This window comes from Staphylococcus sp. HMSC14C01 (assembly GCF_001808085.1).
Taxonomy (GTDB): domain Bacteria; phylum Bacillota; class Bacilli; order Staphylococcales; family Staphylococcaceae; genus Staphylococcus; species Staphylococcus hominis.
In genome coordinates this window covers 57,672-104,930 of sequence record NZ_KV792027.1, presented here as the reverse complement: position 1 = coordinate 104,930, position 47,259 = coordinate 57,672, and the positions used below count along the sequence as shown (strand labels likewise).

General features: G+C 31.2%; 55 protein-coding genes (1 of these 55 cut by a window edge). 43 read left to right on the top strand and 12 right to left on the bottom strand.

Features of this window, described 5'->3' with window-relative positions; all coding sequences use genetic code 11:
* The 5 genes from HMPREF3131_RS11465 to HMPREF3131_RS04830 form a co-directional block, all read left to right on the top strand.
* Positions 1-222, top strand: a 222-nt coding sequence (locus HMPREF3131_RS11465) for an orotidine 5'-phosphate decarboxylase / HUMPS family protein (RefSeq protein ID WP_176743806.1), incomplete at its 5' end; no start/stop codon positions are given.
* A 1-nt stretch (position 223) separates the two neighbouring features.
* On the top strand, positions 224-772 hold the full coding sequence (gene hxlB, locus HMPREF3131_RS04850) for a 6-phospho-3-hexuloisomerase (RefSeq protein WP_016931408.1): 549 nt from the start codon (positions 224-226) through the stop codon (positions 770-772).
* Between the two features lie 119 nt (positions 773-891).
* Entirely contained in the window at positions 892-2,274 is a 1,383-nt protein-coding gene (locus HMPREF3131_RS04845) for an AMP-binding protein (RefSeq protein ID WP_070436501.1), read from the top strand.
* Entirely contained in the window at positions 2,274-3,419 is a 1,146-nt protein-coding gene (locus HMPREF3131_RS04840; protein ID WP_070436503.1) for a thiolase family protein, read from the top strand. The genes HMPREF3131_RS04845 and HMPREF3131_RS04840 overlap by 1 nt, the downstream gene beginning before the upstream one ends.
* Positions 3,420-3,757: 338 nt before the next feature.
* Positions 3,758-4,021 (top strand): hypothetical protein, encoded by a 264-nt coding sequence (locus HMPREF3131_RS04830; RefSeq protein ID WP_049334963.1) that lies wholly within the window; start codon positions 3,758-3,760, stop codon positions 4,019-4,021.
* A 544-nt stretch (positions 4,022-4,565) separates the two neighbouring features.
* On the opposite strand, the gene vraX is transcribed toward HMPREF3131_RS04830, so the two are convergent.
* The gene (gene vraX, locus HMPREF3131_RS11305; protein WP_017176053.1) at positions 4,566-4,727 is read right to left on the bottom strand and encodes a C1q-binding complement inhibitor VraX; all 162 of its coding nucleotides are present in this window, start codon (positions 4,725-4,727) and stop codon (positions 4,566-4,568) included.
* Positions 4,728-5,182: 455 nt separating this feature from the next.
* A complete protein-coding gene (thiD, locus tag HMPREF3131_RS04825; protein ID WP_070436499.1) occupies positions 5,183-6,013 on the bottom strand; it encodes a bifunctional hydroxymethylpyrimidine kinase/phosphomethylpyrimidine kinase in 831 nt (276 codons plus the stop codon).
* A gap of 141 nt (positions 6,014-6,154) precedes the next feature.
* On the opposite strand from thiD, the gene HMPREF3131_RS04820 reads away from it, so the two are divergent.
* The 4 genes from HMPREF3131_RS04820 to HMPREF3131_RS04805 all read left to right on the top strand — a co-directional run bounded on the left by HMPREF3131_RS04820 (position 6,155) and on the right by HMPREF3131_RS04805 (position 9,107).
* Entirely contained in the window at positions 6,155-6,814 is a 660-nt protein-coding gene (locus tag HMPREF3131_RS04820; RefSeq protein ID WP_002488583.1) for a uracil-DNA glycosylase, read from the top strand.
* The gene (locus tag HMPREF3131_RS04815) at positions 6,815-7,165 is read left to right on the top strand and encodes a DUF5327 family protein (RefSeq protein ID WP_002488584.1); all 351 of its coding nucleotides are present in this window, start codon (positions 6,815-6,817) and stop codon (positions 7,163-7,165) included.
* 33 nt (positions 7,166-7,198) lie between these two features.
* Complete coding sequence (locus tag HMPREF3131_RS04810; protein ID WP_095324338.1) at positions 7,199-7,567, top strand: DUF423 domain-containing protein; 369 nt, start codon at positions 7,199-7,201, stop codon at positions 7,565-7,567.
* Between the two features lie 70 nt (positions 7,568-7,637).
* On the top strand, positions 7,638-9,107 hold the full coding sequence (locus HMPREF3131_RS04805) for an APC family permease (RefSeq protein ID WP_070436498.1): 1,470 nt from the start codon (positions 7,638-7,640) through the stop codon (positions 9,105-9,107).
* Between the two features lie 56 nt (positions 9,108-9,163).
* On the opposite strand, the gene HMPREF3131_RS04800 is transcribed toward HMPREF3131_RS04805, so the two are convergent.
* The 3 genes from HMPREF3131_RS04800 to hemQ form a co-directional block, all read right to left on the bottom strand.
* Positions 9,164-9,616 (bottom strand): threonine/serine exporter family protein, encoded by a 453-nt coding sequence (locus HMPREF3131_RS04800; protein ID WP_002448879.1) that lies wholly within the window; start codon positions 9,614-9,616, stop codon positions 9,164-9,166.
* 12 nt (positions 9,617-9,628) lie between these two features.
* Positions 9,629-10,396, bottom strand: coding sequence for a threonine/serine exporter family protein (locus HMPREF3131_RS04795; RefSeq protein WP_029376813.1), 768 nt, complete (start codon positions 10,394-10,396; stop codon positions 9,629-9,631).
* Between the two features lie 432 nt (positions 10,397-10,828).
* On the bottom strand, positions 10,829-11,578 hold the full coding sequence (gene hemQ / locus HMPREF3131_RS04790; RefSeq protein ID WP_002488567.1) for a hydrogen peroxide-dependent heme synthase: 750 nt from the start codon (positions 11,576-11,578) through the stop codon (positions 10,829-10,831).
* Between the two features lie 170 nt (positions 11,579-11,748).
* Here hemQ and pta point away from each other — a divergent pair, with 170 nt between their 5' ends.
* The 6 genes from pta (at position 11,749) to HMPREF3131_RS04760 (ending at position 17,505) form a co-directional block, all read left to right on the top strand.
* Positions 11,749-12,738 (top strand): phosphate acetyltransferase, encoded by a 990-nt coding sequence (gene pta, locus HMPREF3131_RS04785; protein WP_070436497.1) that lies wholly within the window; start codon positions 11,749-11,751, stop codon positions 12,736-12,738.
* Positions 12,738-13,574 carry a lipoate--protein ligase family protein gene (locus HMPREF3131_RS04780; protein WP_002488587.1) on the top strand — a complete coding sequence of 279 codons (837 nt, stop codon included), beginning with the start codon at positions 12,738-12,740 and terminating at the stop codon, positions 13,572-13,574. Before pta ends, HMPREF3131_RS04780 begins: the two co-directional genes overlap by 1 nt.
* A 412-nt stretch (positions 13,575-13,986) precedes the next feature.
* On the top strand, positions 13,987-14,910 hold the full coding sequence (gene mvk, locus HMPREF3131_RS04775; protein WP_002488601.1) for a mevalonate kinase: 924 nt from the start codon (positions 13,987-13,989) through the stop codon (positions 14,908-14,910).
* A gap of 4 nt (positions 14,911-14,914) precedes the next feature.
* Entirely contained in the window at positions 14,915-15,898 is a 984-nt protein-coding gene (gene mvaD / locus HMPREF3131_RS04770; RefSeq protein ID WP_002488581.1) for a diphosphomevalonate decarboxylase, read from the top strand.
* Between the two features lie 12 nt (positions 15,899-15,910).
* Positions 15,911-16,987 carry a phosphomevalonate kinase gene (locus HMPREF3131_RS04765; protein ID WP_002488572.1) on the top strand — a complete coding sequence of 359 codons (1,077 nt, stop codon included), beginning with the start codon at positions 15,911-15,913 and terminating at the stop codon, positions 16,985-16,987.
* A gap of 176 nt (positions 16,988-17,163) precedes the next feature.
* Positions 17,164-17,505: a YuzB family protein gene (locus tag HMPREF3131_RS04760; RefSeq protein WP_002455691.1), complete on the top strand. Its 342-nt coding sequence runs from the start codon at positions 17,164-17,166 to the stop codon at positions 17,503-17,505.
* Positions 17,506-17,568: 63 nt separating this feature from the next.
* Here HMPREF3131_RS04760 and merA read toward each other — a convergent pair whose 3' ends face one another.
* Together merA and hypR are read right to left on the bottom strand one after the other, a co-directional pair.
* The gene (gene merA / locus HMPREF3131_RS04755) at positions 17,569-18,891 is read right to left on the bottom strand and encodes a hypothiocyanous acid reductase MerA (RefSeq protein ID WP_002488570.1); all 1,323 of its coding nucleotides are present in this window, start codon (positions 18,889-18,891) and stop codon (positions 17,569-17,571) included.
* Positions 18,878-19,318 (bottom strand): redox-sensitive transcriptional regulator HypR, encoded by a 441-nt coding sequence (gene hypR / locus HMPREF3131_RS04750; RefSeq protein WP_002488600.1) that lies wholly within the window; start codon positions 19,316-19,318, stop codon positions 18,878-18,880. Before hypR ends, merA begins: the two co-directional genes overlap by 14 nt.
* Before the next feature lie 156 nt (positions 19,319-19,474).
* Between hypR and HMPREF3131_RS04745 the strand changes: the two genes are divergently transcribed.
* From HMPREF3131_RS04745 to HMPREF3131_RS04660, 19 genes are all read left to right on the top strand, one after another.
* Positions 19,475-20,410: an aldo/keto reductase gene (locus HMPREF3131_RS04745; protein WP_002488560.1), complete on the top strand. Its 936-nt coding sequence runs from the start codon at positions 19,475-19,477 to the stop codon at positions 20,408-20,410.
* A 148-nt stretch (positions 20,411-20,558) separates the two neighbouring features.
* On the top strand, positions 20,559-21,095 hold the full coding sequence (locus HMPREF3131_RS04740) for a flavodoxin family protein (protein ID WP_002488563.1): 537 nt from the start codon (positions 20,559-20,561) through the stop codon (positions 21,093-21,095).
* A 94-nt stretch (positions 21,096-21,189) separates the two neighbouring features.
* On the top strand, positions 21,190-21,666 hold the full coding sequence (locus tag HMPREF3131_RS04735; RefSeq protein ID WP_002488589.1) for a GNAT family N-acetyltransferase: 477 nt from the start codon (positions 21,190-21,192) through the stop codon (positions 21,664-21,666).
* Positions 21,667-21,723: 57 nt separating this feature from the next.
* Positions 21,724-23,028, top strand: a complete 1,305-nt coding sequence (locus HMPREF3131_RS04730; RefSeq protein WP_170999975.1) for an HD domain-containing protein — start codon at positions 21,724-21,726, stop codon at positions 23,026-23,028.
* Positions 23,029-23,100: 72 nt separating this feature from the next.
* Positions 23,101-23,607 (top strand): YwhD family protein, encoded by a 507-nt coding sequence (locus tag HMPREF3131_RS04725; RefSeq protein WP_002488571.1) that lies wholly within the window; start codon positions 23,101-23,103, stop codon positions 23,605-23,607.
* Between the two features lie 221 nt (positions 23,608-23,828).
* A complete protein-coding gene (locus tag HMPREF3131_RS04720; protein ID WP_049379665.1) occupies positions 23,829-24,047 on the top strand; it encodes a VOC family protein in 219 nt (72 codons plus the stop codon).
* A 106-nt stretch (positions 24,048-24,153) separates the two neighbouring features.
* On the top strand, positions 24,154-24,294 hold the full coding sequence (locus HMPREF3131_RS11300; protein WP_162837134.1) for a hypothetical protein: 141 nt from the start codon (positions 24,154-24,156) through the stop codon (positions 24,292-24,294).
* Positions 24,295-24,612: 318 nt separating this feature from the next.
* Positions 24,613-25,029 carry a YwiB family protein gene (locus HMPREF3131_RS04715; RefSeq protein ID WP_049379664.1) on the top strand — a complete coding sequence of 139 codons (417 nt, stop codon included), beginning with the start codon at positions 24,613-24,615 and terminating at the stop codon, positions 25,027-25,029.
* Positions 25,026-26,687, top strand: a complete 1,662-nt coding sequence (gene argS / locus HMPREF3131_RS04710; RefSeq protein WP_002448884.1) for an arginine--tRNA ligase — start codon at positions 25,026-25,028, stop codon at positions 26,685-26,687. The genes HMPREF3131_RS04715 and argS overlap by 4 nt, the downstream gene beginning before the upstream one ends.
* A 79-nt stretch (positions 26,688-26,766) precedes the next feature.
* Positions 26,767-27,414: an endonuclease III domain-containing protein gene (locus HMPREF3131_RS04705; RefSeq protein WP_049413743.1), complete on the top strand. Its 648-nt coding sequence runs from the start codon at positions 26,767-26,769 to the stop codon at positions 27,412-27,414.
* 90 nt (positions 27,415-27,504) lie between these two features.
* Positions 27,505-28,266 (top strand): MerR family transcriptional regulator, encoded by a 762-nt coding sequence (locus HMPREF3131_RS04700; protein ID WP_070436496.1) that lies wholly within the window; start codon positions 27,505-27,507, stop codon positions 28,264-28,266.
* A 75-nt stretch (positions 28,267-28,341) separates the two neighbouring features.
* Entirely contained in the window at positions 28,342-28,845 is a 504-nt protein-coding gene (locus HMPREF3131_RS04695; RefSeq protein ID WP_049413747.1) for a DUF805 domain-containing protein, read from the top strand.
* A gap of 203 nt (positions 28,846-29,048) precedes the next feature.
* Positions 29,049-29,969 (top strand): ABC transporter substrate-binding protein, encoded by a 921-nt coding sequence (locus HMPREF3131_RS04690; RefSeq protein ID WP_049434582.1) that lies wholly within the window; start codon positions 29,049-29,051, stop codon positions 29,967-29,969.
* A 190-nt stretch (positions 29,970-30,159) separates the two neighbouring features.
* Positions 30,160-31,116, top strand: coding sequence for a FecCD family ABC transporter permease (locus HMPREF3131_RS04685; protein WP_017176035.1), 957 nt, complete (start codon positions 30,160-30,162; stop codon positions 31,114-31,116).
* A 58-nt stretch (positions 31,117-31,174) separates the two neighbouring features.
* Positions 31,175-31,879 carry an HAD family hydrolase gene (locus HMPREF3131_RS04680; RefSeq protein WP_017176034.1) on the top strand — a complete coding sequence of 235 codons (705 nt, stop codon included), beginning with the start codon at positions 31,175-31,177 and terminating at the stop codon, positions 31,877-31,879.
* Positions 31,880-32,674 carry an alpha/beta fold hydrolase gene (locus HMPREF3131_RS04675; protein WP_017176033.1) on the top strand — a complete coding sequence of 265 codons (795 nt, stop codon included), beginning with the start codon at positions 31,880-31,882 and terminating at the stop codon, positions 32,672-32,674. It begins immediately after the preceding gene.
* Positions 32,675-32,806: 132 nt separating this feature from the next.
* Positions 32,807-33,313, top strand: coding sequence for an SA0570 family protein (locus HMPREF3131_RS04670; RefSeq protein WP_049434580.1), 507 nt, complete (start codon positions 32,807-32,809; stop codon positions 33,311-33,313).
* Positions 33,314-33,519: 206 nt separating this feature from the next.
* Positions 33,520-34,236 carry a hypothetical protein gene (locus HMPREF3131_RS04665; RefSeq protein ID WP_049434578.1) on the top strand — a complete coding sequence of 239 codons (717 nt, stop codon included), beginning with the start codon at positions 33,520-33,522 and terminating at the stop codon, positions 34,234-34,236.
* Positions 34,237-34,394: 158 nt separating this feature from the next.
* On the top strand, positions 34,395-35,210 hold the full coding sequence (locus HMPREF3131_RS04660) for an alpha/beta fold hydrolase (RefSeq protein WP_049413752.1): 816 nt from the start codon (positions 34,395-34,397) through the stop codon (positions 35,208-35,210).
* 246 nt (positions 35,211-35,456) lie between these two features.
* Here the strand turns inward: HMPREF3131_RS04660 and sarA are convergent, their stop codons facing one another.
* From sarA to HMPREF3131_RS04635, 5 genes are all read right to left on the bottom strand, one after another.
* Complete coding sequence (sarA, locus tag HMPREF3131_RS04655) at positions 35,457-35,831, bottom strand: global transcriptional regulator SarA (RefSeq protein ID WP_002448898.1); 375 nt, start codon at positions 35,829-35,831, stop codon at positions 35,457-35,459.
* A gap of 315 nt (positions 35,832-36,146) precedes the next feature.
* Complete coding sequence (locus HMPREF3131_RS04650) at positions 36,147-36,962, bottom strand: efflux RND transporter periplasmic adaptor subunit (protein WP_228452098.1); 816 nt, start codon at positions 36,960-36,962, stop codon at positions 36,147-36,149.
* 270 nt (positions 36,963-37,232) lie between these two features.
* The gene (locus HMPREF3131_RS04645) at positions 37,233-38,159 is read right to left on the bottom strand and encodes a DMT family transporter (protein ID WP_049434576.1); all 927 of its coding nucleotides are present in this window, start codon (positions 38,157-38,159) and stop codon (positions 37,233-37,235) included.
* Positions 38,160-38,339: 180 nt separating this feature from the next.
* Positions 38,340-38,561 (bottom strand): DUF2922 domain-containing protein, encoded by a 222-nt coding sequence (locus HMPREF3131_RS04640; protein WP_017176027.1) that lies wholly within the window; start codon positions 38,559-38,561, stop codon positions 38,340-38,342.
* Between the two features lie 32 nt (positions 38,562-38,593).
* Positions 38,594-38,800, bottom strand: a complete 207-nt coding sequence (locus tag HMPREF3131_RS04635; protein WP_002448893.1) for a sigS mRNA-stabilizing protein SroA — start codon at positions 38,798-38,800, stop codon at positions 38,594-38,596.
* 142 nt (positions 38,801-38,942) lie between these two features.
* On the opposite strand from HMPREF3131_RS04635, the gene HMPREF3131_RS04630 reads away from it, so the two are divergent.
* The 9 genes from HMPREF3131_RS04630 to HMPREF3131_RS04590 form a co-directional block, all read left to right on the top strand.
* On the top strand, positions 38,943-39,500 hold the full coding sequence (locus tag HMPREF3131_RS04630) for a tyrosine-type recombinase/integrase (protein ID WP_048683106.1): 558 nt from the start codon (positions 38,943-38,945) through the stop codon (positions 39,498-39,500).
* A 14-nt stretch (positions 39,501-39,514) separates the two neighbouring features.
* Positions 39,515-41,917: a DUF4040 family protein gene (locus tag HMPREF3131_RS04625; RefSeq protein WP_070436495.1), complete on the top strand. Its 2,403-nt coding sequence runs from the start codon at positions 39,515-39,517 to the stop codon at positions 41,915-41,917.
* The gene (mnhB2, locus tag HMPREF3131_RS04620; RefSeq protein WP_002455676.1) at positions 41,904-42,329 is read left to right on the top strand and encodes a Na+/H+ antiporter Mnh2 subunit B; all 426 of its coding nucleotides are present in this window, start codon (positions 41,904-41,906) and stop codon (positions 42,327-42,329) included. Before HMPREF3131_RS04625 ends, mnhB2 begins: the two co-directional genes overlap by 14 nt.
* Positions 42,326-42,673 (top strand): Na+/H+ antiporter Mnh2 subunit C, encoded by a 348-nt coding sequence (mnhC2, locus tag HMPREF3131_RS04615; RefSeq protein ID WP_002448875.1) that lies wholly within the window; start codon positions 42,326-42,328, stop codon positions 42,671-42,673. The genes mnhB2 and mnhC2 overlap by 4 nt, the downstream gene beginning before the upstream one ends.
* Entirely contained in the window at positions 42,663-44,162 is a 1,500-nt protein-coding gene (mnhD2, locus tag HMPREF3131_RS04610; protein WP_049415487.1) for a Na+/H+ antiporter Mnh2 subunit D, read from the top strand. The genes mnhC2 and mnhD2 overlap by 11 nt, the downstream gene beginning before the upstream one ends.
* Positions 44,159-44,641 carry a Na+/H+ antiporter Mnh2 subunit E gene (gene mnhE2 / locus HMPREF3131_RS04605; RefSeq protein WP_017176023.1) on the top strand — a complete coding sequence of 161 codons (483 nt, stop codon included), beginning with the start codon at positions 44,159-44,161 and terminating at the stop codon, positions 44,639-44,641. The genes mnhD2 and mnhE2 overlap by 4 nt, the downstream gene beginning before the upstream one ends.
* Positions 44,638-44,940, top strand: coding sequence for a Na+/H+ antiporter Mnh2 subunit F (gene mnhF2 / locus HMPREF3131_RS04600; protein WP_017176022.1), 303 nt, complete (start codon positions 44,638-44,640; stop codon positions 44,938-44,940). The genes mnhE2 and mnhF2 overlap by 4 nt, the downstream gene beginning before the upstream one ends.
* The gene (locus HMPREF3131_RS04595; protein WP_017176021.1) at positions 44,915-45,415 is read left to right on the top strand and encodes a Na+/H+ antiporter subunit G; all 501 of its coding nucleotides are present in this window, start codon (positions 44,915-44,917) and stop codon (positions 45,413-45,415) included. Before mnhF2 ends, HMPREF3131_RS04595 begins: the two co-directional genes overlap by 26 nt.
* A 193-nt stretch (positions 45,416-45,608) precedes the next feature.
* A protein-coding gene (locus tag HMPREF3131_RS04590) for a cation:proton antiporter (protein WP_017176020.1) crosses the window boundary here: on the top strand, positions 45,609-47,259 show its 5' portion. The gene runs 389 nt beyond the window's last position; only the first 1,651 of its 2,040 coding nucleotides appear in the window; its start codon is at positions 45,609-45,611; its stop codon lies beyond the right edge, outside the window.

Sequence of the window (47,259 nt, the reverse complement as noted above, 5' to 3'; positions counted from 1 at the left end):
GATTTACAAGCTGAAGGACAATCTCCATTAGAAAGCTTACGTACAGTTAAATCAGTCATTAAAAATTCTAAAGTAGCCGTAGCTGGTGGTATTAAACCTGAAACAATTAAAGAAATTGTAGCAGAAGAACCTGATTTAGTTATTGTTGGTGGCGGTATTGCTAATGCAGATGATCCTGTAGAAGCAGCTAAACAATGTCGTGAAGCGATTGAAGGTAAATAAAATGCCAACTTTTAACAATTATCATTTAATTCTTGAAGAAATAGATAACACGTTATCACATCTAGAGGATAATGATTATGGACGTTTTGCAAATGAAGTGGTTGGCGCATCTCGTATCTTTACAGCTGGTAAAGGTCGCTCTGGATATGTTGCTAATAGCTTTGCAATGCGTTTGAATCAACTAGGAAAAGATGCATCTGCAATAGGTGAAGCAACAACGCCATCTATTAAAGAACATGATTTATTAATTATTATTTCCGGTTCTGGATCAACAGAGCACCTAAGATTATTAGCTGAAAAAGCACATTCAGTTGGTGCTAAAATTGCTTTAATAACAACTAAAAAAGAATCTAAAATTGGCGATGTCGCTGATACAGTGATTACTTTACCTGCAGGAACGAAACATGAAGCAGAAGGCTCTGAACAGCCGTTAGGTAGTCTATTTGAACAATCTTCACTTATCTTTTTAGATAGTGTCGTGATTGGATTAATGGATGCCTTTAATATTAATGAAGAAGCAATGCAAGACAATCATGCTAATTTAGAATAAAAACCATCACTCAAATATATTATCGTTCAGATGAATATATTTGAGTGATTTTTTTATGTGTTATTTTTCATATAATGTTAATATAATAATTAATCCAGTTAACATTTAGAGAGGGTCATATGTTAGAAATACTAAATAAATTAAATCACTATTCAATAGAACAACCAGATATGATTGCGCTATCGTTCGAAGAAGATGTATTGACATATCAGCAACTTTATACAGAAATACAGCAATTAAAATCAGTCTTTATGTATTTACCGAAAGGGTCCCGAGTGGGATTGTTAAGCAAAAATCCTTTACATAATATGTTGAATTATTTTGCAATATTAGAACAAGGAAGTATTCCATGTTTTCTAGATGATCAATGGTCTGAAGTAACAATTCATCAACTGATTGAAACGTATCATATTGACTATCTTGTTGATGAACAGCATAGACTGATAAAGACAACGTCTTCTGAAACATATCCAACATATTTAAATGAGCAGTCACAAGTCCATCAACTATTACATATTGGTTTTACATCTGGGACAACAGGGTTACCTAAAGCATATTATCGAAATGAACCATCTTGGCTTGCGTCATACAAAGAAAATGAAAAGCTACTTCGTCATAAAGAAAACATACTTGTAGCACCGGGACCACTTGCACATTCATTGTCTTTATACACTTGTATTTATGCGTTATATACAGGGAGAACATTTATTGGACAAACCCGTTTTAATGCGACTAAGCTCGTTAGCAAAATGAAACAACAAACAACAAATAGTGCATTATTTCTTGTTCCAACAATGCTACATGCAATAACAAAAATAAATCACGATCACCTACATTTAACGACTATTTTAAGTAGTGGGGCGAAACTCTCTTCTTCGTTGTTTAAGCGTATAGCCGAAACATTTCAGCATGCTAATATTATTGAATTTTTTGGAACGTCAGAAGCAAGTTTTATTAGTTATAACATTAACCGTAAAGCTTCTGTTGATTCAGTGGGATACATATTTCAAAATGTAACGATTGGTTTAGAGGAAAAAGACAAGAATCATATAGGGTTATTAAATGTAAAAAGTAATATGATATTCTCTGGATATGTAAATCAATCTGTCGTATTACCTGAAACATGGATTAAAACAGGCGATTACGCTTATATTAAAGATAATCAATTATATTTAGTGAGTCGTCAAAATGAACGATTAATTATTGGAGGTAAAAATGTTTATCCTCAAGTTATTGAACAAATGATAAAAAATATTGATGGAGTAGAAGAAGCAATTGTTATAGGAGAACCGCATCCACGTTTTGGGGAAATAGCGGTTTTACTATATACAGGATCGATAGAACTTGAGTACCAAACTGTGAGACAACATATTATGAAAGTTCTATCACGATATGATGTACCTTCCAAATTGATAAAAGTAGACAGTATGCAATATACCCAAAGTGGCAAAGTTGCTCGAAATAAAATGCGTACTGCCTATGTAAAAGGAGACTTTAAATGATGAACCAATCGGTCATTATATGGGCGAAACGTACACCTTTTGGCAAATACGGTGGGAAATTGAAACATTTAGAACCCGAAACATTACTCATGCCCTTATTTGAAGAAATGAATTCAACTTTTCCTAAAATAATACCTGATATCGATGATGTAGTGATTGGAAATATCGTAGGTAATGGTGGAAATATTGCTCGTAAAGCCTTATTAGAAGCAGGTCTAGCTGAGAGTATTCCAGGTGTTACAATGGACCGTCAATGTGGGTCAGGGTTAGAAAGTATTATATATGCATGTCGAATGGTTCAAGCTGGTGCAGGTCATATTTATATAGCTGGAGGAGTAGAAAGCACGAGTCGTGCTCCTTGGAAGATTAAACGGCCTCAATCAGTGTATGATACCCAATTACCAGAATTTTATGAGCGTGCCTCTTTTGCACCAAAAGGTCAAGATCCAAGTATGATAGAGGCAGCTGAAAATGTTGCGCAATATTATCATATTACGCGTAAACAACAAGATGCCTTTGCGATACGTAGTCATCATCTCACACATCAATATTATAAGAATGGAAGTATAAGTAATGAAATTGTATCTTTAAACATCAAAGGTCATTTATTTGATAAAGATGAAAGTATTAAGCCAACACTTACTGAACAACGATTAAATCGATTACGTCCTTTACTAGCTAACGGAACAGTAACGGTTGGAAATAGTTGTATGAAAAATGACGGCGCTGCGCTTGCACTCGTTATGAATCAAGAAACGGCATTACAATACGGAATATCAGAGGGAATGATGTTTACAGATGCAGTGACAATAGGTGTCAATCCGAAACGACTAGGTATTGGACCAGTACCTGCTGTAACAAAATTACTAAAAAAACAAAATTTAAAAATAAGTGACATTGATGCAATAGAACTTAATGAGGCATTTAGTTCACAAGTTTTAGCTTCAATTCAAGAGTTAAAATTAAATATTAATCAAGTCAATCAGTGGGGGGGAGCCATTGCGTCTGGTCATCCTTATAGCGCAAGTGGCGTAGCATTAATCACTAGGTTATTAAATATGACACATTGGAAGCGGGGAGTTGCTACGATGGGGATTGGAGGAGGAATGGGGAATGCGATACTCTTCGAACGATGGAGCTTGTGAGAAAATAGAAATATATTTTAATGAACAAGAAGTAAGAGAGTATTGCGAAGTAGTTGAAAGAACGTATAAAGGTGTGGTGCCTTCACTCATGTGTGCAAACGTTTGGCCAAAATTTAAGTTGTTCCAAAAGTTTCAACAAGAAAATATTCTTCTTGTGCGAACATCATGTGAAGAATTTGAATCATTAAAATGTAGGCTAAAATATGAGGGGTACTTAACACATAAAAGTACGAAAAAGTTTAAAACATATATCCAATATATCTACGATTTAAAAATATATAAAGATAATAGACAATGTATATTTATTAGGCAAACATTTATAAAAAAGGAGGTAAATGATGAGGTTTAGTCATGATAAAGTGAGTCATTACCTTCGCCTTGTTAATGATAAAAATGAGCTTCATTCAACCATTGTTCCTGGTCAACTGGTAGTGGATTGTGTATTAGCGTATTTTCAAATAGAGTGGACACAATTTAACGTTAAGTATAGAAAGATTATAGATATAGACGAAGAAGTTATCTTAAAAAAAGTGAGTCATAATGAAATAAACGTCTTTGGTTTAAATGGTGAAGAAAAAATAGTTATTGTTAGAAAATCTTAATTTTTTTGATGATAACTATTTTTATTTTGGTTATTAGCATTTATATTTTTTAATCATTTATTAATTATGTAAAGTGAATAAAATTACACTTTTAAATTTAGGAAAATGAAAATCAATTTGATAATACTAGTTTAATACATATAATTATGTAACATGCAAGAGGAGGACATATGTTCATGAATGTTCACAAAGATAAAATGAACATGGTTAGTGCTCAAAAAGCGAGAAAAACTGTTTTCGCGACAAGTATTGGTAATGCTATGGAGTAGTTTGAATTTGATGTCTATGCCTATATTACAGCATCAATAAAACGATAGCGTTAATGTTAGTATAACTTAAAGTTTCTCTCTAAGTTTCCAAAAGGGGACATTCTTGGCTAACATTAACGCTATTTTATTAGGGTGAGCTTTTAAATAATTAATGACTTTTTAAAGTTTTGAGTATTAGGAGCATCTTAACTTTAAAAAAAGATTTTGAAATATTCGTTTGTTTTCGTATTCAATTACGAAAAACACTTTTTAATTTTTGAAATGTGATGAATAACTTAATTCATGTTATCAACGTCACTTTCTAGTAGAGAGAGCAATTTATAGATGTCATTTTTACTAAACGTTTCATCGAATTTTACCGTAATCGTCTTGAAGGTCTTTGTAATGATTTCGTATATTGGGATACCGTTTTCTATATTTTGCTTGTAGATAATCATGTTGTTAATTCCTCCTTTGTCTCTCTACACTTAATATAGTAATGGATTTGATTCTAAAAAACATGAGTCTATGGTACTAACTTTTATTGCAACGGACTGTGTAGAGCATACTACGACTAAATACCTAGAAAATAATGAAGATATAAGAAAAGCTTTTAATCTTAGTGTGACCAAACTATTATACACAAGATTAAAAGCTTTAGAAGTGCTTATATTTCTTTAAAAATACAGCATAGACAGTAGCTGATTGAATTGAAAGTGCGCAGATTAGCTTCTTTCAACTCTAATGCTGGGGCCCCGACAAAGAGACTTTCAAAAAGAAAGTCAACGATGAACGCGAGTTGGGGCGTCGGGGAAGGACAATGAAATCTAATTAAGGATTACAAAAGACTAGTGTCTTTTGCATAAGAAGTACTAGTATTTTTTTCAAAAATGCAGTACTTCTTTAAACTTCTTTAAACTTCTTTGACGTCGACGTCGATGTGTTCTACGCGGTTGTATGCGCCGTGATCAACTGGGCCTACAAAGTCATTCATTTTCCAACCATTTTTAATTGCTGATGCCACAAATGCTTTAGCGCTAATAACAGCTTCTTTAGGTGATTTACCATTTGCCAAGTAAGCTGTTGTAGCTGCTGCAAATGTACAACCTGCACCGTGGTTATAACTTTGTTGGAACATATCAGTTGTTAATTGATAATATGTTTGACCATCATAATATAAGTCATAAGATTTATCTTGATCTAATGCTTTACCACCTTTAATAATAATATGTTGAGCACCTTGATCATAAATGATTTTTGCAGCTTTTTTCATATCTTCAATTGACGTTAATTTACCTAATCCAGATAATTGACCAGCTTCAAATAAATTAGGTGTTACGACCGTTGCTTTAGGTAATAAATATTTAATCATTGCATCTGTATTTCCTGGGGTAAGTACTTCGTCTTCCCCTTTACATACCATAACTGGATCTACTACGAAATATTTTGCACCTGATTGTTCAAATGCTTCGCCAGCACGTTTAATGATTTCTTCAGTTCCAAGCATACCTGTTTTAACAGCATCTGGACCAATTGAAATGACTGTTTCTAATTGTTTTTCGAATACATCCATTGGAAGTGGTGTCACATCGTGAGACCAAGTTTCTTTGTCCATTGTTACAACAGCTGTTAAAGCCACCATACCGTAAGTGTTTAGTTCTTGAAATGTTTTAAGGTCGGCTTGCATACCTGCGCCAGCGCTTGTATCAGAACCGGCAATTGTTAATACTTTTTTTAATGCCATGTATTATCACTCCTGTCAATTATTTACATCTTTATTTATCATATCATGTAACTCAACTATTGTTCTAGCATGAAGATAGTAAGGCGATTTATATCACGTTCCAAAGGGGTCATATGTTAAAATAGAAGTGAGGTGAAAACGATGGAATGGTCAGACATTTTTCATGACATTACAACAAAACATGATTTTAAAGCAATGCATGATTTTTTAGAAAAAGAATATACGACACAAATCGTCTATCCAGATAGAGAAAATATTTATCAAGCTTTTGATTTAACACCATTTGAAGATATTAAAGTTGTTATTTTGGGTCAAGATCCATATCATGGACCTAACCAAGCACATGGGTTAGCATTTTCAGTTCAACCCAATGCTAAATTCCCACCATCTTTAAGAAATATGTATCAAGAATTAGAAGATGATATCGGCTGTCATAGAACTTCTCCACATCTACAGGACTGGGCACGTGAAGGTGTTCTGTTATTAAATACTGTATTAACTGTACGTAAAGGTGAAGCACATTCCCATAAGGACATTGGATGGGAAATATTTACAGATGAAGTCATTAAAGCTATTTCAGATTATCGCGAAGATGTTGTCTTTATCTTATGGGGAAAACCTGCGCAGCAAAAGATAAAATTAATTGATACAGCAAAGCATCATATCATTAAATCTGTTCATCCAAGTCCATTATCTGCTTATCGAGGTTTCTTTGGGTCTAAACCTTATTCTCGTACAAATGATTATTTAGAATCTAAAGGTAAAACGCCAATACAATGGTGTGAAAGTGGGGAATCTTAATTGAACAAAGAACAATTAATTCAACTTATAGAACAAGAATTAGTGCAAGCAGATGAAGCTCAAGATGAACAACAGTTTGAAAAGCATATGTATGCGATTCATACTTTAACATCTCTTTATTCCGATGTTTCAAAACGACCTTCTAAAAAATCAAAACATGATTTTACTAATATTGTAACTTCTGAATCTTCGTTTTCAAATAAGCCTTCAAATCATTCAGCGATTACTGCTGCAGAAATTGAAGCGATGGGTGGTAAAGTTCCACAAACAATGAAGCATCAAACTAAATCGTCTAATATGATGGTGACGGATGATGAAATTGGAAATGGTGAATCAATATTTGATTTTTAATTAAAATTAAGTTAGGAGAACTAAAATATTATGATGAAAGTATTTATAATTTTAGGTGCATTGTGTACGATGATGTCTGTTGGTACGGGCGCATTTGGTGCACATGGACTTGAAGGAAAACTCTCTGATAAATATATGTCAGTATGGGAAAAAGCAGTGAATTATCAAATGTATCATGGTCTAGGATTAATTATGATTGGCATCATTAGTGGTACAACTTCTATTAATGTGAATTGGGCAGGATGGCTTCTGTTCTTTGGTATTGTTCTATTTAGTGGCTCATTATATATTCTTGCATTGACTCAAATTCGTATTTTAGGAGCTATTACACCAATAGGGGGCGTACTCTTTATTGTGGGATGGTTAATGTTAATTATTGCAACATTTAAATTTGCTGGATAATAATATTTTATATTTTGGTTAGTAAACTCACCTTTTTGGGTATGTTAAGTACCTGAGGTGAGTTTATTTTATGAATAATAAAAATCGAGAGATAGATAGAGGAGATTTAAAACAAAATCTCTCTGAAAAATTTGTTTGGGCGATTGCTTATGGCTCGTGTATCGGATGGGGAGCATTTATACTACCCGGTGATTGGATTAAACAATCAGGTCCGATTGCTTCATCTATTGGTATTGTCATTGGTGCTTTATTGATGATATTAATTGCTGTAAGTTATGGCGCATTAGTCGAACGTTTTCCTGTGTCAGGCGGTGCATTCGCGTTTAGTTATTTAAGTTTTGGAAGATATGTGAGTTTCTTTTCATCATGGTTCTTAACATTCGGTTATGTTTGTGTAGTAGCGTTAAATGCGACAGCATTTAGTTTATTAATTAAGTTTTTACTGCCAAACATTTTGAATAATGGAAGGTTATATACGATTGCTGGATGGGATGTTTACATAACAGAAATAGTTATTGCTACGGTATTATTATTAGTATTTATGTTTATTGCAATTCGTGGTGCAAATGTTTCTGGTACACTCCAATATTATTTTTGTATAGCAATGGTCATTGTTGTTGTGCTTATGTTTGTAGGTTCATTTTTCGGAAATAACTTTTCGTTAAGTAACTTACAACCTTTAGCAAGTAAAGAACTTGGATGGTTTAATTCCATTATTATGATTGTAGCTATTGCACCATGGGCTTATGTGGGATTTGATAATATTCCACAAACAGCAGAAGAGTTTAATTTCTCGCCAAATAAAACGTTCAAACTGATTGTATACAGTTTATTAGCAGCAGCTTTAACTTATGTCATTATGATTTTATACACAGGGTGGTTGGGTACGAATAATGCGAATTTTAACGGAAATTTATGGTTAACAGGCGCTGAAACACAAACTGCTTTTGGTTATATTGGCTTAGGAGTATTAGCGATTGCTATTATTATGGGGATTTTTACTGGATTAAACGGATTCTTAATGAGTTCAAGTCGATTACTATTCTCAATGGGGCGTGCTGGTATCATGCCTAAAGCGTTTAGTAAATTACATCCAAAATATAAAACACCATATGTAGCTATTATCTTTTTAGTAGCTATTACTTTAATTGCGCCATGGTTAGGACGTACCGCATTAACATGGATTGTTGATATGTCTTCAACAGGTGTATCTATTGCTTATTTTATTACTTGTTTATCTGCTGCTAAGCTATTTAGTTACAATAAACAAAGTAACACGTATGGTCCTATTTATAAGACCTTTGCTATTTTGGGTTCTATTGTTTCATTTATCTTTTTACTTTTATTATTAGTTCCAGGATCACCAGCTTCACTTTCAATGCCTTCATATATTGCATTGGGTAGTTGGTTAGTGATTGGTCTTATTTTCTTTGTAGTTCGATACCCTAAATTAAAAAATATGAATAATGACGAATTAAGTCGTCTGATTTTAAATCAATCAGAACGAGAAGTTAAAGAAATGATACAAGATAAAAAATAATATACGTAAACGCGAGAGATGAGGGTTAATTACCAACAATCTCTCGCGTTTTATTGTTATATACGTTTACGTCGTCGAGCGAAACCAGAAACGATGATTTTTGAAATTTGGTCTGCAAATAATAATCCTAATGCAATCGCACCAGCGATAAGTGTGACTTCGAGCATTGTGTTGATTGCTTTACCAAATTGTAATAAGACTAGATTTTTAGTTGCATCAAAAGCAAGTCCACCAGGAACTAATGGAATAATACCAGTAACCATGAAAATGATTGCAGGTTCACGTTTTTTACGAGCCATGTAATGACTGATTAAACCCAATGTAAAGCTACCGAAAAAACTTGAATAAATCGTATGTATATTCAAACCTTGGTAGAATAAAATATATACCATCCATCCACAAGCTCCAACAAAACCACACGATAAATACAGCTTTCTAGGAGCGTCAAAGATTACACAGAAAAAGAGAGAAGCTGTATAACTAAATATAAAATTAAATAACCAAAACATTTATGCGTACTCCTAAACTAATATTAATATCGAACCTACACCGGCACCTATACCAAATGCGGTTACAAGTGCTTCTAAAGACTTAGTGGTAAACATCATCATATGACCACCAAATAAATCTTGTATAGCATTCGTAATCAGTACTCCAGGTACAATAGGCATGACTGCAGCAATAATAATAGTAGCTAAATCACCACTTGGCGCTAACCAATGACCGAATACTGCAATAATACCAATAACTAAGGATCCGACGAATTCTGGAATAAATTGTGCGTGTAATCGGCGATCTAGAATTTCAACAACCAGATATCCAATACTACCTGCAAGTAGAGCAGTAATAACATCGATAAATTGGCCACCTTGCAAATATAGGAAACTAATTGCAATAATGGCAGCAGCAATCCCTTTAAATGTTAAGCTACTATCTCGTTTTGCAATATATATTTTTTCTAATCGCTCTTTTGCATCTTCTAAAGAGATATCCCCTTTTGTGATTAATCGTGATATTTCATTTGCTTGTGAAATTTTAATGAGATTAGTATCACGGGAATTAATTCTAAATATTCGGGGGTAAGATTCGTTATGTAAAGTAAATTGAATGACTGTATTTGTAACGAAGCTATTGCTTTCAGGATATCCTAGTTTTCGGGCAATACGTGTCATCGTATCTTCTACACGTGTTCCTTCCGCGCCAGATTCAAGTAATATACGTCCAGCCATCATGACGACGTCTTTGATTAAAGTTTCATCTATATGTTCTTGTTTATTTGTATTTTCCATTTCATCACCATTCGTTAAGATGTAATCATTATTATAGTAGAAGTACATGAAAATAACTACCTTACATTATAAAACTTAACAATCATAATATGATTACCATTATACCTCAATAGTAGGTAAATATATTTTAATGAAAATAAAATTTAATGTTAAAAAACAATTAATTTATAACAATAATGTTTCAGAACATTACAATTCGGTTAAATAATAATAGTTAACAAGTCAAAATTGTGCTGGGTAGCGACAGCACTTTTGTGATTTGTTAATGTTCAGAGTAGTAATGAAGTTCTCCCAAACCATACTACTTGAAGTACACTTTGTAAAAAGTGTACTTTATCTCGGAAACTAATTGTTTTATATAAATATATTAATTTATTGAAAAATGGAGCAAAGACTGGCGTTTACTATGCTAATCTTTGCTCCATTTATATATTAAATTGCAAAAAATTGATCGAAATGATCAGTAGTTAAAATATGGCCGATATAGAAACTACCAAAGTCGCCATAGCGAGCAGTCGTTTCATCAAAACGCATTTCATAAACAATTTTCTTGAATTGTAGAACATCATCTGAGAATAATGTGACGCCCCATTCAAAATCATCAAAACCTACTGAACCAGTAATAAATTGTTTAATTTTACCAGCGAATTTGCGTCCAATCATACCATGGTTATACATTAGTTTTTTACGATCTTCCATTGGTAACATATACCAGTTATATGTTTCATTACGACGTTTATCCATTGGATAGAAACAAATATATTCTGTTCTAGGCAATTCTGGATATAATCTTGCTTTAATATGTGGATTTTCATAAGGATCTTCGTCTGATTTACCGGCTAAATAGTTACCTAACTCAATCACAGATACATATGAATAAGTTTGAATGAAGAAATCAGCAATTCTTAATTTATTTAATTCATTTTCAATTTCATTCAATTCTTTCATTTCTGGACGTAAATACCATAATAAAATATCTGCTTTTTGACCTGTAATATTATATAAAGCATAATCTCCAGCTTGTTTTTCTCTGGCAGTGGCTTTATTTTTGATAAATACTTTAAATTCATTAATCATTGCTTCGCGCTCATCTTCTGGCACCAATCTAAACGTTGCCCAATCGACAGCGTAAAATAAATGAAGGCTATACCAACCATCTAATGTTTCAGCTGCTTCACTCATATCTATCGCTCCTTTAACTATATTTTCTATCAATACAGATTAAATTTTATCATAAAGAGAATTGTCACACATACTTAAAAGATTACAAATTAATGAAATAGAAATATTAAAAGAAATAAAGTATAATTAAGGTGAAAATACTATTATTTAAAAAATTTGAGGAGGGCATTATGTCTAGTTTATTAGATGTATTACAAGAAAAACTTTCAGGAAAAAACGTTAGAATTGTATTACCGGAAGGTGAAGATGAACGAGTATTAACAGCAGCTACAAAGTTACAAGCAACTGACTATGTTACACCTTTAGTATTAGGTAATGAAGAAAAAGTAAATACTTTAGCTCAAGATAAAGGATTAGATATCTCTAATATTCAAATTATCGATCCTTCTAAAAGTGATTTGAAACCTGAATTAGTCAAATCTTTCGTAGAACGTCGTAAAGGTAAAGCTACTGAAGAACAAGCTCAAGAATTATTAAACAATGTTAACTATTTTGGAACAATGTTAGTATACGCTGGTCATGCTGATGGATTAGTAAGTGGTGCTGCACATTCAACTGGAGATACTGTCCGTCCTGCCTTACAAATTATTAAAACAAAACCTAGCGTATCTAGAACATCTGGTATCTTCTTTATGATTAAAGAAGATAAACAATATATATTTGGTGATTGTGCTATCAATCCAACATTAGAATCTTCTGATTTAGCAGAAATTGCCGTAGAAAGTGCAAAATCAGCAAAAAGTTTTGGTATGGATCCACGTGTTGCTATGTTAAGTTTCTCAACTAAAGGTTCAGCTAAATCAGATGATGTAGAAAAAGTCGCTAACGCAGTAAAATTAGCACAAGAAAAAGTGGAATCTGAAGGTTTAGATAATGTAGTGGTTGATGGAGAATTTCAATTTGATGCTGCGATTGTACCTGCAGTTGCAGAGAAAAAAGCACCTGGAGCAAAAATTCAAGGTGACGCAAATGTATTTGTATTCCCAAGTTTAGAAGCAGGTAATATTGGCTACAAAATTGCACAACGTTTAGGTGGATTTGAAGCGATTGGTCCAGTTTTACAAGGTCTTAATTCACCTGTAAATGATTTATCTCGTGGTTGTTCTACTGAAGACGTTTATAACTTATCAATTATTACTGCTGCTCAAACATTACAATAATGGATTTAGCGAGTAAGTATTTTAATGACATTCATTGGCGCTATATAGACCATTCTTCAGGTTTAGCGCCAATGCAGTCATTTGCATTTGATGACACGTTTTCAGAAAGTGTAGGAAAAGATATATCTTGTAACGTTGTAAGAACATGGATTCACCAACACACTGTCATTTTAGGTATACATGATTCACGTTTGCCATTTTTAAAAGACGGTATTCAATACTTAACTGACGAGATCGGTTATAATGCAATCGTTAGAAATTCTGGTGGTCTTGGGGTTGTATTAGACCAAGGTGTTTTAAATATTTCGCTTATTTTTAAAGGACAAACTGAGACAACCATTGATGAAGCATTCACAGTTATGTATTTACTTATTTGTAAAATGTTCGAAAATGAAAATGTAGATATAGATACTAAAGAAATAGAGCATTCATATTGTCCTGGAAGATTTGATTTAAGTATTGATGGGAAAAAATTTGCTGGTATTTCACAACGACGGGTACGTGGAGGTATTGCAGTTCAAATTTATTTATGTGTTGAAGGTTCTGGTGAAGAAAGAGCTGAAATGATGCATGAATTTTATAAACGTGCCTTGAAAGGTGAAGTTACGAAATTTAAATATCCGGATATTAAACCAGAATGTATGGCATCTTTGGAAACATTACTTCATCGGGACATTAAAGTTCAAGATGTGATGTTCCAATTACTTTATGCGATTAAAGACTTAGGTGGCCAGCTAAATATGGATCCAATTACAGAGGATGAGTGGCAACGTTATGAAGGATATTTCGATAAAATGATTGAACGTAATGAGAAAATGAATCGTTCCTTAGATTAAAATAAGATAAAAGGGAGTAAGAAAAATTCTAAGTGAATTTTAGCTTACTCCCTTTTTAGCATGCAATCATACAACTAAAGTATATATTTACCTTCAAAAATATAAAAATTGCTACATTCTTATTATTTTTTATAGTAATATAGATGAGGTGGATTCATTTAAGAACGATAATTTAACCATAATTATGTTGATTATAACATTTTTTAGGATATAAATATTTCAAAGTTTTGAACTATTTTTGACAAAGTTTTATACTATTTATTGATGTATTAACACAAATGCAAGATTTGAAGTAAATGAGTATAAACATATGTGTGACATGACATGTACAAATGTATAAATATGTTCAATTTTAAAACAACATTAATGAATGTTGAAATCATTTTAGAAAGAATATTAAAGGTGAGAGATCATGGTACGACGTGGCTATGGAGAATCTAACGGAAAAATTATATTGATTGGTGAGCATGCTGTAACTTTTGGCCAGCCAGCAATCGCCATTCCATTTACTTCAGGAAAAGTAAAAGTGCTTATTGAAAGCTTAGAAAAAGGTAATTATTCAGCAATTCAGAGTGATGTTTATGATGGTCCTTTATACGATGCACCTGATCATTTGAAATCACTTATTACACACTTCGTAGAAAGCAAACATGTTGAAGAACCATTGTTGATTAAAATTCAAGCTAATTTACCACCTTCTCGAGGTTTAGGTTCGAGTGCAGCAGTAGCAGTAGCTTTTATAAGAGCAAGTTATGATTATTTAGAATTGCCGCTATCTGATAAAGAATTACTAGAAAATGCAGACTGGGCTGAACGCATTGCTCATGGTAAACCAAGTGGTATTGATACAAAAACGATTGTAACGAATCAACCCGTTTGGTATCAAAAAGGAGAAGTTGAAATTTTAAAGTCTCTTGATTTAGATGGCTATATGGTTGTTATTGATACAGGAGTTAAAGGCTCTACAAAACAAGCAGTTGAAGATGTACATCGTTTATGTGATAACGATGAGTCATATATGAATGTCATTGAACATATTGGCTCTCTTGTTTATTTAGCTAGTGATGCAATTAACCATCATAGCTTTGATCAACTTGCTAATATATTTAATCAATGTCAAGACGATTTAAGAACATTGACAGTCAGTCACGATAAAATCGAAACTTTACTCGAAATTGGAAGACAACATGGTGCAGTAGCTGGTAAATTAACTGGTGGTGGACGAGGTGGTAGCATGTTAATTCTAACTAAAGAAGAAGTGACTGCTAAAACTATTGTTGCAGCAGCCGAAAAAGCTGGAGCGCAACATACTTGGATTGAAAAGTTAGGAGGATAAATCTTTGAAAAAAAGTGGTAAAGCACGCGCCCATACGAATATTGCTCTAATAAAATATTGGGGAAAAGCAGATGAAAATCTAATTATTCCTATGAATAATAGTTTATCAGTGACATTAGAGCGTTTCTATACAGAAACACGTGTAACGTTTGATGATTCATTAACAGAAGATCAACTTATTTTAAATAAAGAAGCTGTTAATGCTAAAGAAAGTGCTAAAATTCAACGTTATATGGATATGATTCGAAAAGAAGCTGATATTTCAACGTATGCACTAATAGAAAGTGATAATTTTGTGCCTACTGCTGCTGGTTTAGCTTCTTCAGCTAGTGCATATGCAGCTTTAGCTGGTGCTTGCAATGAAGCGCTTGATTTAAACCTATCAGATAAAGATTTATCTCGCCTTGCTCGTCGTGGTTCTGGATCAGCATCAAGAAGTATTTATGGTGGTTTTGCTGAATGGGAAAAAGGTTATGATGATAAAACGTCTTACGCCCATCAAATTGAGTCAGATGGCTTCGAGAATGACTTAGCTATGATTTTTGTAGTTATTAACAATAAATTAAAGAAAGTATCAAGTCGTTCAGGTATGTCTTTAACTCGTGATACCTCACGTTTTTATCAATACTGGTTAGATCATGTAGAGGAAGATTTAAAAGTCACAAAACAAGCGATTGCCCAAAAAGATTTTAAACGAATGGGTGAAGTGATTGAGGCAAACGGTTTGAGAATGCACGCAACAAATTTAGGTGCACAGCCACCATTTACATATCTTGTGCCAGAAAGCTACGAAGCTATGAGAATTGTACATGAATGTAGAGAAGCAGGATTACCTTGTTATTTTACTATGGATGCAGGACCAAATGTAAAAGTTCTAATAGAAAAGAAACATCAACAAGCGATTGTGAATCAATTTTTAGAAGTATTTAATAAAGATCAAATTATAACAAGTGATATTACACACGCAGGAGTCGAAATAATTAAGTAGGGAAGAGATATAATGATTCAGGCAAAAGCGCCAGGAAAACTTTATATAGCGGGCGAATATGCTGTAACCGAACCTGGATATAAATCAGTGTTAATTGCAGTAGATCGTTTTGTCACGGCTGCTATTGAAGCTTCAAATGAAATCACAGGTACGATTCATTCTAAAACATTACACTATAAACCTGTCACATTTAATCGTAATGAAGATAAAATAGAAATATCAGATGTACATGCAGCCAATCAACTCAAATATGTAGTTACTGCTATTGAAGTGTTTGAGCAGTATGCGAAAAGTTGTAATATAAAATTAAAACATTTTCATCTTACTATTGATAGTAATCTTGCAGATGCATCAGGACAAAAGTATGGTTTAGGTTCTAGTGCTGCAGTTTTAGTATCTGTGATTAAGGTTCTAAATGAATTTTATGAAATGGAGTTATCCAATCTTTATATTTATAAGCTTGCGGTTATTTCAAATATGAGATTACAAAGTTTAAGTTCATGCGGAGATATTGCTGTTAGTGTTTATAGTGGATGGCTTGCCTATAGTACGTTTGATCACGAATGGGTAAAACAACAAATGAAAGAAACATCTGTAGATGAAGTATTAGAAAAAAACTGGCCAGGTCTTCATATAGAACCTTTACAAGCGCCTGAAAATATGGAAGTTCTCATAGGATGGACCGGTTCTCCTGCTTCGTCACCTCACTTAGTAAGCGAAGTCAAGCGTTTAAAATCTGACCCTATTTTTTATGGTAAGTTTCTTGATCAATCAAATACGTGTGTGGAAAATTTAATCTATGCTTTTAAAACGAATAATATAAAAGGTGTACAAAAAATGATTCGTCAAAATCGTAGTATTATTCAGCAAATGGATAAAGAGGCTACGGTTGATATTGAAACAAAAAAATTAAAATTATTATGTGATATTGGTGAACGTTTTGGTGGTGCAGCAAAAACTTCTGGAGCTGGTGGAGGAGATTGTGGCATTACAATTATCGATAATAGAGTTGATAAGCACTCTATTTATGAAGTATGGGAAAAAAAGGGAATTAAACCTTTGAAATTTAAAATATATCACGGACAATAAGACTACTATTATGATGAAGCGAGACATTTTATTAAGAAAATATATGTCTTGCTTTTTATTTATAGCAAATCTTTTTTAGTGCTTGAATTTTTAATTAAAAAGAGTAAAATAATTAGAGTTGTAATAAATGAATGGAAGTAAATATAAGAGAAAATAATGTAAAGGTGGGTAGCGAAGTGAAGAATAAATTTTTGATTTGTGACGAATGTCAGGCAGTTAACTTAAAATCATTAAAGAAAAAATTAGAAAAATTAGATCCTGATGCTGAAATTGAAATAGGCTGTCAGTCATACTGTGGTCCAGGTCGTCGTAAGACATTTGCTTTTGTTAATAATCGCCCACTTGCTGCATTGACTGAAGATGAACTTATGGAAAAAGTGACTGCACAATTAAAAAAACCACGTGATCCTGAAGAAGAAGAACGTTTGAGAAAACGTAATGAAGAACGTAAGCGTCGTAAAGAAGAACAAGATAGAAAATTAAAAGAAAAATTAGCAAAGCGTAAAGCAAGTAAATAATATATATCGATGATAAAGAAGCTCGTAAACTCATTAAAAATTGGGTTTACGAGCTTTTTTTAATTAAATATTAAATAAGTCATTAAATGATTCAGCTATTGTTGGATGAGTATAAATATTATCGCGTAATACTTGATAAGGAATATGTTGATCGATAGCAAGTTTAATTAAATTAATAATTTCTTCAGAACCTTTACCATATAAAGTAGCACCTAATATTTCATTATTATCTTTATTGATTACAACTTTGAAAAGACCGCGACCATCGTTATTAATTTTGTGTTTTGGTAAAGTATTAATAAATAAAGTGTTTTCAACGTAATTATAATTTAATTTTTGTGCTTCTAAAGCGGTCATACCAACACGAGAAAGCGGTGGATCGATAAATACTGTATAAGGGATAGTACCACGATTTTCAGTGTGTCGTGAACGGTCACCGAATAATTCAGATTTCAAAATTCTAAAGTCATCTAAAGAAATATAAGTGAATTGTAATCCACCTTTTACATCTCCAGCAGCATAAATATGTGATACAGAGGTTTGTAGATGGTTGTTTACTTTTATTTCTCCGTGAGTGCCTAACTCAATATCTGTATTGTCTAAAGCTAAATCTGTATTTGGTACACGTCCTGTAGCAAGTAAGATTGCATCACCAGTAAAGTTTCCTTGTGAGGTTTCAACTGTTGTCAAATCACCTTCATTTTTTAATGCTTTTGTTTCAACATTAGTAATTAAACGTACGCCTTTATCTTTAAAATCATTAATCATGTGTGTGACTATTTCTTGATCTTCTCTGGCCATAAATTGTTTATTATATTCTAGTACAGTTACGTTTGTACCAAAGCTTTGAAACATTGAGGCAAATTCTAATGCAATATATCCTCCACCAATAATCACTAATTCTTTAGGTTGATAAGAAATATTTAATAGTCCTTTTGAATCATATACATTTTGTGCTGAGTCTATACCTTCAATATTTGGAATATTAGATTTTGCACCTGTATTAATTAAAATTTTATCTGCTGTCAGTGTTTGAACTAACTTACCATTTTCATCAATTAATTCTACTTCTGTATTAGATTTAAATTGTGCTTTAAAGTTTAACAAGGTAATATTTTCATCATTTTCTAAGTTTAAATAGTTTTTTTGATTTAATGCTTTGACTACTTCTTTTTTTCTTGAAAAGGCAGTTGAAAAATCGACATGTTTAATACCATCATTAACAAGCACTTTAGATGGAATACAGCCATGGTTTATGCATGTACCGCCATAGCTTTCTGTAAACTGTTCAATTAAAGCAACCTGTTGTCCTTGTGATGATGCATATTTGGCAAGTGTTTTTCCGGCTTTACCAAAACCAATAACGATTAAATTATAATGTGTCATATGTTGTATCCTCCTGAAGTGTATCATTAATTACATCATTAATTGTGAGGGTATCATAAAAATTTAAAATAACACGATGTTCCTTTTGATTATAGTGTGACATGGTCTTTGCTATGTTTCTTGATATTTCACAATCGCTCTGCTCATGACCTGTGAAAATACGCTGTTGGCTATCTTTTTCAAGCACAAATATACGATATAGTACTGATAGTTTAATGCTAGCAGTTGAATGATTTGCACTATATCCACCATTTTTACCACGGGAAGTATTAATAAACTGGTATTGATTTAAAACAGTAGTCACTCTACGTAATTGAACTGGATTGAGGCAAGTTAATTTTGCTAAAGATTGACTACTGAATTGTTGGTTGTCGTGCTTTACTAAAAAACTAAGTACGTGAACGGCAATGTTAAATTCTAAATTCAAATGATGCACCTCCTAAATGTAACTTTATTAGTTACATTTAAATATAAAATAAAACATATGTCAAATTTAATGTTTTAAACACTACTGAATGAATTTATCATTACTAATCGGGTAAACTATAAATAGAAACTACATTTTTAAGGAGTGGTGAATATCATGGCAGAATTTGTACAATTAGGAAAATCTGATGTTCATGTATTTCCAGTTGCATTAGGTGCAAATGCAGTCGGAGGACATAATTTATATCCCAATTTAGATGAAGAGCAAGGAAAAGATGTCGTTAGAAAAGCTATTGATAATGGTATTACTTTAATTGATACTGCGTTTATTTATGGACCTAAACGCTCAGAAGAACTTGTAGGAGAAGTTGTAAAGGAATATCCTCGTGAAAAAGTTCAAATTGCAACTAAAGGATCACATGTTATTAAAGATAATGGCGATGTTGTTCAAAATAACCAACCTGATTATTTAAAACAACAAGTTGAAGAGAGCTTAGAACGCTTGCAAGTGGATTATATTGACTTGTATTACATTCATTTTCCTGATGAGTATACACCAAAAGATGAAGCTGTGGCAGCATTACAAGAACTTAAAAAAGAAGGAAAAATTAAAGCAATAGGTGTTTCAAACTTTACGTTAGATCAACTTAAAGAGGCGAATAAAGACGGATATGTGGATGTTGTTCAATTAGAATATAATTTACTACATCGTGAAAATGAAGAAGTAATGAAATACGCAGCTGAAAATGATATTACTTTTGTACCATATTTCCCATTAGCTTCTGGCATTTTAGCTGGTAAGTATGAAGAAAATCAAACTTTCGATGATCATCGTGCAACTCGTCGTGATTTCCAACCAGAAGTGTTCAATGATAACGTACGTCGAGTAAAAGAATTATCAAGTATTGCTGAAACTCATAATACAAGTATTGCTAATATTGTATTAGCATTCTACTTAACACGTCCATCACTTGATGTTGTTATTCCTGGTGCGAAACGTGCTGATCAAGTTGTAGAAAACATTGAAGCAGCAAATATTGAACTGACTGAAGAAGAAATTAAGAAAATAGATGATTTATTCCCAGTTGAATAAAGTACGTTAAATAAAAGTAATAATGGCTCCTACACCGTTTATATAGGTGTAGGAGTTTTTATTATAAATAAAAGTAAAAAGATGGGGTACATAATAAGTAAATAGAAAAAACACATTAATAATATAAATTAAAAAAGAGGTAAGATACATGATTACTGTATTATTTGGTGGAAGTCGTCCACAAGGAAATACTGCTCAATTAACACAATATGCTCTAGAAGGAAAACAATATAATTGGATTGATTTAACACAATATCATTTTAAACCTGTAAGAGATTATAGACATGAATCAAAGCAAATTGAGTCATACATAGATGATTATCAATTGATTATTGACCAAGTGCTTGAAAGTGATACAGTTATTTTTGCATCACCTGTGTATTGGTATAGTGTGTCAGCATCTGTAAAAGCATTTATCGATCATTGGTCAGAATCATTAATCGATCCTAAATATCAGGATTTTAAAACTAAAATGTCTAACATTGATTTTAGATTAATCTTAGTTGGGGGAGATTGTCCGAAAGTAAAAGCGAAACCTTGCATTAAACAGTTAGAATATAGTTTAGATTTTCTCGGAGCAAACCTAAATGGTTATATTATTGGTACAGCAGAAAGACCTGGAGATGTTATGAAAGATGTATATGCTCTAGAAAGAGCACAGGAATGGAATGCAGTACTGTCTTAATAAGATGCATCTTAAAGTTGAGTGAAAGCGTTTATTAATATACTATGATATAATTTTGTTATTAAATTACAATAAAATGTCAGGAGAATGAAGCATGTATACAGTTAGAAAAGCGACAACTAATGACGTTATAGCAATAAGAGATGTAGCTACAAAAGCTTGGTATAATACGTATTTAAATATTTATGCAGTATCAACAATTAATGAATTATTAGCAGCTTCGTATAATGAACACCATTTAAAAAAGCGATTAGAAGATCAACTTTTTTTAGTTGTTGAAGAAAATAATGAAATTGTAGGATTTGCTAACTTTATCTATGGTAAAGAATTATACTTAGCCGCACATTATGTTCACCCAGGTGTACAACATAAAGGTTATGGAACAAGTTTACTTGAAGAAGGATTACATGAATTTGAAAATGAATATGATACGGTCTTTTTAGAAGTTGATAATAAGAACAAAGAAGCTATTCATTATTATCAACATCATGGTTTTGAAATAGTTCGTTCATATCAACCAGAAATGTATGGTGAACAATTAGATTTAGCATTAATGAAGAAAGTATTATAAGAATTAATCAACTTAAATTCATATTACTACTGATGAAAGCAAGTATGAAAGAGGAGGATGAACTTGACACAATCATCTTATGTAACTAAAAAATTAGCTGAAGAAAAAGTATTTAAAGATCCAATTCATAAGTATGTTCATGTTAAAGATCAACTAATATGGGATTTAATTAAAACTAAAGAATTTCAGCGCTTGCGTCGTATTAAGCAATTAGGTACATTATACCTTGCCTTTCATACTGCAGAACACAGTCGTTTTGGACACTCTTTAGGAGTCTATGAAATTGTAAGACGTATGATTGATGAATCATTTGTTGGGCGTGAAGCATGGAATAATAAAGATCGCCCCCTTGCTTTATGTGCAGCTTTATTACATGATTTGGGTCATGGGCCGTTTTCACATAGTTTTGAGAAGATATTTAATACGGATCACGAAGCGTTTACCCAAGAAATTATTACTGGAAACACTGAGGTTAACGAAGTATTAAGTAGAGTGTCTGAGACCTTTCCTCAGGAAGTAGCCGATGTTATTAATAAAACGCATAAAAATAAATTAGTCATTTCCATGATTTCATCTCAAATTGATGCTGATCGTATGGACTATTTGCAACGTGATGCTTATTTCACAGGTGTATCATATGGTACATTTGATATGGAGCGTATACTTCGATTAATGAGACCATCAAAAGATGAAGTACTTATTAAAGAAAGTGGTATGCATGCTGTAGAAAATTTTATTATGAGTCGTTACCAAATGTATTGGCAAATCTATTTTCATCCCGTAAGTCGTGGTGGAGAAGTACTATTAAATAATTGTCTTAAGCGAGTCAAACAGCTTTATAAAGAAGATTATCAATTTAAAATGTATCCAAAAGAATTTATTCCATTTTTTGAAGGCACAATTACAATTGATCAGTATGTAGAATTAGATGAAGTAACTGTATTATTTTATTTGAAGAAATGGATACATGAAGAAGATGAGATCTTAAGTGATTTAGCGCGTCGATTTATTAATCGTGATCTCTTTAAGTATATTCCATTTGATGGTTCGATTATTACAATTACTGAATTACAGGATTTATTTATTGAAGGTGGCATTGATCCGGAATATTATTTTGTTAGTGAAGCTTTTTCGGATTTACCATATGATTATGATCGACCTGGTTCTAATCGACAACCTATCCATTTGTTAAGACGAAATGGTAGTATTAAAGAAATTAGTAGCCAATCGTTAGTCATTTCAAGTATTACTGGGATTAATCGAGAAGACTATAAACTATACTATCCTAAAGAAATGATTCTTAATATTAAAGATCCAGAAGTGAAAGGTTCAATTATTAATTTATTGAATGAATTAAATTAAATATTTGTTGATAATATACGCTATGATTTAATAGCAAGTGTGAAAAGGTAAAGAAGTATTGGAGGAATCATCGTGGCAGAAAATAAAGGGTTTAAATTTAATATTATAAAAAATGATCCTCTAGATGGTCATAAAGGTACAAATATAGGAGCAATTAGTTTAGATAATATTGCACCTGTATTTATCGATGTTGCAAATAAAGAAGCATTTCTTGATATCGGCGGTATGCATGCACGTGCGGAAGTAGAAAAAGGCGTAAAGTGGATTACTGATAAAGAATCAGTGGAAGGTCCAGAAGCTAAGGAATATTGGTTATGTTGGGTGACTACTGAACGTGGTGAAAATGGTCCTTATTACGCGGGCGTCACTGCATGTTATTTACTTGTAAATAAAAGTATTCGTCGAGGTTATAAGAGTATGCCAGAACATGTCAATATGATGGATAAGTCTATGAAACATCAAGTTATTATTGATCAAATTGGTGAAGAAAATAAAAAGATATTAAAAGATTTTTTAATATCCCATAATGAAACGATGTGGAATAACTCAAACGAAGCGTTATTCAAGGCATTTGATTAGAAAAAACTCGAGACACTCAGTAGTGCATATTAAATGACTGAGTATCTCGAGTTTTATTTTTCTAATGTATCTCCAACATTATAAAAATGATAAACTGATTTCATTACATTATGATAAATCTGTTGAAAAGATTGTTCAGTTTGTTTACTAATAACTCTTAAATCTTCATATTAAAATTTCTGCTTAAATTAGAAGATTTAGGCTTTAATCATATATCATTAATGGTAGATCACATTGAAGATGTACTCGAAGATGCCAAGCGTGCAGGGGCTGAGCCTTTGTCTGAAACACATGATAATTCAACTTATGAAGATACTAAAGGCAGTAAAAGCGTTTATATCAAAGCGCCTTTTAATGTATTGATTGAATTGCAAGCGATCCCTAATGGGTATTATTATCGAGAAGATAGTGAGGCAAAAGTATTTATTCCTGGGAAATAAGGTACACCTAATCAAATTTAGTTATTAAGAAATGTATAAAAATGTTATTTAATGATATAATTATTTAAAAGATTATAGCTAATTTATGGAGTAAAGAGGACAACAAATGAAAAATATCTTATTATTTGTAGCATCAATCGGTTTCGGCATCATTTTCTTCTATAAATATAGAACACTTTTAGAAAAGTATCATTATGATATTGTTGAACTTGAATCAGAAACGGACATATTAGAAAGAAAAAAGTAATACTATGATACTAATGGTGACATTCAAAAAATAATAACTTGAAAAAAATCGAGTCTGAGACTTAAAACATAAGCGTCTTAGGCTCTTTTTCATTATATAGAAGTAGATAATTAAATTAAAAACATAGGATATCAAGATTTTTTAATTGTGTTGAGGCAAGGACTTAAATGGGACAATGAACACAACATGACTTTTGTTTTACTCTCTTTTTTATGATAACTATTTAACTAATGTTGATAGAATTTTGTTAACTTCAAGCACTATAGGATTTATGCTATAATGTGGTGTAATATTTTAAAGATTAAGGTGAGTCACACGTTGGATAAGAATATACACATTCAAACGAAACAAGTCTTAAAACAAAATGGAGAAAAACAAACATTTGAGTTTTCTTCTCAAGGATCATGGCAACAAAAACATGCCGATTATATTCGATATCAAGAACAAATTGAAAGTGCAGTTGTTAATGTAACAATTAAAATTGAAGACAATGGCGTGAAGTTGATACGTAAAGGTGATATCAATATGAACTTACACTTCGTTGAAGGTAAGGACACTACAACACTTTATACTATACCAGCAGGACGCATTCCATTAATAGTAAGAACTAAGAGTATTTTACATTTTGTAAATGAAAATGGTGGGAAATTAAAAATACAATACGAATTACATCAAAATGACGAAAAAATGGGCTCATATCAATATGAAATTAAGTATAAGGAGATAGGCGAATGAATATTATTGAAAAAGTAAAGAAAACTTTAATACAAGAAATTGAAGCAAGTATAAAAAAAGCAAATCTAGCAGAAGATATTCCTGAAATTAAAGTTGAAATCCCTAAAGATACTAAAAATGGAGACTATTCTACTAATATTGCAATGGTCTTAACTAAAATTGCTAAACGTAATCCACGCGATATTGCTCAAGCTATTGTAGACAATTTAGATACAAGTAAAGCAAATGTAAAACAAGTAGATATCGCTGGGCCAGGATTTATCAACTTTTATTTAGATAATCAATATTTAACAGCTGTCATCTCAGAAGCAATTCAAAAAGGTGATAAATTTGGTTATGCAGAAGAACCAAAAAACAAAAAAATATTATTAGAATATGTATCAGCAAATCCAACTGGTGACTTACATATTGGACATGCTCGAAATGCTGCTGTAGGTGATTCACTAGCAAATATTTTAATTGCAGCAGGTTACGATGTAACACGTGAATATTATATTAATGATGCTGGTAATCAAATTACAAATTTAGCACGTTCAATTGAAACACGTTTCTTTGAGGCATTAGGGGATACAAGCCATGAAATGCCAGCAGATGGCTATAATGGTAAAGACATTGTCGAAATTGGTAAAGACTTAGCCAAAAAACATCCGGAAATGAAAGATTACTCTGATGAAGAACGCTTAAAAACATTTAGACAACTGGGTGTTGATTATGAAATGGATAAATTGAAAAAAGATTTATCAGATTTCAATGTTCATTTTGATAATTGGTTTAGTGAAACATCACTATACGAAAATGGTGCGATTGATAATACATTAGAAAAAATGCATGAGTTAGGCTATACGTATGAAGCAGATGGTGCCACTTGGTTACGTACGTCAGACTTTAAGGATGATAAAGATAGAGTACTAATCAAAAAAGATGGTAACTATACGTACTTTACACCTGATACAGCGTATCATTACAATAAAATTAATCGTGGCAATGATATTTTAATTGATTTAATGGGTGCAGATCATCATGGTTATATTAATCGTTTAAAAGCAAGTTTAGAAACATTTGGTGTAGATAGCGATCGTTTAGAAATTCAAATTATGCAAATGGTTCGTTTAATGCAAAATGGCGAAGAAGTTAAAATGAGTAAACGTACAGGTAATGCAATTACGTTACGTGAAATTATGGATGAAGTAGGCATTGATGCGGCGCGCTATTTCTTAACAATGCGTAGTCCTGATTCGCACTTTGATTTTGATTTGGAACTTGCAAAAGAGCAATCTCAAGATAATCCAATTTATTATGCACAATATGCACATGCACGTATTTGTTCGATTTTAAAACAAGCTAAAGAAAAAGGGATTGAAATAGACAAAAACGCTGATTTTAGTACCATTACAAATGAAAAAGCGATTGATTTATTGAAGAAAGTAGCAGAGTTTGAGCCTACAATTGAGAGTGCTGCTGAAAGTCGTGCACCACATCGATTAACTAATTATATTCAAGACCTAGCTTCAGCATTCCATAAATTCTATAACGCTGAAAAGGTATTATCTGATGATATTGAAAAAACAAAAGCACATGTTGCTCTTATTGAAGCTGTTAAAATTACATTACACAACGCATTAGCATTAGTGGGTGTATCAGCACCAGAATCAATGTAATATAAATACTTTTAAGTTAAAAGCACCTTTACGAATATTTATTTGTGAAGGTGTTTATTTTTTATAGAAAGGTAAAAAGATGTCAATGATGACTACAGAACAACTTTACAAAGCATTATTAAAACATATGGGGCCTCAAGGATGGTGGCCAGCAGATACACGTGAAGAGATGATATTAGGTGCTATATTAGTTCAAAATACAAACTGGAATAATGCTGTACTTTCTCTTAGACGGCTGAAAGAAGCAACCCATTTTGAACCGCAAAACATATTAAATCTGCCGATAGAAGAACTAAAAATATTAATCCGCTCTAGTGGTTTCTATAATAATAAATCAAAAGCAATTTCTACATTATTCAACTGGTTAAATCAATATCAGTTTGATTATTGCAAAATTAATGAAGTATATGGAGAACGTTTAAGAAATGAATTACTTAAACTACACGGTATTGGAAGTGAAACAGCAGATGTATTGCTAGTCTATATTTTTGAGAGAGTTGAATTTATTCCTGATCATTATACACGTCGGTTATATAAAAAACTCGGTTATGCCAATACTGAGAATTACGATAAATTAAAAAGAAATGTCGAATTACCTCCAAACTTTACAAATCAAGATGCAAATGAATTTCATGCTTTACTAGATAATTTTGGGAAAAATTATTTTAATGGTTCTATTGAACAAAGATATCATTTCTTAGATCAATATTTTACAAAAATGGATTGACCTTGACGTGACGTCATAGCTTAGTCTCTTTTATAGAGAGATGAAAAGAGTAGTGAAACAAATAGATTAAGAAAAAGGCAGGATGTCAGAATGGAAAATCAGGCATATTTTACACCCAATGACGTGAGTCAAATTACCGAAGTAACTAAACGCACACTTCATTATTACCATGAAATCGAGTTGCTTGTGCCCACTTATATTGCATCTAATGGTTATCGTTATTATTCTTCTAAGGACATCTCTAAATTACAGACCATTCAATTTCTAAGGGAACTGAATTTATCATTAGCAGATATTCAACTTTATTTTAGTAACAGTATAGAAGAGAAAAATATAATATTAGAAAATAATTATCAGCGTATTGTTGCACAAAGAGATCAATTAAACAAAATGATTCATTTTCTTAATCATCATCTCGTTAATCGTAGAAAAGAGGAGATTAATATGAGTAAATGGAATAATGATAATATACAGAATCAATATGAGAAAGAAGCTGAAATGAAATATAGTCATACTCCTTATTATCAAGCTTTTAAAGAGAATCAAAAACGATTGAATTCTACAGAAAAACAACAAAAAAATAAGAAAACAATGGAGAGGTTACATTCATTCTTTGATAAAATGAATGAATTATTTATTGCAAACTATAAAATAAATCATGTACAGGTTAAACAAGCAATTTCTGAACTAAAAGATATTCTTCAAACACAAGTACCTAACGTAGATGAACAATTTTTAGAATATATTGCCTCGATTTATGAGAATGATGAGCGATTTGCTAAAACAATTAATAACAAACGACACGATAATTTAAATCAGTATATTGCTGATGCGGTTCGGAATGATATTTAATAAAAGATGTTTTTAAGTTCTATAATATGTGATGATATATATATAATATATCTGATGAATAAAAGGAGCTTAAACATGATAGAAGCGTTCAAATTATTTTGGCAAAATTATTTTAATATAAAAAGTCGAACTAGAAGACGCCATTATTGGTTTGCTATTTTAGCTAATTGTATTATTTTAGTGATTATTAGTTTACTTTTTAATATCATTACTTTGGGGTTAAATGGAGGGCATACATTTTTTGATATTGTGTATGAAATCATTGATATCATTATTTTTATAGGAACGTTTACGATGACGGTACGTCGTTTACATGATACAGGGCACACAATGGTTCTACCTCTTATTATTTTAATTTTTACATCAATCAGAAAAATTTCAAGTATTGTAGATAGAACATACGGTATTTCAATTGATGGTTTTTTCAACGGAATGATTGCGCTTGAATTAGGAATTATGGTGGCAGCGATGTCTTTAGTCTTACTTATTATTCTTGTGATTACTTTTGCATTTACAATAAAAGATAGTGATGAGGGGACAAATAAGTATGGCCCAAATCCTAAAATAGCTACTGTATAGTATGAAAACAGGAAGGATACAGAATGTATTTTGAAATCTGTTTCCTTCTTTTTTTATTTTGAAATAGAATTAAATCATTAAGTTTAACCAATAATATAAAATTACACAATAAAAATTTATAGAATTAAATTAATGATATAAATAATTTGGTATGATAAATATATGAAATAAACAAAATTGTGAAAGGAAGGTATTGTTTATAAATGAACAATAAGAAGCTGTGGATTATTTTATTTACATTAGTATTAGTTTTAGCAGCATGTGGACAAAATCAATCGAGTGAAAAAGGACATCATTCTACGCATTCAACTGAGCAAAAAACAACGGATCACAATAATAATACTCATACATATCATCGTATTATATCTTTGATTCCAAGTAATACTGAAATATTATATAGACTTGGTCTTGGAAAAAATATTATAGGTGTATCAACAGTTGATGATTATCCAAAAAACGTGAAAAAAGGCAAGCAACAATTTGATGCAATGAACTTAAATAAGGAAGCACTCTTAAAAGCTAAACCTGATTTGATTTTAGCTCATGAATCTCAAAAATCATCTGCTAAAAAAACACTTGATAGTTTAGCTGATAGTGGTGTGAAGGTAGTATATGTTAAAGACGCTCAGTCTTTAAATCAAGTCTACAATTCATTTGAGCAAGTAGGTAAAGTAACGCATCGTGAAAAAGAGGCGAAACAGTTAGTCAAAGAAACAAAAGATAATGTTCAAAAAGTAATTGAATCAATTCCAGCACATCATAAAAAACAGAGTGTTTTTATAGAAGTGTCTTCAAAACCTGAAATATATACAGCAGGAAAAGAAACCTTTTTCAATGATATGATAGAAAAACTAGATACAAAAAATGTATTTTCAAATGTTAGTGGATGGAAAGCAGTAGATAAAGAAAGTATTATTAGAAAAAATCCTGATATTTTAATTTCAACTGAAGGTATTTCAAAAGAAGAATATTATGAAGTGATTAAAGAACGTGATGGTTTCTCTGAAGTCAACGCAGTAAAAAATGAACGTGTGGAAACAGTCAATGGTGACGAAATTTCACGACCAGGACCTCGTATTGATGAGGGTATGAAAGAATTACGTGATGCAATTTATAAACGTTAAAACGTTAAGATGAGAGACTTTTCAAAAGCCTACAACGATATTGACAATGTTGTAGGCTTTTTATACAACATATATTCTTGTAAGTTTAGCAAAGCAGAGAAAGAATCATTTTGTAATCTTATTTTAATTAGTAGTAAGGATATATTCATTGTAATATAAGAAATAAATAATAATTGAAATGTGAGTGGAAATGAAACGACATCTATATTTAACATTTTCAGTTTGGACACTTTGCTTATGTATTATAATAGCTATAAGTCTTTTTTGGGGTTTAGGGTCATTACATCAAGCATTTAATCAAATGATTTTTTTTAAGGTTAGAGTTCCTAGAACATTTGAGGCACTTATGGTAGGAGCCATATTAACGTTGACGGGTCAATTATTTCAAACGGTATTAAATAATCCTTTAGCAGATAGCTTTACACTTGGTTTAGCGAGTGGAGCGACTTTTGGATCAAGTTTAGCTATATTTTTAGGTGTATCTTTTCTATTTATTCCAATTTTTTCTATCATTTTTAGTATCACGACACTTTTACTTGTTGTTATAATGACAATCGTATTGTCTAGAAATTTTCCAATTAGAGTACTCATCATATCTGGACTTATGGTAGGCGCTTTTTTTAATGCATTAATATATATACTTACACTCATTAAACCAGAACGTACGAATCGTATGTTAGCCTATTATTTCGGAGGATTTGCGAATGCCGAAATGAATGAGCTCGTTTATATTACAATGGTTTCTTTGCCAATCATTATTGTGATATATAGTTTAGTTACACCAATTAAGCTCTTGCAATTAGGAGAAGCTAAAAGTAAGTCTCTAGGGTTAAATGTGCAATGGATAACATTTATTGTACTTTTGTTAACATCTATTATGACAGCTATAGCAGTAGCGTTTATAGGTGTTATAGGTTTTATTGGCATCATTGTACCTCAATTAATTAGACGATATTATTTTCAATATAGTCTTGCTATACAAATGACATTAAACATATTGATAGGTGCATTAACGATGCTATTCGCTGATGTTGTAGGGAAGATTGTTATTAATCCAGTGCAAATTCCAGCAAGTATTATTTTATCACTTGTTGGGATACCCATATTATTTTATATTTTAGTCACTCAATCTAATACAACACGTTAGTGAAGTGAACAAAAATTATTAAAATAAGAATAATTATAGTGATAAGAGGTAAATAAAAATGGACTTAAGCCAAATCAAAGCAGTTGTGTTCGATTTAGAAGGCACATTATTGGATAGAACTAAGTCTCGAGATAAATTTATAGAAGAACAATATGAACGTTTTCATGATTATTTTGTACATGTACAACTTGCTGACTTTAAACATAAATTTATAGAATTAGATGATGATGAAGATAACGATAAACCTTATGTATATAAGGAGATAATAAAACAATTTCACATCGATAGATTGAAATGGAAAGATTTATTTCATGATTTCGAAATGCATTTCTATCGATATGTATTTCCATACTACGATACATTATACACACTTGAAAAGTTGTCAGAGCATGATTATTTACTCGGTGTAATTGCAAACGGGAAATCAAAGATTAAACAATTTCGGATTTATTCATTAGGAATAGAACACGTGATTAATTATTTATCAACTTCTGAAACAGTAGGTTATCGCAAACCTCACCCACGTATTTTTGAAGATATGATTGATCAACTCGGCGTTTTACCAGAAGAAATTATGTATGTTGGAGATGATGCCTTAAATGATGTTGCTCCTGCACGTGCTATGGGAATGGTAAGCGTTTGGTATAAACAAGAAAATGCTGAATTAGAACCTTTAGAAGAAGAAGTAGATTATATCATTACAACAATAGAAGAGCTCTTAACGATTTTATCCATAAATAAACAAAAAAAAGGAGATAATTAAATGGAATTATTTACAAGAAAAGGTGGATTTACATTAAATTACAATACTATGGGACAAGGATACCCAGTAGTGCTTGTACATACTGCGTTTGAAAATGCTTCAATTTTTCAAAATTTAGCTCATGCACTTTCAAAAACATTTCAAGTCGTATTATTGGATTTACGTGGTCATGGATATTCAGATAAACCACGACATATTAAATTCAATGAATTTGCAGATGATATTATTTTATTATTAGATTATCTCTACATAGATCAAGCGGCTTTTATTGGTCATGAAATGGGTGCTACAATTATTGCGCATTTATCAAAGCAATATCCAGAGTATGTATCTTCGTTAACAATGATCAATCCGACATCTATTGAAGGAGAGTTACCAGAAGAACGATTGTTTAGAAAATACGCACATAAAATCCGTAACTGGAATGAAGATAAACAAGAGAAGTTTTTAGATAAACATCGCTATTATAAACATCGTAAAGTGAATAAGTTCTTAAAAAATGTCGAAGATACTAATTCAATTTCTACTAAAGAAGAGACAGAAGCAGTAGATGAAGTATTTAAACAAAGAGGAATTGCAGAAGTATTTGAGTACATCACTAAACCCACATTTATAGTTGCAAGTGCTTATGGAGAAAGAATAACATCTCTTGAATCTAAAGAAGTAGCAGATTTAATAGGAAATGTACATTTCGAAGTGTATTCGAAGTCAAGCATGTATCCTTTTGAAGAAGAACAAGAGAAGTTTATCCATGATGTGACACCTTTTATAAAAAAACATATGCCTCAACACTAAATAGTATTGTTTACCAATATTAATACATTATAAAAATGAAATATTTTGTAATGTTTTTGTAATGTTTCTGTTATTTTGGTCATAAATAGGGTATACTGTAATTAAGCATAAAAGAAAAAGGAGCGAGTGCTTATGAAAAAGTTAGCAACAGCCCTATTAGTTTCTGGACTAGTAATGACAGGAGTAGGCTATAATCATGCTGAAGCAGCTAGTGGTAATTCGATTCAGACTGTACAACAATTAACTCAAGGTCAAAAAACATTAGAAAATGTGACTATAGGTGAATCAATTAAAAATGTTATTAATCACTATGGCACACCTATTTATTCATATAATCCAAATAATCAAGAAAAATACTATGAATTCCATACAAACAAAGGTGTATTAGTTGTTACTGCAATCGGTAAAAAAAATACTGGTTATGTAACTAGAGTATCAATGACTTATAATCAAGCCAATGGTCCAACTTATCAAAAAGTAGCACAAAGTGTAGGTAAAAAAGCCATTAAACGCGTTCAATATAATAGTGTAAGTGGCAATTTTGCTTATATTCAAAACGGTAAAACAAGCTATCAATTTGGTTCAAGCGCACCTAAAGACAAAGTATTAAAACTATATCGTATTGACATTAATAAATAATGTAATGAAGTAGTTAGTTAAAGTTACGTATCATCGATTTCATTTAAAAGATAATGAAATATATAGAAGTAGGATAACGAATTCCATCTGGAATTTGTTGTCCTACTTCTTTTTTACGAAAAGAAATCAATTGAAATCTATGATAAAATGTTGAAATGAATGAATTGAATGTATTTTAAAACTTGCATTCGATAAAGGAGCAACATATGCGATCAAACGATAAATTATTACTTGAAAATGTGAATGATTATTTTACTCATAAAGGCATGCCCCCTAAACTTATCGATGACATTAAAGAAAATATACGTAACGACTTTAAAAAATCTGAAGCAAAAAAGCAAGATTATCTTGATTTTAGGGGAAAAGCAACGGCTCAAATTATCTTAATTATTCAACGGAATTTATTTGGTTTACAATTGAATCCTATTATATTTTTTATTATCAATTTTATTTTAATTTCATATTTATATGATAAGCAATACGTTCCATTCCAAGCTGCAACCATATTATCTTTGTTTTATTGTATTGTTATTTTCCCGATTACTATTTTTATTCATATACAAATTGCTCGAAAAAAATATTTATATAGTAATCGCACAGAGATAATCATAGGCTATATGATTGCAATTATTGCTTTAATTCTTATTATTATGCGTGCATTTAATCTCACTATAGGCATTGTTCCTATTACTATGTATAGTCATCAATTTATTTTCTTTATGGGACTTATAATGAGTTTATGCGGAGTTATTTTTAAAAGATTAGAATATACAGCAGTAGGTTTATTATTCTCTCAAAAGACGATTGATGCTGTTATTGTAAATTCAAATGTCGCTCAAACTGTTTCACTTATCATTTGGATTATTATCGTCGTACTAATTGTTACATATACTATACGATTATCATCTAGAAGAAGTATCTAATAAAATATATGATTTTAACTCAACCCTGATTAATAGGGTTGAGTTTTTTTATTTAAATTATATAAAAATTTTTAAATAAAAAAATAATTAATTGTATACATGTTTATAGCGTTAAATATGTTTTAGTGGGTATAGTAAATACTAAGGGAGGTGCCGATATGAAAAAAATTGAAACGTCTAATCAAATAAAGATAGCTTATCAAGATGCAGGTACAGGCATTCCCGTTATTTTAATTCATGGTTTAGATGGTAATTTAGCTGGGTTTTACTCATTAAAAAAAGAGTTGAAAAAACACTATAGAGTCATTGTTTACGATGTGAGAGGTCATGGGAAATCTACACATCCTACGAGTTATAACTTAAATGATCACATTAAAGATTTAATTATGTTAATGCAACAATTAGGTATTAAAAGCGCACATTTATTAGGACATGATATGGGTGGAATTATTGCACAAGCTTTTACCGAAAAATATAAAGAGAAAGTGCGATCTTTAACAATTATATCTTCTAAATCTGAAGATATTGTCCATGGTTTTACAAAATTAATGATTGAGCACCAAGATAAAGTAGCGGGGTTTAATAAATCTGAAGCGTTACTTATATTATTTCCATATATTTACAAAAAAAGTGACGTTGCAATGAAGTGGTTTCAACGTCAACGTTTATATAGTAAACAAGACGATGAAGATAGTGCAGTAGCATCAAGAGCCTTATTAGATACAGAGAATCAATCAAATACAGTCACACATGATATCAATGTTCCAACTATGATAGTAGAAGGACGTTATGACCCAATTATTATCAATAAAGAGAATCAACAATTTGAAAATCAATTTAAAAATATAAATTATGTTTTATTTAATGACTCAGGGCATGCACCTCATATAGAAGAAGAAGAGAAATTTTTAACATTATATTTAAATTTTGTAGAAAAAAATGATGCATCTCATACTACAAATTTATTGATATAAAATTATAAGCATAGAGTCAAAATTATCTACAATAGAATATCTAAGGAAACAGAACAACCTAAAGGGTGGGGTTCTAGATATAAAAAAATTATTAAACAATGTTTATAAATATTAGAATGAAGTTATTCTACAGAAAACAACATCATATAATATGAATTATGGCTATAAAAGAGGCCCGTAGACGAATGTTATCTACGGGCTATTATTCTAGGTTTTTTAAAGTTCTAGTCTCTTTAGGGTTTACTATTATAATTCTGTTTCTTTATTAGCTTCTTCGATTCGTTTGTTAACTCTATTAAGTAATTCATCAATTTTTGTACGTTGCGTTGCATTTACAAGAATCAATACTGTTCTTTCATCATGCTCATTACGTTTTTTATCGAAGTAATCTTCTTGAGATAAATTTTTCACTGCTTTTACTACTTGAGGTTGCTTGTAGTTTAAGTGATTAATAATATCTTTTAAATAATATTCTTCTTCTTTACTTTGACTAATATAAGTTAAAACAGCAAATTCTTCAAAGCTAATTGAAAATTCTTTTTTAATAATGCTTTTTAATTTATCTGCATAAGTAATCATTGCTAATAATTCAAAGCAGTCATTAATTTTTGAAATAGCCATTTTAAGACCTCCCCAACTAATATTCTTTCTATTTTTTATGCATCCGTTAAATTTATCTATATATAACGTCAACTATTAGTTTAAAAAAGCTATTAATAATTTAGATTAAATAAATTAATTTAATTCTATTTTATTTAGTTAATTATAACTAAATAAAATTAGAAAGTAAACGAAAATGCACTTAATAAAACAATATTTTGATTAATTAATACTTTGTTTATAAAAATAAGCAAATTTTATAAAAGATTTAATTAAGAACAATTATTATGATACTCCATATTATAAAATTAAAGTTTAATATACTAAAATAAAAGATTATTCGGTGCTTTCTAATAAAGATGTAGAAGGATGCGTAATAATTTTATCACCAATATTTAATCCATTGGATACCATAATATACCCACTTTTTTTACTTTTAATATATTTAATGTTTCTTTTTATAATTTTTTTATTATGTATAACTAGAACATAATTTTTATTGTAAATGACTTTATTGGGTAATTCATATTCTGTTGTTCCTAAGTGAAGATTAAAATGGTATCCAATAGGGTAGGAAGGATCTGTAGAAATATCTACGTTATAAAAAGAGGAAGATGTCTCAGTTTTATAAGGAATAGAAGAAATAGATAAAATTTTTCCTTCAAATTGCCTAGTATTTTTAATAGAAACTTGAACAAGTTGATTATTTTTAAGCTGTTTGAGTTGAGATTCATTGATTTTAGCACGAATGATTCGTTCATCACTATTAATTTGCATAATTTCAGTATGAGATTTTGAAGGGAAAGGGTGAAGTACAGTGACTCGACCTTTAATAGGAGCATAAATACGTGTTTGAAGTTGTTGCTGTAAGTTGAGTATATCATTAGATAATTGAACTTGTTGGTTGAAGTTATCGGAGGATATTTTATTTGAGTGTTGTATTGAAGATAAAAGATTCTTTTTTGCAAGAATATGTTTTTCAATGTGTGGATTATAATATTTAAATATGGGTGTATCTTTAGATATCGTTTCGTTATTTTTTACTAGAATATCTGAACTAATACCTAATGAGGGCTCATAATAAAGTGTATAACTTTGTTTAGCTTGCTGAACGCCTTGAAAAGAAAGAGAGTAATGTGGTTTTACAGTCATCGTTTCTATTTTGCTTAAATGAGTAGTTTTAGGAATCTTAGAATAAATATAAAATCCAAACGAAATAATAAGGAGAAGGAGGAGGGTTACCAGTATTGGTAAAGGGGATAAAAACTTTTTCAAATATAATCACCTCTAAACATTAATATGCATTTATTATACAAGTTTAGAGCTAAATACAACATAATTAAATGATGACATCAAAAAAGTCTTCTCAATTATTTCATTAAGAAGACGAAGATTTAGATAAAAGTTTAATTTTATTAGCCATTAAAATAAACGTAATAAAACAATACCAATTGCTATAGCGATTAATCCTATAAATTTACGGAAAGTCATTTCATTTTTAGGTACACCAATGCCAAAGTGATCAATAATGACGCCCATTATCATTTGACCAAGCATTGCGACAATAGTTGTAAGAGCAGCACCTAAATAGGGCATTAATATAATATTAGATGTAACGAATACGACACCTAAAATTCCACCAATAAAATAGAGCGGTTTAATACGACCGAAATGATGTTGTGATAGTTTCATTTTTAAACTTCTATTAAATATGATTGTTAGAATAAATAACGCAATAGTTCCAACAGTAAAAGAAACTAGTGCAGCGAATAAAGAAGAATGCATTTGATTTGAAAGTCCGCTATTGATTGTAGTTTGTAGTGGAGGCGCAAATCCGAAAATAAAGCCAATGAACAACCAAATATAAAGTGAGATATTTCTTTTATCTTTAAGTTTATTTTTAGGTATATGATTCATAAGAAGAATTCCGAATAATAAAACAATAATTCCCACACCTTTTAAAAAAGTAAAAGATGTTTGATTGGCTCCAAGTAATCCCAATGTATCAATAATAACACCCATTATGATTTGACCAGCAACTGTCATCACAACCGTAAGTGCTGCACCTAATCTTGGAAGAAGTAATAAGTTACCTGTTAAGAAACATACACCAAGCAAGCCACCAACCCACCAATGATAATCAATAGAGTGACCAGCATAAAATGAGCTTGAGAACATTTGGATATTAAAAATGATATTAAGTATTAATAAAAATAGAGTGCCTACAAAAAAAGAAATCGTAGAGGCATAAAAAGATGATTCTGTAAATCGACCTAATCTAGAATTAATCGATGTTTGAATAGGCACCATCATACCAGCAATAATTCCAAGTACAAATAGAAAAAGCAAACTTAATTCCTCCATTATTTTTACTATCAAATATGATTATTATACGTAAATTTATAAAAAAATTCTATACTAAAAAAGAGAACGGATAGAATTCTGTTAGAACTCTTCATCCATTCTCAATCTACTGTTTAGAAGACGTGAAGTAAAATTTGATATTGTAACTTACGTCTACTATGTCAATTAATTTAATTCAAATAAAACAGTTGTTGTTTTATCTACAATCTGAGCTGAAGCGACTTTACTTGGAGCGCCACTGGTAAATCTTAAAACATCTAACTTAATGATATTTTCCATTGCTGATTGTACATTAGCTTCTGTTATTGTTGCTGAAATTTGTGGTAATTGTAACTTAGCTGTTTTGTTTAGATTTGTCTTAAATATAAGTTCTAACGTTTTTGACATTGTTCATACCTCCTTTTTAATAAAATCATTCATTAAACTAATCCTTGAGTTTTTACAACTTCAACTTTATCGAAAGATTCTTCAATCAAATTTGAAATTGTTGTTACAAATGATTTGATGTCTGCTTCAGAAGCACGTGTATTAATGTTATTAAATCGACGTTTAATTTCTTTAGCTTTTCCATTTGTATCATGTGTAACGTGAGTACAAATAACAGATAACTGAGTAATTTCGTTCATCTTACTTTCACCTCCTTACACTTTATATATCGAAAATATTTTTAAAAAAAGTAACTTGAAGTCAAAAATAATTGAGCGAAATATTTTAATGTTACTAAAATATGATATATCATTAAATAAGAAACTTTTTTGAGGTGGATAAATGAATTATGTAGAACCTATTAAGAAAAAGAATGATATTAAGAAGATGTATCACGTGTTACAAATGAAATCAGACAGAGATTATCTTTTATTTAAACTGGCTATACATACAGGTATGCGACTTACTGACTTATTACATCTTAAAGTTGAAGATATAAAGAATAAAGAAAATAAAGAAATAAAGACAGCTTGGATTCAACAAAGTGCCCCATTTATCAAAATTATGCTTCCTTCTGATTTAAGAAATGAAATTGATACATATATCTATGAAAATCAGTTGAAAGATGATCATCTTTTATTTCAGTCTCTTCGTACACATAAAGAACTTTCACGTCAGCAAGCTTATCGAATTATTCACCACGCAGCTAAAGAATTAGGCCTTTTACATATTGGTTTAACTACTCTACGTAAAACTTTTGCATATCATGCTTATAAATCGGGTATTTCTATTGCGATTATTCAAAAATATTTAGGACACCAGACTACGCATGAAACTTTGAAATTTATTGGTTTGTCACCTAAAGAAGATCATCATACAATTATTGCTTTGAATTTATAAAAAGGAGGGTTTTGATGAGTTTAATTTATTTACTAGGGGCACTTTTACTAATCATAGGTATGGTTCTAATCACTTTATTTATTAGACCTCTAAGACGCTATGCGGGATATATTTCCCTATTTGCTCCAGTAATTGCTTCTGTTTATTTCTTATCTCAAATTCCTAGTGTACTTCATCAGAAAGTGATTTCTTTTAAACTAGCTTGGATGCCAGCTATCGATTTGAATTTAGATTTAAGACTAGATGGACTTGGATTAATGTTTGCTTTAATTATTTCTATTATAGGGATAGCTGTTTTCTTTTACGCTACTCAATATTTAACGCCTAATGGTGATAACTTACCTAGATTTTTCATATACTTACTTTTATTTATGTTTAGTATGTTAGGTATAGTAATATCTAATAATACCATTCTTATGTATATCTTCTGGGAACTCACAAGTGTTTCATCTTTCTTACTTATTTCGTATTGGTATAGTAATGCAAATAGTCAGCTAGGTGCAATACAGTCATTTATGATTACGGTATTTGGCGGCTTAGCATTATTAACAGGTTTTATTATGTTGTACATAATGACAGGTACGAATACAATTACTGAAATTTTATCGCAAAGTCATCATATTAGTGAGCAACCTTTATTTATTCCAATGATCATTATGATGCTTATTGGAGCTTTCACAAAATCAGCTCAATTTCCATTTCATATTTGGTTACCTAAAGCTATGGCTGCGCCAACCCCTGTAAGTGCCTATCTACATTCAGCAACAATGGTTAAAGCAGGTATATTTTTACTATTTAGATTCACACCTGTATTAGGCTTAAGTAATAGTTATATTTATATTGTTACTTTTGTAGGATTAATCACAATGATGTTTGGATCTCTTACAGCTTTAAGACAATATGATTTGAAAGGAATTCTTGCCTATTCTACAGTTAGTCAACTTGGGATGATTATGACAATGGTTGGTTTAGGTGGAGGTATTGCGCAGCATCCAAGTGGACCAATGGCTAAAATTTACACATTAGTTTTATTTGCAGGGTTGTTCCATGTCATGAATCATGCGTTATTTAAATGTACGTTATTTATGGGCGTAGGTATTATTGATCATGAAGCGGGCACAAGAGATATTAAAAAATTAAATGGTATGAGAAAATTCTTTCCTAAAATGCACGTGAGTATGACGCTTGCAGCATTATCAATGGCGGGAGTACCATTTTTAAATGGGTTTTTAAGTAAAGAAATGTTTTTTGATTCTTTAGTTAAATCTATTGAATTAGAGCAATTTAGTTTAACTTTAACCATCATAATTGTGGCATTAGGCGTGATTGCAAGTATATTCACGTTTGTCTATGCAGTTTACATGCTAAAAGAAACATATTGGGGAGAATTTAATGAAAAAGAAGTTCCTAAAAAGCATATTCATGAGCCGTGGTTGTTCAGTTTACCAGCAATGATCTTTGCTGTGATGCTACCTGTTATCTTCTTTATCCCAAATACCTTTACGCATCCGATTGTTTTACCTGCATTAAGAAATGTCACAAACTTAGGTATCCAAGTTGATAAGATGGCACCACATGTATCCCAGTGGCATGGTATTAATTTACCGCTTATTTTTAGTATCATTGTTATTATTTTAGGAATTATTTTAGCAACAAAAGTAAATTGGAAAGTGTTAACGCACCGCTTAATCAAAACAGCATCGATTACAAATTCCTATCGTAAAGCTTATAGCATATTTGAACATTATGCTGGTTGTAGTATTCGTGGTGTAATGACGAACCGATTAAATTACTACAATGTGATTACGCTTTTAGTGTTTTCACTATTTGTAGCGTATGGCTTTTTAAGAGTAGGGTTTCCTAAACTACATCTAATGCATGTTACTGACTTTGGGCCTTTAGAAGTGCTGCTTGCGATTTCAATCAGTGTTGTTGGTATAGCACTTGTCTTTATAAGACAACGTTTAACGATGGTAATATTAAATGGAATTATTGGCTATTCAGTTGCATTATTTTATTTAATCATGAGGGCACCTGATTTAGCTTTAACCCAACTTGTAGTAGAGACGATGACTACAATATTATTCATTGTTAGTTTTTCACGCTTACCAAATATTTCTCGTAAGAAAGCAGATAAGAAAAAAGAAATGATGAAAATTGTTGTAGCATTCATTTTTGCAGGCGCAGTGGTAACACTTGTATTTATGGCACAACAAGGTGATGGTTTAGAAACTATTTCTAAATATTATATGAATGCAAAAGAACTCACAGGTGGTAAAAATATTGTGAATGCCATTTTAGGTGATTTTAGAGCACTTGATACTATGTTTGAAGGCTTGGTATTAATTATTGCTGGTTTAGGTATTTATATATTATTAAATTACAAAGATCGGAGGGGTCAAGATGAAAGAAAATGACGTAGTCTTAAAAACAGTAACTAAAATTGTTGTATTCATTTTACTTACTTTTGGTTTCTACATTTATTTAGCGGGTCATAATAATCCAGGAGGAGGATTTATTGGTGGTCTCGTCTTTAGCTCAGCTTTTATCTTGATGTTTTTAGCTTTCGACGTAAAAAAAGTATTGGATAGTTTACCTATCGACTTTAGAAAATTAATGATTATTGGAGCGCTTATTTCTTTAATCACAGCTATTGCGCCTACCTTTTTTGGCAAATCATTTTTATATCAAAGTGAATTTACACTTCATTTACCAATATTTAATGAAATGCATATTACTACAGTGACGATTTTCGAATTAGGCATAGTACTTTCAGTAGTGGGTGTGATTGTCACAATTATGTTGGCATTGAGTGGAGGTAAATCATGAATCTTATTTTATTACTAATTATAGGATTTCTCGTATTCTTAGCGACATACATGATATTATCTTTAAATTTAATTCGTATTATTGTAGGGATTTCGATTTATACGCATGCGGGTAATTTGATTATTATGAGTATGGGTCACTATAGTGACCACGTAACAGAACCGCTTATTCGTGGTTCAAATACCAACTATGTCGATCCATTATTGCAAGCACTTGTTTTAACTGCAATTGTTATTGGATTTGGTATGACAGCTTTCTTACTTGTATTAGTTTATCGAACATATCGTGTTACAAAAGAATCAGAAATTGATGTGCTTAGGGAGGATGAAGATGATGAACAGTAACTTATTAATCCTTCCGATTCTCTTACCACTTCTTTGTGCATTATTACTTGTATTTACGAAGAATAAAAATAGAGTTTCGAAGATTTTATATATTGGAACAATGACGGTTAATACGCTTATTTCGCTAGCTTTATTGATTTATGTGATGAATCATAAACCAATCACTTTAGATTTTGGTGGTTGGAAAGCACCTTTTGGTATTCAATTTTTAGGTGATACTTTAAGTTTACTCATGGTAACAGTCGCTTCTTTTGTAGTGACTTTAATTATGGCGTATGGATTTGGATCTGCTGAAAAACGTGTGAATCGCTATTATTTACCAACATTTATTTTATTTTTAACTACCGGTGTGATTGGTGCTTTTTTAACTTCTGATTTATTTAACCTCTATGTGATGTTCGAAATTATGTTACTTGCATCATTTGTGCTTGTAACATTAGGACAATCAATAGAACAATTAAGAGCAGCCATTGTCTATGTTGTTTTAAATATTATTGGGTCTTGGTTATTTTTATTAGGTATTGGCTTACTTTACAAATTAGTAGGAACATTAAACTTTTCTCAAGTTGCCTTACGCTTAGATGATATTCACAATAATGAAATGGTGGTTGTCATTGCAATTGTATTTATGATTGCATTTGGTTCAAAAGCATCGTTAGTGTTATTTATGTGGTTACCTAAAGCTTATGCAGTATTAAATACTGAGCTCGCAGCTTTATTTGCAGCTTTAATGACGAAAGTGGGAGCATATGCTTTAATTCGTTTCTTCACTTTATTATTTGATCAACATCCAAATATTACACACCCAATACTTGTATTTATGTCTTGTATTACAATGATTATTGGTGCTTTTGGAGTCATTGCATTTAAAGACATAAAGAAAATTGCAGCATATCAAGTTATTTTATCAATTGGTTTTATTATTTTAGGCTTAGGATCAAATACATTTGCTGGAATTCATGGTGCTATTTTTTATCTAACAAACGATATTGTAGTAAAAACATTATTATTCTTTATTATTGGTAGTTTAGTTTATATGTCTGGTTATAGAGAATATAAGTATTTATATGGTTTGGCAAAGAGAGAGCCTTTCTTTGGCGTAGCATTTATCGTTATGATTTTCGCGATTGGCGGGGTTCCTCCTTTTAGTGGATTCCCTGGTAAAGTGCTTATTTTCCAAGGTGCGGTTCAAAATGGTAATTATATCGGATTAGCACTCATGATTTTAACAAGTCTTTTAGCAATGTATAGTCTATTTAGAATACTATTTATTATGTACTTTGGAGATGCAGATGGCGAGCAAGTTGATTACAATCCATTGCCTGCTCATCGAAAAGGTATGATTGGCATATTAACTGTAGCTGTAGTAGTTATGGGTCTTGCAGCACCAATTGTTATGAATGTTACTAAAAATGCAACAGAGTTAAATACAAATGATGCTTACTTTCATCACTTAGTTAATCCACATTTAAAGGAGGAGAATAAATGAGACAAATTGTATTGAATATCTTAATTGCTTTTCTATGGGTACTCTTTCAAGACCAAGGTTCTTTTTTATTCTCTACCTTTGTATCTGGCTATCTTATAGGATTAATTGTGATTTATATACTGCACCGATTCTTTGGTCAAGAATTTTATTTAGTAAAAATATGGGTAGCTATTAAGTTTTTAGGTATATATTTGTATCAGTTAATTACTTCAAGTCTTAGTATCATTAAATACATTTTATTTAAAACAAAAGATATGAATCCTGGTCTTCTCACATATGAAACAGAGTTAAAAAGTGATTGGGCCATTACATTTTTAACCATTTTAATTATTATTACGCCTGGATCGACAGTGATTAGAATTTCAAAATTAACCAATAAATTTTTTATTCATAGTATAGACATTTCTGAAAATGAAAAAGCTAATTTGTTAAAAAGTATTAAACAATATGAACGTTTAATTATGGAGGTGTCACGATGATCCAAGCGATGACTAACTTTTTTAGTACAGGAGCTTTAATATTATTTGGTATTGCATTTATTATTGGATTGTTTCGTTTGATTAAAGGTCCTACAACAGCAGACAGAGTCGTAGCATTTGATGCAGCTAGTGCCGTCATTATGTGCATTGTTGGGGTAGTTAGCGTGATTTATGATACTGATGCGTACTTAGATTCAATTATGTTAATTGCGATCATTTCATTTGTAAGCTCTGTATCTATTTCTAGATTTATTGGAGGAGGTCGGGTATTCAATGGAACTCATAAAAAGCGTCACTGAGTTGATTGCGTCTATTCTTATTTTTCTAGGAAGTATTATTGCAGTAATTAGTGCAATAGGCATTGTAAAATTTCAAGATGTTTTTTTACGAAGTCATGCTTCTACGAAAAGCTCAACGCTTTCTGTATTACTTACTTTAATCGGGGTATTAATATACTTTACGACGGCGCAAGGTCTCTTTAGTGTTCGTTTATTATTATCCATTGTCTTTATTAATTTAACATCTGCTGTTGGTATGCACCTTGTTGCTAGAGCAGCTTATCGAACTGGAGCATACATGTATAGAAAAGATGATGCACCAAGACAATCTTCCATTTTATTAAGTTCAAAAGAATTTAATACAACAGATGAGTTAAAAAGTCGTGCTAAAAAAAGAGAAGAACAACGAGAAAAACTGTATTATGATATTAAAAACTATAGAGCTGAAGAAAGAAAACAACATGGTGATAAAAATATTGAAGATTTAGAAGAATAATTGCATATCTTAATAGTTTTTAAGTGAATTATTTTGAAAGTGCAAGTTAGTTAATCTGAATATATTTTAATGATAAAATTGATATTAAATTGAGAGCATAAGAACGGTAGATAATAACTACAAACGTTTAAAATAAATAAGATGATAATGTATCTTATATCTCAAATTAAATGTGAAATAATGGGGTGAAAGTTTGGAAATATTTGAAACGATTCTCATATTTCTAGCTGTTGTTATTGTAAGCTCCTTTGTTCATACTTTTATTCCTAAAGTACCTCTTGCATTTATTCAAATCATATTAGGAATGATCCTCTTTATATTGCCTGTACCAGTTGAATTCAATTTTGATTCTGAACTCTTTATGCTAGCTACCATTGCACCTTTATTATTTGTTGAAGGTGTTAATGTATCTAGGGTACATTTACGAAGATATATTAAACCTGTCATGTTAATGGCATTAGGTTTAGTAATTACTACCGTCATAGGTGTAGGGTTATTTATTCACTTAGTATGGCCAGATTTACCAATTGGTGCAGCGTTTGCGATTGCCGCAATTCTCTGTCCTACCGATGCTCCGGCAGTGCAAGCTATTACTCAAGGTAAAGTATTACCAAAAGGTGCAATGACGATTTTAGAAGGTGAGTCTTTATTAAATGATGCTGCAGGTATCATTTCATTTAAAATAGCAGTAGGGGTACTTGTTACTGGCGCTTTCTCATTATTTGAAGCGATTCAACAATTCTTAATTGCTTCAATCGGAGGGGCCATTGTAGGATTGTTAATCGGTATATTACTTGTTCGATTCCGTCTAACATTAACACGACGTGGTATTGAAAATATTAATATGTTTGTATTTCTTCAATTGTTAACACCATTTGTAACCTATCTTGTGGCAGAACTATTCCATGCTTCAGGTATTATTGCTGCTGTAGTGGCTGGACTTGTTCATGGTTTTGAACGTGACCGTATTGCTCAAACACGTACACGCCTTCAACTAAGTTATAACCATACGTGGAATATTTTAGGCTATGCGTTAAATGGTTTTGTATTCTCGATACTTGGTTTCTTAGTGCCGGAAGTCATTGTAAAAATTATTAAAAGTGAACCACATAACTTACTTTTCTTAATAGGAATTACTTTATTAGTAGCATTGGCTGTATATGTATTTAGATTTATTTGGGTTTATGTACTATATCCTTTATTTTATCTATCAGTCAGTCCATTCCAAAAATTAATGAATGATGATGGAACAAATACGAAAGAGAAACCCCCTAAACGAAGTATGTATGCGTTAATTATGACTTTTTGTGGTGTTCATGGAACAATTTCACTCGCAATCGCATTAACGTTACCTTACTATTTAGAAAATCATGAGTCATTTAAGTATCGTAATGACTTACTCTTTATTTCTTCAGGTATGGTTATCTTAAGCTTAGTGATTGCACAAATCATTTTACCTTTTGTTACGAAAAATGCACCTCAACCTAAAATAGGAAGTATGAATTTTAAAGAAGCAAGAATTTATATTTTAGAACACGTGATTGATTATTTAAACAAACGTTCCTCCTTTGAAACAAGCTATCGATATGGAAATGTTATTAAAGAATATCATGATAAATTAACTTTCCTAAAATCAGTAGAAAAAGATGACGAGAATTCAAAAGAGCTGGAACGTTTACAACGAATTGCTTTTAACGTAGAAACAAAAACGCTTGAAAAATTAGCAGATGAAGGCGAAATTACGGAAAGCATGTTAGAAAACTATATGCGATTTGCTGAACGTACACAAGTTTATAGACAAGCTTCACTCAGTCGTCGTATTATTGTTGGAATTAGAGGATTAC

What these genes read in the sequence shown, in the direction of transcription:
- hxlB (WP_016931408.1), top strand. Translation starts at nt 224, where the DNA reads ATGCCAACTTTTAACAATTATCATTTAATTCTTGAAGAAATAGATAAC.
- HMPREF3131_RS04845 (WP_070436501.1), top strand. Translation starts at nt 892, where the DNA reads ATGTTAGAAATACTAAATAAATTAAATCACTATTCAATAGAACAACCA.
- HMPREF3131_RS04840 (WP_070436503.1), top strand. Translation starts at nt 2,274, where the DNA reads ATGAACCAATCGGTCATTATATGGGCGAAACGTACACCTTTTGGCAAA.
- HMPREF3131_RS04830 (WP_049334963.1), top strand. Translation starts at nt 3,758, where the DNA reads ATGAGGTTTAGTCATGATAAAGTGAGTCATTACCTTCGCCTTGTTAAT.
- vraX (WP_017176053.1), bottom strand. Translation starts at nt 4,727, where the DNA reads ATGATTATCTACAAGCAAAATATAGAAAACGGTATCCCAATATACGAA.
- thiD (WP_070436499.1), bottom strand. Translation starts at nt 6,013, where the DNA reads ATGGCATTAAAAAAAGTATTAACAATTGCCGGTTCTGATACAAGCGCT.
- HMPREF3131_RS04820 (WP_002488583.1), top strand. Translation starts at nt 6,155, where the DNA reads ATGGAATGGTCAGACATTTTTCATGACATTACAACAAAACATGATTTT.
- HMPREF3131_RS04810 (WP_095324338.1), top strand. Translation starts at nt 7,199, where the DNA reads ATGAAAGTATTTATAATTTTAGGTGCATTGTGTACGATGATGTCTGTT.
- HMPREF3131_RS04805 (WP_070436498.1), top strand. Translation starts at nt 7,638, where the DNA reads ATGAATAATAAAAATCGAGAGATAGATAGAGGAGATTTAAAACAAAAT.
- HMPREF3131_RS04800 (WP_002448879.1), bottom strand. Translation starts at nt 9,616, where the DNA reads ATGTTTTGGTTATTTAATTTTATATTTAGTTATACAGCTTCTCTCTTT.
- HMPREF3131_RS04795 (WP_029376813.1), bottom strand. Translation starts at nt 10,396, where the DNA reads ATGGAAAATACAAATAAACAAGAACATATAGATGAAACTTTAATCAAA.
- hemQ (WP_002488567.1), bottom strand. Translation starts at nt 11,578, where the DNA reads ATGAGTGAAGCAGCTGAAACATTAGATGGTTGGTATAGCCTTCATTTA.
- pta (WP_070436497.1), top strand. Translation starts at nt 11,749, where the DNA reads ATGTCTAGTTTATTAGATGTATTACAAGAAAAACTTTCAGGAAAAAAC.
- HMPREF3131_RS04780 (WP_002488587.1), top strand. Translation starts at nt 12,738, where the DNA reads ATGGATTTAGCGAGTAAGTATTTTAATGACATTCATTGGCGCTATATA.
- mvk (WP_002488601.1), top strand. Translation starts at nt 13,987, where the DNA reads ATGGTACGACGTGGCTATGGAGAATCTAACGGAAAAATTATATTGATT.
- HMPREF3131_RS04765 (WP_002488572.1), top strand. Translation starts at nt 15,911, where the DNA reads ATGATTCAGGCAAAAGCGCCAGGAAAACTTTATATAGCGGGCGAATAT.
- merA (WP_002488570.1), bottom strand. Translation starts at nt 18,891, where the DNA reads ATGACACATTATAATTTAATCGTTATTGGTTTTGGTAAAGCCGGAAAA.
- HMPREF3131_RS04745 (WP_002488560.1), top strand. Translation starts at nt 19,475, where the DNA reads ATGGCAGAATTTGTACAATTAGGAAAATCTGATGTTCATGTATTTCCA.
- HMPREF3131_RS04740 (WP_002488563.1), top strand. Translation starts at nt 20,559, where the DNA reads ATGATTACTGTATTATTTGGTGGAAGTCGTCCACAAGGAAATACTGCT.
- HMPREF3131_RS04735 (WP_002488589.1), top strand. Translation starts at nt 21,190, where the DNA reads ATGTATACAGTTAGAAAAGCGACAACTAATGACGTTATAGCAATAAGA.
- HMPREF3131_RS04730 (WP_170999975.1), top strand. Translation starts at nt 21,724, where the DNA reads ATGAACTTGACACAATCATCTTATGTAACTAAAAAATTAGCTGAAGAA.
- HMPREF3131_RS04720 (WP_049379665.1), top strand. Translation starts at nt 23,829, where the DNA reads ATGGTAGATCACATTGAAGATGTACTCGAAGATGCCAAGCGTGCAGGG.
- HMPREF3131_RS11300 (WP_162837134.1), top strand. Translation starts at nt 24,154, where the DNA reads ATGAAAAATATCTTATTATTTGTAGCATCAATCGGTTTCGGCATCATT.
- argS (WP_002448884.1), top strand. Translation starts at nt 25,026, where the DNA reads ATGAATATTATTGAAAAAGTAAAGAAAACTTTAATACAAGAAATTGAA.
- HMPREF3131_RS04705 (WP_049413743.1), top strand. Translation starts at nt 26,767, where the DNA reads ATGTCAATGATGACTACAGAACAACTTTACAAAGCATTATTAAAACAT.
- HMPREF3131_RS04700 (WP_070436496.1), top strand. Translation starts at nt 27,505, where the DNA reads ATGGAAAATCAGGCATATTTTACACCCAATGACGTGAGTCAAATTACC.
- HMPREF3131_RS04695 (WP_049413747.1), top strand. Translation starts at nt 28,342, where the DNA reads ATGATAGAAGCGTTCAAATTATTTTGGCAAAATTATTTTAATATAAAA.
- HMPREF3131_RS04690 (WP_049434582.1), top strand. Translation starts at nt 29,049, where the DNA reads ATGAACAATAAGAAGCTGTGGATTATTTTATTTACATTAGTATTAGTT.
- HMPREF3131_RS04685 (WP_017176035.1), top strand. Translation starts at nt 30,160, where the DNA reads ATGAAACGACATCTATATTTAACATTTTCAGTTTGGACACTTTGCTTA.
- HMPREF3131_RS04680 (WP_017176034.1), top strand. Translation starts at nt 31,175, where the DNA reads ATGGACTTAAGCCAAATCAAAGCAGTTGTGTTCGATTTAGAAGGCACA.
- HMPREF3131_RS04675 (WP_017176033.1), top strand. Translation starts at nt 31,880, where the DNA reads ATGGAATTATTTACAAGAAAAGGTGGATTTACATTAAATTACAATACT.
- HMPREF3131_RS04670 (WP_049434580.1), top strand. Translation starts at nt 32,807, where the DNA reads ATGAAAAAGTTAGCAACAGCCCTATTAGTTTCTGGACTAGTAATGACA.
- HMPREF3131_RS04665 (WP_049434578.1), top strand. Translation starts at nt 33,520, where the DNA reads ATGCGATCAAACGATAAATTATTACTTGAAAATGTGAATGATTATTTT.
- HMPREF3131_RS04660 (WP_049413752.1), top strand. Translation starts at nt 34,395, where the DNA reads ATGAAAAAAATTGAAACGTCTAATCAAATAAAGATAGCTTATCAAGAT.
- sarA (WP_002448898.1), bottom strand. Translation starts at nt 35,831, where the DNA reads ATGGCTATTTCAAAAATTAATGACTGCTTTGAATTATTAGCAATGATT.
- HMPREF3131_RS04650 (WP_228452098.1), bottom strand. Translation starts at nt 36,962, where the DNA reads ATGACTGTAAAACCACATTACTCTCTTTCTTTTCAAGGCGTTCAGCAA.
- HMPREF3131_RS04640 (WP_017176027.1), bottom strand. Translation starts at nt 38,561, where the DNA reads ATGTCAAAAACGTTAGAACTTATATTTAAGACAAATCTAAACAAAACA.
- HMPREF3131_RS04635 (WP_002448893.1), bottom strand. Translation starts at nt 38,800, where the DNA reads ATGAACGAAATTACTCAGTTATCTGTTATTTGTACTCACGTTACACAT.
- HMPREF3131_RS04630 (WP_048683106.1), top strand. Translation starts at nt 38,943, where the DNA reads ATGAATTATGTAGAACCTATTAAGAAAAAGAATGATATTAAGAAGATG.
- HMPREF3131_RS04625 (WP_070436495.1), top strand. Translation starts at nt 39,515, where the DNA reads ATGAGTTTAATTTATTTACTAGGGGCACTTTTACTAATCATAGGTATG.
- mnhB2 (WP_002455676.1), top strand. Translation starts at nt 41,904, where the DNA reads ATGAAAGAAAATGACGTAGTCTTAAAAACAGTAACTAAAATTGTTGTA.
- mnhC2 (WP_002448875.1), top strand. Translation starts at nt 42,326, where the DNA reads ATGAATCTTATTTTATTACTAATTATAGGATTTCTCGTATTCTTAGCG.
- mnhD2 (WP_049415487.1), top strand. Translation starts at nt 42,663, where the DNA reads ATGAACAGTAACTTATTAATCCTTCCGATTCTCTTACCACTTCTTTGT.
- mnhE2 (WP_017176023.1), top strand. Translation starts at nt 44,159, where the DNA reads ATGAGACAAATTGTATTGAATATCTTAATTGCTTTTCTATGGGTACTC.
- mnhF2 (WP_017176022.1), top strand. Translation starts at nt 44,638, where the DNA reads ATGATCCAAGCGATGACTAACTTTTTTAGTACAGGAGCTTTAATATTA.
- HMPREF3131_RS04595 (WP_017176021.1), top strand. Translation starts at nt 44,915, where the DNA reads ATGGAACTCATAAAAAGCGTCACTGAGTTGATTGCGTCTATTCTTATT.